This window comes from Pseudomonas sp. 18173 (assembly GCF_050432945.1).
In the GTDB taxonomy this organism is placed as follows: domain Bacteria; phylum Pseudomonadota; class Gammaproteobacteria; order Pseudomonadales; family Pseudomonadaceae; genus Aquipseudomonas.
In genome coordinates, this window is record NZ_JBKFTN010000025.1 from 56,751 (window position 1) to 98,471 (window position 41,721).

40 protein-coding genes and 1 pseudogene are annotated in these 41,721 nt (G+C 59.4%); 17 read left to right on the forward strand and 24 right to left on the reverse strand.

Features of this window, described 5'->3' with window-relative positions; all coding sequences use genetic code 11:
• Positions 1-353 precede the first annotated feature (353 nt).
• The 4 genes from ACLD1X_RS24105 to ACLD1X_RS24120 are packed head-to-tail and all read left to right on the forward strand — an operon-like array spanning position 354 to position 3,408.
• Positions 354-1,136, forward strand: coding sequence for a transporter substrate-binding domain-containing protein (locus tag ACLD1X_RS24105; protein WP_429371958.1), 783 nt, complete (start codon positions 354-356; stop codon positions 1,134-1,136).
• A gap of 55 nt (positions 1,137-1,191) precedes the next feature.
• Entirely contained in the window at positions 1,192-1,920 is a 729-nt protein-coding gene (locus ACLD1X_RS24110; protein WP_429371960.1) for an ABC transporter permease, read from the forward strand.
• The gene (locus ACLD1X_RS24115) at positions 1,917-2,627 is read left to right on the forward strand and encodes an ABC transporter permease (RefSeq protein ID WP_429371962.1); all 711 of its coding nucleotides are present in this window, start codon (positions 1,917-1,919) and stop codon (positions 2,625-2,627) included. Before ACLD1X_RS24110 ends, ACLD1X_RS24115 begins: the two co-directional genes overlap by 4 nt.
• Positions 2,628-2,643: 16 nt before the next feature.
• Positions 2,644-3,408 carry an ABC transporter ATP-binding protein gene (locus tag ACLD1X_RS24120; RefSeq protein WP_322617920.1) on the forward strand — a complete coding sequence of 255 codons (765 nt, stop codon included), beginning with the start codon at positions 2,644-2,646 and terminating at the stop codon, positions 3,406-3,408.
• 90 nt (positions 3,409-3,498) lie between these two features.
• Here ACLD1X_RS24120 and ACLD1X_RS24125 read toward each other — a convergent pair whose 3' ends face one another.
• The 7 genes and pseudogenes from ACLD1X_RS24125 to ACLD1X_RS24155 form a co-directional block, all read right to left on the reverse strand.
• Positions 3,499-4,656, reverse strand: a complete 1,158-nt coding sequence (locus tag ACLD1X_RS24125) for an MFS transporter (RefSeq protein WP_429371965.1) — start codon at positions 4,654-4,656, stop codon at positions 3,499-3,501.
• Positions 4,657-4,671: 15 nt separating this feature from the next.
• Positions 4,672-5,043, reverse strand: a complete 372-nt coding sequence (locus ACLD1X_RS24130; RefSeq protein ID WP_429371967.1) for an ethanolamine utilization protein EutQ — start codon at positions 5,041-5,043, stop codon at positions 4,672-4,674.
• Positions 5,040-6,368 carry an NAD(P)/FAD-dependent oxidoreductase gene (locus tag ACLD1X_RS24135; RefSeq protein WP_429371969.1) on the reverse strand — a complete coding sequence of 443 codons (1,329 nt, stop codon included), beginning with the start codon at positions 6,366-6,368 and terminating at the stop codon, positions 5,040-5,042. Before ACLD1X_RS24135 ends, ACLD1X_RS24130 begins: the two co-directional genes overlap by 4 nt.
• A gap of 10 nt (positions 6,369-6,378) precedes the next feature.
• A complete protein-coding gene (locus tag ACLD1X_RS24140) occupies positions 6,379-7,614 on the reverse strand; it encodes an FAD-dependent oxidoreductase (RefSeq protein ID WP_429372038.1) in 1,236 nt (411 codons plus the stop codon).
• Positions 7,603-7,764: pseudogene (locus tag ACLD1X_RS24145) on the reverse strand (rubredoxin); the annotation flags it as partial. The pseudogene ACLD1X_RS24145 and the gene ACLD1X_RS24140, both read right to left, overlap by 12 nt.
• 12 nt (positions 7,765-7,776) lie before the next feature.
• A complete protein-coding gene (locus tag ACLD1X_RS24150; RefSeq protein WP_429371971.1) occupies positions 7,777-9,222 on the reverse strand; it encodes an aldehyde dehydrogenase family protein in 1,446 nt (481 codons plus the stop codon).
• A 10-nt stretch (positions 9,223-9,232) separates the two neighbouring features.
• Entirely contained in the window at positions 9,233-10,423 is a 1,191-nt protein-coding gene (locus tag ACLD1X_RS24155; RefSeq protein ID WP_429371973.1) for an aromatic ring-hydroxylating oxygenase subunit alpha, read from the reverse strand.
• Positions 10,424-10,832: 409 nt separating this feature from the next.
• Here ACLD1X_RS24155 and ACLD1X_RS24160 point away from each other — a divergent pair, with 409 nt between their 5' ends.
• A complete protein-coding gene (locus ACLD1X_RS24160) occupies positions 10,833-12,536 on the forward strand; it encodes a BCCT family transporter (RefSeq protein ID WP_429371975.1) in 1,704 nt (567 codons plus the stop codon).
• Positions 12,537-12,613: 77 nt separating this feature from the next.
• On the opposite strand, the gene ACLD1X_RS24165 is transcribed toward ACLD1X_RS24160, so the two are convergent.
• From ACLD1X_RS24165 to galB, 4 genes are all read right to left on the reverse strand, one after another.
• A complete protein-coding gene (locus ACLD1X_RS24165; protein ID WP_429371977.1) occupies positions 12,614-13,522 on the reverse strand; it encodes a LysR substrate-binding domain-containing protein in 909 nt (302 codons plus the stop codon).
• A 251-nt stretch (positions 13,523-13,773) separates the two neighbouring features.
• Positions 13,774-14,862, reverse strand: coding sequence for a 4-oxalomesaconate tautomerase (locus ACLD1X_RS24170; RefSeq protein WP_429371979.1), 1,089 nt, complete (start codon positions 14,860-14,862; stop codon positions 13,774-13,776).
• A 2-nt stretch (positions 14,863-14,864) separates the two neighbouring features.
• Entirely contained in the window at positions 14,865-15,581 is a 717-nt protein-coding gene (locus ACLD1X_RS24175; RefSeq protein WP_429371981.1) for a 4-carboxy-4-hydroxy-2-oxoadipate aldolase/oxaloacetate decarboxylase, read from the reverse strand.
• Positions 15,578-16,312, reverse strand: coding sequence for a 4-oxalmesaconate hydratase (galB, locus tag ACLD1X_RS24180; RefSeq protein ID WP_429371983.1), 735 nt, complete (start codon positions 16,310-16,312; stop codon positions 15,578-15,580). The genes ACLD1X_RS24175 and galB overlap by 4 nt, the downstream gene beginning before the upstream one ends.
• A gap of 158 nt (positions 16,313-16,470) precedes the next feature.
• Here galB and ACLD1X_RS24185 point away from each other — a divergent pair, with 158 nt between their 5' ends.
• The gene (locus ACLD1X_RS24185; RefSeq protein ID WP_429371985.1) at positions 16,471-17,670 is read left to right on the forward strand and encodes a LysR family transcriptional regulator; all 1,200 of its coding nucleotides are present in this window, start codon (positions 16,471-16,473) and stop codon (positions 17,668-17,670) included.
• A 1,220-nt stretch (positions 17,671-18,890) separates the two neighbouring features.
• Here ACLD1X_RS24185 and ACLD1X_RS24190 read toward each other — a convergent pair.
• The 3 genes from ACLD1X_RS24190 to ACLD1X_RS24200 all read right to left on the reverse strand — a co-directional run bounded on the left by ACLD1X_RS24190 (position 18,891) and on the right by ACLD1X_RS24200 (position 22,901).
• A complete protein-coding gene (locus ACLD1X_RS24190; RefSeq protein WP_429371987.1) occupies positions 18,891-20,138 on the reverse strand; it encodes an OprD family porin in 1,248 nt (415 codons plus the stop codon).
• A gap of 137 nt (positions 20,139-20,275) precedes the next feature.
• Complete coding sequence (locus ACLD1X_RS24195; protein ID WP_429371989.1) at positions 20,276-21,538, reverse strand: gallate dioxygenase; 1,263 nt, start codon at positions 21,536-21,538, stop codon at positions 20,276-20,278.
• Positions 21,539-21,563: 25 nt separating this feature from the next.
• Positions 21,564-22,901, reverse strand: a complete 1,338-nt coding sequence (locus tag ACLD1X_RS24200) for an MFS transporter (protein WP_429371991.1) — start codon at positions 22,899-22,901, stop codon at positions 21,564-21,566.
• Between the two features lie 330 nt (positions 22,902-23,231).
• On the opposite strand from ACLD1X_RS24200, the gene ACLD1X_RS24205 reads away from it, so the two are divergent.
• Entirely contained in the window at positions 23,232-24,236 is a 1,005-nt protein-coding gene (locus tag ACLD1X_RS24205) for an amidohydrolase family protein (protein WP_429371993.1), read from the forward strand.
• A 20-nt stretch (positions 24,237-24,256) separates the two neighbouring features.
• Here ACLD1X_RS24205 and ACLD1X_RS24210 read toward each other — a convergent pair whose 3' ends face one another.
• Positions 24,257-24,649, reverse strand: coding sequence for a GFA family protein (locus ACLD1X_RS24210; protein ID WP_429371995.1), 393 nt, complete (start codon positions 24,647-24,649; stop codon positions 24,257-24,259).
• Positions 24,650-24,994: 345 nt separating this feature from the next.
• On the opposite strand from ACLD1X_RS24210, the gene ACLD1X_RS24215 reads away from it, so the two are divergent.
• The 10 genes from ACLD1X_RS24215 (at position 24,995) to ACLD1X_RS24260 (ending at position 33,107) form a co-directional block, all read left to right on the forward strand.
• Positions 24,995-25,675, forward strand: a complete 681-nt coding sequence (locus ACLD1X_RS24215) for a DUF3313 domain-containing protein (protein WP_429371997.1) — start codon at positions 24,995-24,997, stop codon at positions 25,673-25,675.
• A 158-nt stretch (positions 25,676-25,833) separates the two neighbouring features.
• Positions 25,834-26,295, forward strand: a complete 462-nt coding sequence (locus ACLD1X_RS24220) for a hypothetical protein (RefSeq protein ID WP_429372040.1) — start codon at positions 25,834-25,836, stop codon at positions 26,293-26,295.
• A gap of 87 nt (positions 26,296-26,382) precedes the next feature.
• Positions 26,383-26,724, forward strand: coding sequence for a hypothetical protein (locus ACLD1X_RS24225; RefSeq protein WP_429371999.1), 342 nt, complete (start codon positions 26,383-26,385; stop codon positions 26,722-26,724).
• A 658-nt stretch (positions 26,725-27,382) separates the two neighbouring features.
• Positions 27,383-28,204, forward strand: coding sequence for a winged helix-turn-helix domain-containing protein (locus ACLD1X_RS24230; RefSeq protein ID WP_429372001.1), 822 nt, complete (start codon positions 27,383-27,385; stop codon positions 28,202-28,204).
• Complete coding sequence (locus tag ACLD1X_RS24235; RefSeq protein WP_429372003.1) at positions 28,201-28,683, forward strand: hypothetical protein; 483 nt, start codon at positions 28,201-28,203, stop codon at positions 28,681-28,683. Before ACLD1X_RS24230 ends, ACLD1X_RS24235 begins: the two co-directional genes overlap by 4 nt.
• 191 nt (positions 28,684-28,874) lie before the next feature.
• Positions 28,875-29,165 carry a hypothetical protein gene (locus ACLD1X_RS24240; RefSeq protein ID WP_429372042.1) on the forward strand — a complete coding sequence of 97 codons (291 nt, stop codon included), beginning with the start codon at positions 28,875-28,877 and terminating at the stop codon, positions 29,163-29,165.
• A gap of 165 nt (positions 29,166-29,330) precedes the next feature.
• Positions 29,331-29,663, forward strand: a complete 333-nt coding sequence (locus tag ACLD1X_RS24245) for a hypothetical protein (protein WP_429372005.1) — start codon at positions 29,331-29,333, stop codon at positions 29,661-29,663.
• Positions 29,664-29,724: 61 nt separating this feature from the next.
• Positions 29,725-30,705 (forward strand): helix-turn-helix domain-containing protein, encoded by a 981-nt coding sequence (locus ACLD1X_RS24250; RefSeq protein ID WP_429372007.1) that lies wholly within the window; start codon positions 29,725-29,727, stop codon positions 30,703-30,705.
• 235 nt (positions 30,706-30,940) lie between these two features.
• Positions 30,941-32,536 carry an EAL domain-containing protein gene (locus ACLD1X_RS24255; RefSeq protein WP_429372009.1) on the forward strand — a complete coding sequence of 532 codons (1,596 nt, stop codon included), beginning with the start codon at positions 30,941-30,943 and terminating at the stop codon, positions 32,534-32,536.
• Between the two features lie 70 nt (positions 32,537-32,606).
• Positions 32,607-33,107, forward strand: coding sequence for an outer membrane beta-barrel protein (locus ACLD1X_RS24260; RefSeq protein WP_429372011.1), 501 nt, complete (start codon positions 32,607-32,609; stop codon positions 33,105-33,107).
• Between the two features lie 516 nt (positions 33,108-33,623).
• Here ACLD1X_RS24260 and ACLD1X_RS24265 read toward each other — a convergent pair.
• The 9 genes from ACLD1X_RS24265 to ACLD1X_RS24305 all read right to left on the reverse strand — a co-directional run bounded on the left by ACLD1X_RS24265 (position 33,624) and on the right by ACLD1X_RS24305 (position 41,500).
• Positions 33,624-34,079 carry a hypothetical protein gene (locus tag ACLD1X_RS24265; protein WP_429372013.1) on the reverse strand — a complete coding sequence of 152 codons (456 nt, stop codon included), beginning with the start codon at positions 34,077-34,079 and terminating at the stop codon, positions 33,624-33,626.
• 66 nt (positions 34,080-34,145) lie between these two features.
• Complete coding sequence (locus ACLD1X_RS24270; RefSeq protein WP_429372015.1) at positions 34,146-34,499, reverse strand: Rieske (2Fe-2S) protein; 354 nt, start codon at positions 34,497-34,499, stop codon at positions 34,146-34,148.
• A complete protein-coding gene (locus ACLD1X_RS24275; RefSeq protein WP_429372017.1) occupies positions 34,496-34,813 on the reverse strand; it encodes a YciI family protein in 318 nt (105 codons plus the stop codon). Before ACLD1X_RS24275 ends, ACLD1X_RS24270 begins: the two co-directional genes overlap by 4 nt.
• Positions 34,814-34,816: 3 nt before the next feature.
• Positions 34,817-35,689, reverse strand: a complete 873-nt coding sequence (locus ACLD1X_RS24280; protein WP_429372019.1) for a dioxygenase — start codon at positions 35,687-35,689, stop codon at positions 34,817-34,819.
• A gap of 37 nt (positions 35,690-35,726) precedes the next feature.
• On the reverse strand, positions 35,727-36,794 hold the full coding sequence (locus ACLD1X_RS24285) for a maleylacetate reductase (RefSeq protein ID WP_429372021.1): 1,068 nt from the start codon (positions 36,792-36,794) through the stop codon (positions 35,727-35,729).
• Positions 36,795-36,802: 8 nt separating this feature from the next.
• Positions 36,803-38,266 (reverse strand): aldehyde dehydrogenase family protein, encoded by a 1,464-nt coding sequence (locus ACLD1X_RS24290; RefSeq protein ID WP_429372023.1) that lies wholly within the window; start codon positions 38,264-38,266, stop codon positions 36,803-36,805.
• A gap of 93 nt (positions 38,267-38,359) precedes the next feature.
• Positions 38,360-39,379 carry a hydroxyquinol 1,2-dioxygenase gene (locus ACLD1X_RS24295; RefSeq protein ID WP_429372025.1) on the reverse strand — a complete coding sequence of 340 codons (1,020 nt, stop codon included), beginning with the start codon at positions 39,377-39,379 and terminating at the stop codon, positions 38,360-38,362.
• A gap of 47 nt (positions 39,380-39,426) precedes the next feature.
• On the reverse strand, positions 39,427-39,921 hold the full coding sequence (locus ACLD1X_RS24300) for a hydroxyquinol 1,2-dioxygenase (RefSeq protein WP_429372027.1): 495 nt from the start codon (positions 39,919-39,921) through the stop codon (positions 39,427-39,429).
• 649 nt (positions 39,922-40,570) lie between these two features.
• Positions 40,571-41,500: a LysR substrate-binding domain-containing protein gene (locus tag ACLD1X_RS24305; RefSeq protein ID WP_429372029.1), complete on the reverse strand. Its 930-nt coding sequence runs from the start codon at positions 41,498-41,500 to the stop codon at positions 40,571-40,573.
• Between the last annotated feature and the right edge of the window lie 221 nt (positions 41,501-41,721).

The following is a 41,721-nucleotide window of genomic DNA, read 5'->3' on the forward strand; positions in this document are numbered from 1 at the left end:
AGAGATCCTGCGCCGAAAACGAGAAAAGCCCTGCAAGCGAAATCTTGCAGGGCTTTTCGGTCAGAAGCGGCTTTCCCACCCTTGATCTCACACTTTGTTACCGCATACCCCAGCCGGGTGTAAAAACCTGCATTGGTAACAGCCTCGCAGCCCACCTCCTCCCTGCACCAACCTGTCTGAAAAGCCCATTACAGAGCACTGTGCACGTTTTCTCAAACGCCCGGCCCGCGAATTGGCCGGCTGATTGCATATGCTTGTCTGTACAAGTATCTGCGTGTGCATAAGACGCTTTGCCACGCAGTACTCGCGCTCTTGCGGCACAAGCGCTTTCGATGGTCCTTGGGAATAAAATAATGAAAAAAGCATTTCTCACCCTTTCTGCATTGGCTTTGTGTGTGGCTGCCGGATCTGCGCTGGCCAAGGAGTACAAGGAGTTGCGCTTTGGCGTCGACCCCTCTTATGCGCCGTTCGAATCCAAGGCCGCCGATGGCAGCCTGGTGGGCTTCGATATCGACCTGGGCAACGCGATCTGCGCTGAGTTGAAGGTCAAGTGCAAGTGGGTTGAAAGCGACTTCGACGGCATGATTCCCGGCCTCAAGGCCAACAAGTTCGATGGCGTGATCTCTTCCATGACCGCTACGCCTGCCCGTGAGAAAGTCATCGATTTCTCGAGCGAACTGTTCTCCGGGCCGACCGCGCTGGTATTCAAGAAAGGCGCGGCCATCGGCACCGATCCGGCCTCCCTCAAGGGCAAGAAAGTCGGCTACGAGCAAGGCACCATCCAGGAAGCCTACGCCAAGGCCGTGCTGGACAAGGCCGGGGTAGAAACCCAGGCCTACGCCAACCAGGACCAGGTCTACGCCGACCTGATCTCCGGCCGCCTCGATGCCTCGATCCAGGACATGCTGCAAGCCGAACTGGGCTTCCTGAAGTCGCCACCAGGCGCCGACTTCCAGATCAGCGAGCCGGTCGAAAGCCCCCTGCTGCCGGCCAAGACCGCCGTCGGCCTGAGCAAAGGCAATGCCGAACTCCAGGCCTTGCTGAACAAGGGTATCAAGGCACTGCACGACAACGGCACCTACGCCGCCGTCCAGCAGAAGCATTTTGGCGATCTGAACCTCTACAGCGGCAAATAATGACCCTGCGCCCATTTGCGGATGGGCACTTTTTTGATAGAGGTAGGGCTGCTCAATGCTAGAAAACCTATTGCAGATTCTTGGACTATCAGGCTTCAGCCTCAAGGGTTTCGGCCCGCTGTTGCTGCAAGGCTCCTGGATGACCGTCAAATTATCCTTTCTGTGCCTGCTGGTGAGCGTTGGCCTGGGCCTGATCGGCGCCAGCGCCAAGCTGTCGAACTCGGCACTGCTGCGCGTCCCTGCGCAGGCCTACACCACGCTGATCCGCGGGGTGCCGGACCTGGTGCTGATGCTGTTGATCTTCTACAGCCTGCAAACATGGCTGACCAGCCTGACCGAAGCGCTGGACTGGGACTACATCGAAATCAACCCGTTCAGCGCCGGGGTCATCACCCTGGGCTTCATCTACGGGGCGTATTTCACCGAAACCTTCCGTGGCGCCATCCTTGCCGTACCGCGCGGGCAGATGGAAGCGGCTACCGCCTACGGCCTGACCCGCGCCCAGCGTTTTCGCCTGGTGGTGTTCCCGCAAATGATGCGCTTTGCCCTGCCGGGCATCGGCAATAACTGGATGGTGATCCTCAAGGCCACCGCGCTGGTGTCGATCATCGGCCTGGCCGACCTGGTCAAGGTGGCCCAGGACGCGGGCAAGAGTTCCTATCAGCTGTTTTTCTTCCTGATTCTGGCCGCCTTGATCTACCTGGTGATCACCACCGTTTCGAACTACGTCTTGCGCCGGATGGAAATCTTCTACGCCGCCGGTACCCGGGAGGCCGTGCGATGATCGAGCTACTGCAGGAATACTGGAAACCGTTCCTCTACCAGGACGGCACCCACATCACCGGGCTGGCCATGACCCTCTGGCTGCTCAGCGCGTCGATCTTCTTCGGCTTCGTGATGTCGATCCCGCTGTCGATTGCACGGGTCTCGAGCAATGTCTGGGTGCGCTGGCCGGTGCAGTTCTACACCTACCTGTTTCGGGGTACGCCGCTGTATATCCAGCTGCTGATCTGCTACACGGGGATCTACAGCCTGGCCGCGGTGCGGGCTCAGCCCGTACTGGATGCGTTCTTTCGCGACGCGATGAACTGCACCATCCTGGCCTTCGCCCTGAACACCTGCGCCTACACCACGGAGATCTTCGCCGGGGCGATTCGCAGCATGGCCCACGGTGAAGTCGAAGCGGCCAAGGCCTATGGCCTGACTGGCTGGAAGCTGTACGCCTACGTGATCATGCCGTCGGCCCTGCGTCGTTCGCTGCCTTACTACAGCAACGAAGTGATCCTGATGCTGCACTCGACCACCGTGGCCTTCACCGCCACCATCCCGGACATCCTGAAAGTCGCGCGGGACGCCAACTCGGCGACCTTCCTGACCTTCCAGTCGTTCGGCATCGCCGCATTGATCTACCTGGCAGTCACCTTCTCCCTGGTCGGCCTGTTCCGCCTGGCTGAACGCCGCTGGTTGTCTTTCCTCGGCCCGGCTCACTAATTCAGGATGCTTGTTCATGTACAAACTGACCGTTGAAAACCTGCACAAAAGTTACGGCAACCATGAAGTCCTCAAGGGGGTTTCGCTGAACGCCAGGACCGGCGATGTGATCAGCCTGATTGGCGCCAGTGGCTCGGGCAAGAGCACCTTCCTGCGTTGCATCAACTTCCTGGAAACGCCCAACGACGGCGCCATGAGCCTGGACAACCAGCCGATCAAAATGGTCCATGACCGCCACGGCATGCGCGTGGCCGACGCCAATGAACTGCAGCGCATCCGCACGCGCCTGGCGATGGTGTTCCAGCACTTCAACCTGTGGAGCCACATGACCGTGCTGGAAAACATCACCATGGCCCCGCGCCGGGTGCTGGGCGTCAGCAAGAAGGACGCCGAGGATCGTGCCCGACGCTACCTGGACAAGGTCGGTTTGCCGGCACGGGTTGCCGATCAATACCCGGCGTTTCTCTCCGGTGGCCAGCAGCAACGGGTCGCCATTGCCCGGGCCCTGAGCATGGAACCGGAGATCATGCTGTTCGACGAGCCGACGTCGGCCCTGGACCCGGAACTGGTGGGCGAAGTGCTCAAGGTGATCCAGGGCCTGGCCGAAGAAGGCCGGACCATGATCATGGTCACCCACGAAATGAGCTTTGCGCGCAAAGTGTCGAACCAGGTGCTGTTCCTGCACCAGGGGCGGGTCGAAGAGCAAGGCGCGCCCGAGGATGTATTGGGCAACCCGAAAAGCGAACGCCTGCAACAGTTCCTCAGCGGCAACCTGAAGTAACCGCAACGCCCTCGAGCGACCGCAAGGTTACTCGAGGGCGTTGGCTCAACCCTCAAGACACCCACGCTCAACCTGAAACGCGCTAGAGACTCACGGGCTTTGCACAACGGCAGCCCGTACGTTTTGCCTGTCACTGACCAGACAAACCACCAGCGCCGCCACGCCAATACCGAACAGATAAAGCGCTTGCCTTCCGAAATACTCCATTAACGCACCTGCAACCAACGGGCCGATGGCCGCGCCGATGCCGAACGTGACCAACAGTACCCCGGCCACGGACACACGCAACTCGGGCTCCAGATTGTCATTGGCATGAACAACGCCCAATGGATACAGGCAGAACTGCAGGAAACCGATGACGGCTCCCGCCAGCATTAACCAACCCGGCTCCGGTGCCTGTACAAAAGCCAGTGGCAGGTAGGCAATGCAGAGCAAAGCGGCAGTCAAGCGGATCAGGCCGACGCGGGAAAACCGGTCCGACAGTTTTCCAAGAGGCAGTTGAGCGAAGAGTCCGGCGGCAATACTCAAGGCCATGAACTGGCCAACCTGTGCGGGAGTAAAACCCGACTGCGCAGCGAATATCGGCGTCAATCCATAGAAGCAGCCGTTGAGCAACCCCGAAGCGAGAACAGTGCCCAGCGATTGCGGCAACCGACGGACATAGCGCATGAAGCTGACCCTGACTTGGCTGATCGGACTGGGCTGCATTCCCTGGTGCATGGCCATGGGTACCAGCCCTATGGCGAAAGCAATTGCCACGCCGGACAACACCAGCGCGTCGAGTCCGTTACCGAAACTGAGCAACAGCTGCCCCAGCATCATGCCGACGTAACTGGCCACCATGTACAGCGACATGGCGCCGCCCCGCCGATTGCCCGGCGCACAATCATTGAGCCAGCTTTCAATGACCATCAGTTGGCACATCATCGCCACACCCACAACAAACCTCAGCACCAGCCATAGCGTCAGCCAGTCACTCAACTGGTGGCCGAGCACCGCCGTGACGATGACGCCCGCACTGACCACGAATGCCCGCACATGCGAGATCCGGCCAATCAGCCAATAACCGGCACGTCCCCCCAGCACCATGCCCAGCGCGTTGGCCGCCATGAGCGCGCCACCCCAGAATTCTGCGGTACCGGTGGCGTTCAGGCGCAAGGCCAGGTACGTCATGAGCAGGCTGGACCCTAGCTGCATCAACAGAGCCGCAGCGTAAATCGTTGCAAACACCTTGGTGAGCGCAAACATTTTCAGTTTCCCGAGTCAGATGAGCCCGTGGCGCTGCTTCCAGTCGCCCGGATGCACGACATAGCCAAACAGCGCGTGTCCCCCATAGACGAGCTCGGTCCCTTCGGGAATCCACAGCAATTGCCCTGGTTCCACCCGGTACAACTCACCGTTAGCTCTCAGTTCGAAACAGCCCTCGATGACGAAAATGACTTCGTCGTACAGCAAGGTCCAGGCAACCTCGGCCCCTTCCCACCGAGCAAAACCGATCCCCAGATGAGGCGACACCTGACTGTTCACGGCGCGCGCTACGCTGGCGCCCCCCGGGGCGCCACCGCGATGCACGAAGTCGAGGTCGCGGTGATCGACCAGCATCACCGGCCTTCTGTCAGTCGCAGCAGGGGTCATAGCTCGCTCCTGCTGTTCCACGCCGCCCAGCGGATACGCGAACGCACGCCCAGCCCCAAAAACGGTTCCGGCGGATTGCGCGAAGGCATGCCAGTCACCGAGAGGATGTCATTGAGCCGTTGCGAGTCGGCACCCACCACCCTGTCTGCCAGCAACGTGCCGGAGATGGTGCCCCATGCGGCCCCTACCCCGTTATCACAAGCGGTGGCGAACACGCCGTTGTCGAGTTGCCCGAAGAAGTTGGTGAAGTTGCGAGAGATCGCGTAGACCCCGCCCCACGTGTGCGTAAAGGGTACGTGGGAGAGCGCGGGGTAACGCGAGAGAAAAGCTGCACGATGATCCTCGCGGACTTTCAAACGAGTCGCGTCATCGATGCTGCGCCCGTAACGCGGTACATGCTTGTAGGTATTACGGATGATGAGACGGCGGTCCCGGGTCATCCTCACCGTGGTGCCGGCATGGTCGGCAGGTGTCAGCCCCCAGTCGGCCTGCACCCCCACAGTCGCCATCTCGGCGTCGGTCAGCGGGCGCGTCCAGCTGGCAAACGTCATCACCGGCAGCAGCCGATTGCGCAGGTAGCCGAACTCCCGGGTGAAGATACTGGTACCCAGCAACACCTTCGGTGTGCGAATCGATCCTTCTTTGCCCTGCAGGATCCAGTTCCCGCTGGCGTCCTTCTCCAGGCGCTGGATGGGCGAATCTTCCAGTACTTCGATGTTTTCCGGCAGTGACCCGCCCAGGCCGCGCACCAGTGCCGCCGGCTGCATGAGATAGCAACCCGGGGTAAAGATGGCGCGACTGTAGTAGTCGGTACCCAGCACACCGGCCAGCTCCTGGCGCTCCACCAGTCGATAAGGCTCACCCAGGTCGGCCATCAACTTCTCGAAATGGCCCAGATAGGCCAGGCCACGCTCACCCACTGCCCCTTGATACTTGCCGGCATGGGACCACTGGCAATCGATGCCGTAGCGACCGATGAGGGTTTGCAGCTGTTCAATGGCCGCGCGGTTAAGTCCGAGCAGGCGTTGCTTGTGTTGTGGATCGGGATGTTCCAGGGCGAACTTGTGCGGCAAATCGATGACGAAGCCGGAGTTACGACCCGATGCCCCGAAGCCGACACGCTGGGCATCGACCAGGAGAATGCGCGCCTCTGGCATGTGCTCAGCCAGCCGGCGTGCAGCGGCGAGACCGGCGAATCCCGCGCCGATCACCGCATAGTCGGCCTTTTGCTCACCGATCAGGCGGGTGGCTGCAAGCGGTTCGGGCAATGCGGCGTACCAGCCACAACTGCGATCATCATGAGGCAGGTTAACGATACTGTTCATGGGTCGATTCTCAGGCCACATGCTGATGGGTGTCCTGGCAGCTCTGCAGCCAGGCATTACGTTTTTGTTGTGCTTGTCGCCCGAGAAGGACGAAACCACGCAAGGCCCCGCCGCTGTCACGGAACGCTGCACTCAGTCCGTCCCCGGTCGCGTCGCAGTGCCATTGACCCTCGCAATCGACCGGAGGCGGGAGCAGGCACAAAGGTGCCGCCGGCGTTTTCACCGTCACAGGTGCGAGCGGGTACGTCACCGGCGTCGGTTGCCCGGACAAGGTCCTGGCCAAAGCGCGAATGCCCTCATTGATCGGCGCGAGATACGGCAGCAATTGCCCGTCGACCTCGATGCAATCCCCCAAGGCATAGATGCCGCGTTGCGAAGTCTGCAGGTGCGCATCCACCTTGATGCCGCGTCCGCACGCCAGGCCAGAGGCTTGTGCCAGCGCAAGGTCGGGCCGCAGGCCCACCGCCGACAACACCAGATCGGCGTCGAAGGCCTGGCCGTCGGCCAGCTCCAGTCGATAGCCATTGGCGGCTCGCTCGATGCGCTGCAAGGTCGTGCGCAAATGCCATTGCACGCCAAGGGCCGACAACGCCTGTTGCAGTTGCAGTCCCGCCGCTTCCGGCAACAAGCGCTCCATCGGCCAATTGCCCAGGCCGATCACCCGGACCTGATAACCGCTGCTTGCCAGGTCATTGGCGAATTCGCAGCCAATCAGCCCATCGCCCAGGACCGCCACGCTGCGCACGCCTTCCAGACGCTCACGGAATGCGCGGTAGTCCTGCAGGTTGTTGACGCTGAGCAATGCATCGGCACAGCCCTCGATGGGCAGGCGCAGGGGTGACGCGCCGCTGGCCAATACCAGTTGGCCGTACGGCATTTCGCCAAGATTGGTGTACAGACGCTGCGCCTGTGCATCGATTCGCTCGACCCGGCAATGGCTGTAGACGCGAATACCCCAGCGCTGTTCCAGCGCCATCGGACTTTCCGTCGCCAGCGCCGCGGCGCTACGTCCTTGTGCCAACGCGATCGACAGCGCCGGTTTGGAGTAGTTGTGCCCACTTTCCTGGGTCAAAACCCGGACATCGAGTTGCGGGTTGGCTTTGCGCAACGCCTGTGCCAGGCCGTAACCGGCATAACCGCTGCCGATGATGACCACCGGTTGGGCCAGTTGAACGGCAGCCAGGGGCTGTTTCACGAGTGCCGGGGCGGCAGCCACGGCTTTCACCGGCTCACTGATTTCGATCATCTCGAAATCGGATTTGCCCACCTTGCACTCGGGGCACAACCAGTCTTCGGGCACATCTTCCCAGCGGGTCCCGGCGGCAATACCGTCGTCCGGCCAACCCAGGGCTTCGTCGTAAATCAGGCCACAGATAATGCAGAGCCACTTTTTCATTGTGTTGCCCCCTCACTCGCCGCAAATGCGCAAGGCAAGATTCTTGGTCCGCACGTAGCTGTAGAGTGCTTCCTGGCCTTTCTCCCGACCGAAACCGGACAGCCCAACGCCACCGAATGGCGTTTCGATGCCGCCGGCGTACCACTCGTTGATGAACACCTGACCCGCGCGCAATCGCCGTGCGCAACGCAGGGCGCGATTGAGGTCCTGAGTGAAAACGCCCGCCACCAGACCGAACTCGGTGCCATTGGCGATGGCGATGGCTTGCTCTTCGGAGTCAAACGCAATGACCGTCAGAACCGGACCAAAGACTTCCGCCTGGGCAATTTCCATGTCCGGGCTGACATCACGGAAAACCGTTGGCGCCATGAAGTGTCCGCGCATCCCGCTGATCGCCTCACCGCCGGTTGCAAGCACTGCGCCTTCTTCCACGGCTCGCCGGCACATCTTTTCAATACCCTGGAGCTGGCTGGCGGAAATCACTGGCGTCAGGTCCGGATTGTCCTGTCCTAGACCGACACCAAGCCCCTCGGCCATCGCCACCACATCGGCGACCACCTCTTCGTACAGGGAGCGATGCACCAACAGGCGCGACATGGCCGAGCAGACTTGGCCGGCATTGAAGAAAATGCCGTTGCGCACGCTGGCCAGCAGTTGCTCGCGATCCGCATCGGGAAACACCACGGCAGCCGACTTGCCGCCCAGCTCCATGACGCTGGGAATGGCGTGCTCGGCGGCAACCCGCAGGATGCTCTGACCGGTGCCGACGGAACCGGTGAAGACGATCTGGTCGACCGCGCGATGCCCGGCCATATAGGCCCCCACTTCCCGACCCTGACCGCAGATCAGGTTGACGGCGCCCCGTGGCAACCCGGCGCGCTCGATGGCCTGCATCAGCACACACAGCCCCAGCGGAGAAATCTCCGGCGACTTGATCACCACGGCGTTGCCGGCAGCCAGGGCCGGCGCCAACGAGCGGGCGCAGATGGACACCGGGAAATTCCACGGCACGATTTGCAGCGAAACGCCCATGGGGTCGTAGACCGTGAAGTCCATGTAGCCGTTGCCCAGCGGAATCGACGTGCCTTCGATCTTGTCGGCCATTCCGGCGTAATACTCGAAGTAACGTGCCGCTTCGATGAATTCGTCACGGGCATCGCGCAGGCTCTTGCCGTTCTCCTGGCACAGGACCCACGCCCCCTCATCGGTCACCGCGCGGATCTGCGCGGCGATCTCCAGCAACCAGGTGACCCGTTGTGCGGGCCGTGCGCGGGTCAACTCACCACTGTCGGCACAGCGGCGTGCCCCCTGCAACGCACGTTCGGCGTCGGGGATGCCGGCCTGGGCGATGGTGGCGACAGGCTCGGTTGTACCTGGGTTATTGACGGTGATGGACTGTTCACTGTCGGTCCAGGTGCCATCAATGAAGTTCAACCAATGCGGTTGGATCGAATACATGGCCATGACCTCAAACGCTCTGCGCGCAGTCGAGAAGCTGACGCGCAGCCCACTTGTGGAAGAAGTGGGTTGGCAGATCCATTTCCGGGGAGAACGCACCACCACCGTAGCCGGGGGAGTGACGGCCCTTCTGCATGCCTTCGACCGACGCGATGTCTTCGGCGAACACCACGCGCCAGGACTGCATGACAGCGTCACGCGCCGCCTCGAAACGGCTATCGAGAGCCTCATCGCCTACATAGAAAAGACGCAGGTGCTCGATGGTTTTGCCGGGGGCGACCGGCTCCAGCATCATGGCGAAGGCGTGGTCCGCCTGGATGCCCAGCAAGACGTTGGGGAAGAACGCGACGTATTCTGCGGTGCGCAAGCGGTCCTGCGGCCAGGACGGGAACATGGGCAGGTGTGTTCCGGCAACGTCGGACAGGTTATAGGCATGACTGCCCTGACCGGCGAACTGATCGAAGATGATGTTGTAGTGGTCTTCCAGGCGCGAATAGCTGTTCAGGCTCGGGTGCACCCATGGCAAGTGGTAGGCCTCACAGTAGTTTTCCACCGCCAGTTTCCAGTTGCAGTTGACCTCGATGCTGACGGCCCCGCTGTTGGGCTCGCGGCGCATCAAGTCCATGCCATCGGTGCCGAGGAACTGGGTCCAGCGCTCGGTCAAGGGGGCGAGCTGCTCTTGCAGATCCGGTGCGTCAGCCGACAGGTTGATGAATACCATGTCCATCCAGATAGCGCTGCGCAATGCCTTCAGGCCATGCTTCTCGCAAGCGAAACGCCCGTCTTTGTGCTGATTGATGCCGCCCACGTGGGGCGTGCCTTTGAGGCCACCGTTGAGGTCATACGTCCAGGAATGGTAAGGGCAGCGGATCACACCCTGCACTTCACCGGCCTGCTGCACGAGCTTGACGCCACGGTGACTGCAGACGTTGTGGAAGACCTGTACGACGCCTTCGCGGTTGCGCATCAGCAACAGTGGCAGCCCCATGAAATCCACCGGTTTGACATAACTGTTGCTCGGCAGATCGCTGGCAAAACCGACGCAAGCCCAGTTGCGACCGAGCAGGTGGTCGCGCTCCAGGTCGAAATAGCGTTGCTCGGTATAAAACTCGTTGGTCAGGCCATGGGCTTCATGGATCGGAGCCAGGACAGTTTCCAGGGCATGAGTCGGGATGAGGCGAGTCGCGGTCGTGGAGGTCATTATTGTTTTCTCTTGCTGGCACGAAAGGAAATACGCGGCAGGTCTGGCCTGCTGCATGGCGGCGAGTTTCGGCAAGAAGAGGAACCGTCGACAAACGATTTTTCATGCACACATTAATGACTATTAATCATCAATGTGGAAAGCCCTTTTGGCTGATACGGTTAAGTAACATCGGAGAGTTTCAGGTCACAGACGGGACCTTCAACTAATGACTGGAAGTAATGAATTGATGAGGATAAATGAGTTGTCCACCGCTCGCGTCTCCACCATTTTGTTGCCACATCTCGGGGCTTGATCGTCCCGGGGTCACCCTGAGGGGAGAATGACTGGCCGCTGGCAACAGCTGAAGGCCGGTCCACCCTTCACCGCAATATCCACAACCCTTGAACAATAATAAAAGGGGAAAAAAATGCGTGCAGAATCGGGCCTTCTCAAAGGTCTCAACCCGAATGTAACCTTGGCTTCGATCACAACCGTGGTCCTGTTTGTGCTGTTCTGTGCGTTCATGAATGAACAAGCGGCGAAAGCGTTTGAAACAGCGTCAACGTTCATCCTGACTAACTTCAAGTGGTACTACCTGGCCCTGTTGAGCGGTGTGCTCGGCCTACTGCTGTACATTTCCCTCAGCCGTTACGGCACACTCAAACTCGGCGCCGAGCACGATCAACCCGAGTTCAGCTTTGGTTCATGGATAGCCATGCTGTTCAGTGCCGGCATGGGTATTGGCCTGATTTTCTGGTCGGTCGCCGAACCCATGCTGCATTACGCCGACAACCCTTTCTCCAAGGGGCTGACCGATGAAGCCGCGAGCATGGCCATGCGCATCACCCTGTTTCACTGGGGCCTTCATCCCTGGGCAATTTTCACCTTGATCGGCTTGAGCCTGGCGTATTTCGCCTATCGCAAAGGGTTGCCCCTGGCGTTGCGATCCCTGCTCTACCCGCTGATCGGCGACCGGATCTACGGCTGGATCGGCCATGTCGTGGATATCATGGGTGTGGCAATCACCGCCTTCGGTGTTTCCCAATCCCTCGGCCTGGGAGTTGCACAAATCAATACCGGCCTGCACCAGGTATTTGGTGTCCCCGTCAGTATCGGCCTGCAGCTTTCCATCATCCTGGTGGTCACCATCATCGCCTCCGTTTCACTCCTGGCCGGTCTTTCCAAAGGGATGAAGCGGATTTCAACACTCAACATGTACATGTCGATCCTGTTGATGTTGATTGTTCTGGTGATTGGACCGACGCGCTACATCCTCAACCTCATGTTTGAATCGACCGGTGACTACGTACAGAACCTGGTCGGCTTGAGTCTCTGGATGGACACACAGAAAGACACTCAGTGGCAAAACTGGTGGACCGCGTTCTACTGGCCCTGGTGGATGACCTGGGGCCCCTTCGTCGGCCTGTTCATCGCACGGATATCAAAGGGACGGACCATTCGCGAGCTCATCGTCGGTGCCCTGGTGGTCCCCACGCTGGTCACCATTCTCTGGATGTCCGTCTTCGGCGGTGCTGCGCTCAAGAGCGAGCAAACCGAGCGCCAGCAGTATCAGAAAGCGGCGGCAAGCACTGAGCTGGTACAGGAAAAGGCCACCTACGAAGGCGGCACCATTCTGCTGGCGACCAAGAAAGAACCCACGGCGGCCATGTTCACCTTGCTCGGAAAACTGGACGGGCCGGTCATTGGCGGCGCGCTCTCGATCTTCGTGTGCCTGTTGCTCGCCGTCCATTTCGTCACCACTGCCGATGCGGGAACGCAGGTGCTCTGCACGTTGAATGCGATGGGAAGTACCAATCCGCCCAACTGGATCAGGCTGCTCTGGTGCATGCTGGAAGGGGGTGTCGCTGCCGGACTGCTCCTGGCGGGAGGGCTCAAGGCCATTCAGATGGCGAGCATCGCGGCAGGTCTGCCTATCGCCATTCTGATGATGATCATGAGCTACACGCTTATTCGCAGCCTGCGGGAGGAGCCATTCAGCGCCCTGCCCCACCAGCCACCGGCAGGCCGCCTGGCGGTTGCGGACCACGCTCACGAGGTTGTCTCGCCCCTTGGCGGCGCCATGCTCGGCGACGCTGCGGATGCATTGCTGAGGGCTCGAAAAGCCGGTTGATCCGGGCCCCGGCATCACTCTCAAACTCAAAGCCGCCAGACGATAGCTGGCGGCTTTGGTCGTTTCAGGGTCATCCGCTATCCCTGGATGGCAGGGAGCCCCATCAGCCAGTCACGAAACAACTTCACACTCTGTCGTGGACCCCGTGTACTGAGAGGCTCCAGCAGACAGAATTTGGCGTCGGTCTGCAGCACGATATCGTTGGGACGTACCAGCCCTCCCGTACTCAACGGATCGTCGACCAGATTGTTCCACGCAAGCGCAACGCCCTGCCCGCTGATGGCCGACTGGATCAGCATGCTGTAGCTATTGATGTTGATCCGGTGTTTCGGGGCAACCGGTGCCTGCTCCAGGCGCTTGAACCATTCCGGCCACCCGATCCAGTCGCGCTGCGAATCCTCGAGCCACAGCCAGGTACAGGACGACAGCCCTTCGATGGATGAAAGCTGGGGATGCTTGGCCAGGTACGACGGACTGCACACCATGAAGATCTCTTCCGAGAAAAGTGGCGTGACGTCCAGTCCCTTCGGTGATGTGCTGCAGTAATACAGCGCCAGATCACAATCGAGCCTTGAATAGTCCTTTACATGATCGATCGCAATGATCCGTAGGTCGATCTCCTCATGCTGGCGTTGAAACTCGGCAACCTTGGGCAGCAGCCAGAGCGATGCCATTGCCGTGCTGGTGGCAACGGTCACCTGCTGGTCCCCACGCCATTGCCGAATCTCCCCCGTGGAGCGGGCCAGACTTTGCAGGCAGTCGCGAACCGTCTCGTGGTATTGAGCACCGGTCGGCGTCAGGTTGATGGTGCGGGTGGTCCTTTCGAACAAGGTCTTGCCGAGATAATCCTCAAGCAGCCGTACCTGACGACTGATCGCGCCTTGTGTAACGTTCAGCTCCTTAGCGGCAAAGGTAAAACTCAAGTGCCGGGCTGCAGCCTCAAAGGCAATCAAACTATTGAGCGGCGGAAGAGGCTGAATTTTCAAAGTGTTTACATCCACTGATTCTTGTTTTTTCCAGGTCGCTCCATTCTAGTGATTCGCTGGCGGCCACGCGCAGGTTTTATGGTCTGCAGGCAATATAAATGGTGGGCCTGTCAGCGATATATCGCGGTGCGACGCCTCACCAGCATCAGCCCTGCGATAAGCTGAATGCCCCAAATCGAACCGAGGGCAAGTGCAGCAGCCCCTGCCTCCCCCAGAGAGGCAGGATCACAAGCACGCCACGCTCTACTGGTTTAACCGCCCTGGTTACCTGACCACAGCGTCGGCGCAATACAGACAGCCCCATCCAGCAGCAATCGGGCTGTTCTCATCAGTCCGCAACTCAGCAGACGATCACTTCCAGCACGCAATTCCACGGTGAACTCTCCCGTGGGGTGTTCAACCGAGAGTCGCTTGACTTCGCCCTCAACGACAGACGCCACACCCGCCGCCACACTGCCCTCGATCAGGCAGGCAACCGCCACACTGACTGCACCGAACACGCCGATACTGGTATGGCATCGGTGCGGAATGAAGGTACGGGTGCTGAGTGCCCCACCCGCCTGTGCCGGCGCGATCAGGCACATCTTCGGTACATTGCGCTGGCTCACGTCCCCCAGGTTCATGCGTGGACCGGCCTGCAAACGGATCGATTCAAGTCGGGCTTTCAACCCGGTGTCGGCATCCAGTTGCTCAGGGGGCTCATAGCCACTGAGCCCGAGGTCTTCGGCGCGGATAACAATGACCGGCATGCCATTGTCGACGCAGCTGACCTCGACATCATCGAACACATCGACGGCGTTGCCGGTGGGGAGTAATGCGCCGCAACTGGCGCCGGCGATGTCCTTGAACTCAACGACCAATGGCGCAGCGCAACCGGGCACACCGTCGATCCGTGCATCGCCGCAATAGCTGACGGCGGCATCGGGAGTCGGTACATGAGCAATCGCGATCTGCCCGGTGTTTTCCATGAAGATGCGCACCGGGGTTACATCGCCTTGCACTGCAATCAGTCCGCGCTCGATGGCGAACGGCCCGACACCGGCGAGGATGTTGCCGCAGTTCTGGCCATAATCGACACGCGGCTCATCGACCAGCACCTGTGCAAACAGATAGTCGACGTCGGCGTCGGCGCGCGAAGAAGGCTTGATGATTGCCACCTTGCTGGTCAGCGAGTCGCCGCCACCGATGCCATCGATCTGTCGCGCATCCGGCGAGCCCATGACCGCCAGCAGTACGCGATCTCGAAGCAGCGGGTCGCCGGGCAAGTCGCGGGCCAGGAAGTACGCGCCTTTCGACGTCCCGCCACGCATCAACAGGCATGGAATACGTGTCTGGCCCATGTTCAGTCTCCGAGCTCGTCGATACTGTCGACATAACGCAGGCCCTTTTCCGCGAGCCGCTGGCGCATGTTGTAGATGTCCAGGCCCAGCTCGCCCCTGGCCAGGCGCAACGCTTTCTGCTCTTCCAGATCGGCGCGTGCGCGACTGGCCTCGACCACCTGCGCAACTTCGTCGCGACGCACGATGACCACGCCGTCGTCATCGGCGACCACGACATCGCCGGGGTTGACCAATTGACCGCCGCACACCAGCGGCAGGTTCACCGAACCCAGGGTTTCCTTGATGGTGCCCTGCGCGCTGACGGCGCGGGACCAGACCGGGAAGCCCATCTCGCGCAGGGTGTGGGTGTCACGTACGCCGGCTTCGATCACCAGGGCACGCACGCCGCAGGCCTTGAGCGAAGTGGCGAGCAGGTCGCCGAAGTAACCGTCGGTGCAGGGTGAACTGGGCGCAACCACCAGGATATCGCCAGGGCGGCACTGCTCCACCGCCACATGGAACATCCAGTTATCGCCCGGGGCCACAAGCACCGTAACCGCCGAACCACTGATAGCGGTGCCCCGCTGAATCGGCGTGATCGACGACGCCAGCAGGCCTTTGCGCCCCTGCGCTTCATGAATCGTGGCGACACCGAAGTGCTGCAGTTCATCGACCAGGGCCCGTTCGGCGCGGTCGATGTTGCGCACGACGATGCCGATTTTTCCAATCAACATGCTCATGCCAGGTTCTCCGTCACGCGGGGGAAAATGCTCTGGTAGCCCTCGCCATAAACGATGTCACGGCTGGAGGTGATACCGACGTTGCGCTTGGCCTGCACGCCGCGCTGCAAGGCGACACGGGTGTAGTACTCCCACAGGTGTTCCTGGCCGGCCATGCACTGGATGGCGGCGTACTTTTTGTCCCAGACCGAGGTGATGTCCAGCAACACATCCGGGCGCCATTCGCATTGCTCGCTCTGGTGCGGCTCGAAGCTGTAGACCGGCGGTGCACCGACAATTTTCTCGCCCGGCTTATAGCCTTCGGCCTGGGCGATGATGCGTGCCTCTTGCGTCAGGTTCATCGCCAGCGGGTGATCGTAGTTGTAAGGGTCTTTCAGCGAGTGGCTGAGGACGAACCCGGGCTGGACGCGACGAAACACGTCCGCCAGGCGAAACAGCGTGTCCTTGTCGGCCCGCATCGGGTAATCGCCGATGTCGAAGAACTCGACGCTGGCACCGAGGATGTCCGCAGCGGCCTGGGCCTCTTCACGGCGGGCGCTTTTGACTTTCTCTTCGCTCATCTCACCCTTGCGCCACAGCTTGGCGGACTCACCGCGCTCGCCGAAGGACAGGCAGACGATGTGCACGGCATAACCCTGTTGCGCATGCAGCGCGATGGCACCGCCCGCGCGCCAGACGAAATCGGCAGAGTGGGCGCTGACGACCAGCGCGTTTTTCGGTGAATCGATCATTGCGGATACTCCTGCTGCGTTTCGAACGAGCATCGCACCGCGACCGGTTCCAGGAGTAATGCGTTGAAGTGTTGGAGCCATGCGTTTTATTTATTGCCATCCGAAAATGCCGGCGGCATAGTCCAGTTCGAATGTCCTTTGCAGAGCCCGCGTCCCCCATGGAATCCACCGAACTGCCCAGCCTGATGCACGTCCGCGCCTTCGTCCGGGTAGCCGACCACGGCAGCGTTTCCAAGGCCTCAGTGGCGCTGTTCCGGGCGCAATCGGTGGTCACCCGATCGATCTCCGAACTGGAGGCCCGCCTCGATGTGCCCCTGTTCGAACGCCACGCCAACGGTATGCGCCTGACCGGTTTCGGCGAGCGCTTGCTGCCTCGGGCACGTCGCGTGCTGGCCGAACTGGACAGTGTGCCGCGATTGCTCGATGGCGCGGACAAACGTGCGGTCGAGCCGCTGTACCTGTTCCAGGCCCGGCGCCTGCAAGTGTTCGTCAAACTCTGCGAAACCCGGCATATGCAGACCGTCGCCAGCCTGCTCGGCCTGAGCCAGCCGGCGATCAGTTCGACCATCAAGGTCATGGAAAACGGCTGCGGCCAACCGCTGTTCGAGCGCACCCCTCGAGGGTTGCAGCCAACCCGTGCCAGCCAGGAAATCCTCTTTCCGATCCGTCGGGCACTGAACGAGTTGCGCCATATCGAGATGGACGTCGCCGCCATCCGCGGCACCTTGCAAGGCGTGGTGCATATCGGTGCCCTGCCCTTGGGTCGCACCCGTATATTGCCCGAGGCCATCGTTCGCCTGATGGCCGATCATCCCCAGATCCAGGTGATCACCAACGAAAGTCCATTTGATCTGCTGGCGACCGATCTACGCGCTGGCGATGTCGATTTCATTTTCGGTGCGCTGCGCTCGGACACTTACGCCAGTGACCTGACCGGCGAGGCGCTGCTCACGGAAGACATGGTGGTATTGGCGCGGCGTGATCATCCTCTCTATTCCAGAACGACCTTGCACGATGAACTCGGCGCAGCCCAATGGGTACTGCCGCGCGCCGGCTCGCCAGCCCGGCAGATGCTCGATGAGTGGTTTACCCGATTCGGCATCGCGCCGCCCCGGCCGGTCGTGGAAAGCGGCGACATGGCAATCATTCGCGGGCTGTTGCTGCGCTCGGACATGCTCGCGGCAGTGTCCGCCCATCAACTGGAACAGGAGATCGCTTCAGGCGAGTTGTGCATCCTGCCGCTGGAGCTGAAACAGACCACCCGGGCCATCGGGCTGACTTATCGCAGTGGCTGCCTGCACTCGCCGGTGGCGCACGCCTTGATGGATGTGATTCGCCGAGTGATCGGCAAGCAATAGAATCTTCCACAGGTTTTAAGTACAACGCCAACCCCCTGTAGGAGCGAGCCTGCTCGCGAAAAAAGCCAGGACACCGCGGGGAATCAGATAGCCCGCGTCATCGTTGACGTCCATCGCGAGCAGGCTCGCTCCCACAGAAGAGCAGAGCAAAAGCAGATCGGCGAACACCCGCTCTGCCCTTCACCACTCAACAGGCCGAGCGTTAGCTCGCCTGCAGCTCTTGATCTTGATCCACCCGCCCCCTCGGCAGGCTGAGCGGAGGTGTTCATCCGGGGAATGGCGCGCAGCGCCGTTCGACGCAGTCGAACACATTGCAGGGAGGTGCAGCGAAGCAAACCGTAGGGCAATGCCCCCGGATGGACACCGGAGCGAAGGAACCCCGAGCCTTGGCGAGGGGCCGGACGTTCGGGGCGAGCGTTTTTTTTGCTTACTTTTTTTGAGGCGTTTGTCAAAAAAAGTGAGTCGCCGTAAGGGCGAAACCCTAAGCCGCCGTGACCGCAGAAACGGATATGTACACCGTCAGCAAAAGATAAACTGGCTGTGTGTCTGGCGACGTTTTTTGTGTACATATCCATTTCTGTGGTCGCGGCCACTTAAGGTTCCGCCCTGACGGCGGGTCACTTGGAAAAGCCCCAAGTAACCAAAGGCTCTTGCCCCTGACGTTCGGTGCCTCGCCAAGGCTCGGCATTCCCTCGCTCCGGTCCTGCTCGCGAAAAACGCCGGGACACCGCGGGGAGTCAGACAGCCCACGTCATCGTTGACGTCCATCGCGAGCAAGCTCGCGCCTACAATGTTTGTTCGTCGTACACAGCATTTGAATACCACGCCAATCGCCTGTAGGAGCGAGCCTGCTCGCGAAAAACGCCAGGACACCGCGGGGAGTCAGACAGCCCACGGCATCGTTGACGTCCATCGCGAGCAAGCTCGCGCCTACAATGTTTGTTCGTCGTACACAGCATTTGAATACCACGCCAATCGCCTGTAGGAGCGAGCCTGCTCGCGAAAAACGCCAGGACACCGCGGGGAGTCAGACAGCCCACGGCATCGTTGACGTCCATCGCGAGCAAGCTCGCTCCTACAATGGTTGTTCGTCGTACACAGCATTTGAATACAACGCCAATCGCCTGTAGGAGCGAGCCTGCTCGCGAAAAACGCCAGGACACCGCGGGGATTCAGACAGCCCGCGTTATCGTTGACGTCCATCGCGAGCGAGCTCGCTCCTACAGCAAGCTGAAGGGATAGCTGACGATCAGGCGGTTTTCGTCGAATTCGTTGCTGCTGTAGTCGCGACGAATACTGGAGTTGCGCAGGCGCATATTGAGATTCTTCAACGTACCGCTCTGCACCGTGTAGCCCAGTTCGGACTCGCGCCCCCATTCCTTGCCATCGGTGACGCTGCCAATGTGCACATTGTCGCCGCTGATGTAGCGGTTCATCAGGGTCAGGCCGGGAATACCCAGGGCAGCGAAGTTGTAGTCGTGACGCAGTTGCCAGGATTTCTCCCGGGCGTTGTCGTAGCTGCTGTTGTAGCTGTCGTTGGCCAGTGTTCCACCGCTGGTGCCGTTGACCCGCATCCACGCATCATCCCCGGTGAGCTTTTGCAGACCGACGCAGAAGGTGTTACCGCCATAGCGCGCCGAGAGAAGTGCCGAGAGGGTCCGGTTGTCCAGGTCGCCGGCCCGTGCACTGCCATCCTCGCGGCCCCGGAAGTAACCCAGGTTCGCGCCCAAGGTCCAGGCACCCAATGGCTGACTGTGCACCAGCTGCAGGTATTGCTGCTGGTAGATGTCCTTGAGCTCGGCATTCCACAGGCCGATCAGGGTGCGTTTGTCGTTGAAGCTGTACTCACCGCCGACGAAGTTGAAACGATCGGAAGTGAAGGCGGTTTTGCCCTGCATGAACATGTCTTCCATGCTCGAATCGTTGCGCGGGCTGTTCTGCCGGAACTGGCCGCCATACAGGGTCAAGCCATCGATATCCTGCGAAGTGACCTGGCCGCCACGAAAGGTTTGCGGCAACGAGCGACCGTCGTCGGAACGCAGGATCGGCAGTACCGGCATCCACTCGCCGACCTTCAGTTCGGTTTTCCCCGCTTTCATTTTCCCGGCGACCGCCAGGCGGCCAAAATCATCGGCAGGACGCCCATCGCTATCGAGCGGCAACAGCTGCGTACCACCGGTGCCCCCGCCGCCATCAAGCTTGACCGAATAGAGCCCCAACACATCCACGCCAAATCCCACTGTGCCTTGGGTAAAACCGGAACGGGCATCGAGGATGAAGTTCTGCGTCCACTCTTCGGCTTTCCCCTGCGGATAAGCCGGGTTGGTGAAGTTACGGTTGATGTAGAAGTTACGCAGGTTCAGGTTGGCGCTGGCGTCTTCGATAAAACCTGCGGCCTGCCCTTGCAGGGGTAACGCGCAAGCAACGGCCAGCGAACACGTGATTCGACGATTAACGGTGATTTTCATTGTTATTGTTGTCCGGTTTCTGGGTGAAGAAATGCCCTGCGCCCTTATGTGTCGGGCACAGTGAGATCAAGCGAAAAAGGGCTGATGGCGACCCGGGCAGGGTCGCCGAGAACGGTCGGGGCGCTTGCCCCTGATGATCAGCGCGGTGCTTTGCCCGCCACCGAGTAGAGCACCTGCTGGTTGCGGGTCTTCATGAACTCGTCCAGGCTCTGCCCACGCATCGCCGCGTAGACCTGCAAGTTGGGAATGCCGAGTACCGCCGCGAGCTTTTCCAATACGAAGAAGATCGCCCCGTACTGGATCAATCCGCGCCAGTCACGGCGCCGCAGCAGTTCGCGTTCCTCTTCGCTCAAGCGACCTTCCTCGAACAGCGCGTCCGGGGAATCGAGAAAACGTTGCCGCCATTTCGGCTCGATCATGCGATGCAGGAACTTGTTCAGGCGATAACCCTTGGCACTGCGCTCCAGGGTGAACGGATAGGTCCCTTCCAGTTTCTCTATGCCGGCCAACTGGTGCTGCATATGCTGCAAGTGGCGTGCATTCACATCGGCGGGAACCGGCCGATCCTGATTCTCCAGCAACAGGGTCGCGATGCCGGTCATGGACGGCAGGTAGTAGTCCTGATGCAGGTTTTTCACCGTGGCCGACAAGGCGCCGCGCATGATCAGCCAGGTGATCACCTCAGAACCCTCCATCCCCCCGAGGGTGGCGTACTCGGCATGGGTCATTTCGGTAAGCCGAACCGGGTCGTTGACCAGTAGATCAATGAACTGCTCATCCCACTGCGGGTTATTGAAACCGCACCGCTCGCCATGTACCTGATGAGACACGCCGCCGGTGGCGACAATCGCCACCTTCAGCTCTTCGGGATAGCTCTCTATCGCCCGGCGCAGGGCCTGGCCCAGCTTGTAGCAGCGCAAGGCACTGGGGATCGGGAACTGCAACACGCCGACCTGCAGTGGCACGATTTCCACCGGCCAGCCGGGTTCGCAAGGCAGCAGCGCCGACATCGGCGAGAAGAAGCCGTGGTCCAGCGGCTTGTCGCGGAAGAAACTCATGTCGAACTCGTCAGCCATCAGGCTTTGGCCAATATGTCGCGACAGCGCCGCATGCCCGCCGACCGCAGGCAGCGAACGGGGGTTGCCACCCTCGTCCGCCACCTCGTAACGCTCATCGACCCCGAGGGAGAACGCACCGTAGTGATCGAAGAAGAACGACGTCACATGGTCATTGAAGATGTAGAACAACACATCCGGTTGTTGCTCCTTCAACCACAGCTTGATCGGTTCGAAGCCCTCGAAGATCGGCGCCCAGGCGGCCTCGTTCTGTTTGTCGTGATCAACGGCAAAGCCGATGGTGGGAGTATGGGATACCGCGAGGCCACCGATGATACGTGCCATGATGAGTTCCTTTGTTTGAAGAAGATTATTGCGTCAGCAAGGCCTGGTTGCCCTGGCGCCGTGCATGACCGTTGGCCAGGATCGCCAGGGCGGCGATGAAGGCCGGCGCGCTCAACAGGGCGAAGAACAACGGCAACCCCAACCCGAGGCTGAGCACCGCACCACCAATGAGAGAACCAAAGATAGCGCCGAATCGACCGATGCCCAGCATCCAGCTCACGCCTGTGGCGCGGCAATGGGTCGGGTAGTAACCGGGAGCGAAAGCGTTGAGTCCGGTCTGCGCGCCGCTCATGCAAAAACCTGCCGCGACGACACCGAACGCCAACAGGCTCGACTCCAGACTGAACGCCCCCAACAGCAGGATAAACATGCCGCCCAAGGCATAGGACGTGGCGATGACCCTGTTCGGATTGCGCCGGTCCATGGCCCAGCCGACCGCAATCGCGCCGACCGTACCGCCGATCTGGAACAGGCCGGTGATGGTCGCCGCCCGTTCGATGGACAGGCCGCCTTCGCGCAACAGGGTCGGCATCCAGCCCATGGTCAGGTAGATCACCAGCAGGCCCATGAAGTAGGTCAGCCACAGCGCGACAGTGCCGAACCGCAAGCCCTCGGTGAACAGCATGCGCACCGGCGCTTTATGCTGTGCCTGAGGCTCGGTCATGGTGAATTTCGTGGCGGCCGAAAAGGTGCCACCCAATTTGTTCAGCACGTTGGCGATCTGCGCAGCAGGCGCATTGCGGGCCGCCAGGAAACGCGCGGACTCCGGCAACAGCAACCACAGCAATGGCAGCAACGCCAGTGGCAGGACGCCGCCGACCAACAACACCGATTGCCAGCCGTGCAGGGGAATCAACCAGGCGGCGACCAGACCGCCCAGCCCCGAGCCCATGTTGAATCCGGTGAACATGATGGTGATGAACAGCGAGCGGTTGCGCTCTGGCAGGTATTCGGCCAGCAGCGTGGTGGTGTTCGGCATCGCGGCGCCCAGGGCCACGCCGGTCAACAGCCGCAAGGCCGCGAGTTCGTAGGGGTTGCGGGCGAATGCACAGGCAAGGCTGAGCACGCTGAAACCGGTCACGGCAAACAGCAGCACTTTCTTGCGTCCCAAGCGGTCAGCGTAAGGGCCGGCCGTCAACGCACCAATGGCGAGCCCGACCATGCCCGCGCTCATGACCGGGCCGAATGCGGCTTTTGACAACCCCCACTCCTGAATCAGTGAAGGCGCGATAAACCCCATGACCGCCACGTCGAGGCCATCGAAAAGAACAATGAAGAAACACAGGCTCATGATGAGCCACTGGTACCCGGCAACCGGACGGTTATCGATCCACGCTTTGATGTCGACCGTTTCCTGACTCATGTTTTCACCTTCTTGTTTTTATGGAAGTGCCGAACGGCTTGGGGTTTGGCGCAGGCCGGTGGCCGCCCGACAACCGAACGTTGAGGGTGACTTTAAAGCCACAGGTGCCTGCCCCGCCTCTGGGAAATCCTTAAGCAGGTATCTGTTTTCCTTATTGGGTGACTTGAGGCGTGCTGCTCGGTCGTATGGGAATGCCGATAAGAAAAAGCGATACCTGCTTAATGAGTTCACAGGCGACGCTCGGGAAACGCTTGCCTTAAGGTCGACACCACTGCCTTGACGGCGGTGGCGGTGATAGCCGCACATACTAATAAAACAGGGGGTTTGAACATGGTCACGCGTCTCGATGACAGCGGTTTTTCCCGCCGCTCGCTGCTCAAGAAAAGCTCCGTCGTGCTCACAGCCAGCACCGCGCTAGGCCTGCCGATCCTGAGCCAGGCCGCTTCACTCAATAGCAAGGAAGGCCCCCATCAAATGCCAGGCACCACCATGGATCCCCAGCTCCTGAGCCTGCTGTCACAACCCAAGATCGATTGCCACCATCATGTGATCGACCCCGTCCAATACCCCTATCCCGCTGATTCCACCTACCAGCCGGCAGGGCCCGAGATCGGCCCCGCGGCGTATTACGAACAAGTCATGCAGGCCTATGGCATTCGCCATTCAGTGATCGTGCAGCCGACTTCCGCCTATGGCTACGACAACAGCTGTCTGCTGGACACGCTGGCTCGCAACAAGGGCCGCCATAAGGGTGTCGTCGTGGTGCCGAACGATGTTTCCAGCGAGACGCTCGCGCAGTACAAGGCACAGGGTGTCGTCGGCGTGGCGCTCAATGCCGCACTGCTGGGGCCCGAGCGTTTCCTGAAGGTCGATGCCCTGATGGGACGCCTGGCCGAGCTGGACCTGTTCGCCCAGGTCCAGGTGAAAGACGATCAACTGCTTGCACTGTTGCCCTTGCTGCAGCGTACGCGTCCCCGCGTGCTGATCGACCACTCCGGCCGGCCCGATGCCAGTGCCGGCCTGCAACAACCGGCCTTCCAGGCACTGCTGGCGCTGGCCGGCAACGGCCGCACCTTCGTCAAACTGTCCGGGCTGTCGCAATACTCCAGGCAGAGTTACCCGTATGCCGATGCCCAGCCCTACCAGCTTGCACTTTTGCGGGCGTTCACTGCCGAAAACTGCATGTGGGGCACGGACTGGCCGTTCTTGCGCGCGCGTCAAAACATGGAGTTGGGTACCGTACTGACAAGCTTTGGCGAGATGTTCCCGAATGCCAGTGACCGCCAGCAGATTCTTTGGGAGACGCCAAAGCGCCTGTTCGGCTTTAGCGCCTGATCCAAAGACAAGACTGCCCGCTAGTCCTCAAAACGCCCCGTGGAATCCCGATCGCGCTCGTAGTGTCGTGTGAGCGCAAACGGCGGCAACCAGGCTTCGCGACGCACAACCCAGCTCTCGTAGGTTGGCGTCAGCTGGTCCGGTGCATCCAGCGATCCGAGGTTCACTTCGATCTCGTCTGCGCTGCGGGCGAACACGGAAGAACCGCAGTGCGGACAGAAGTGCCGCCCGGCGTAGTCACGTGTTTCGCCCTCGATCGTCACGGCATCCTGATGAAATATCGCGGAGGCGTGAAACAGCGCCCCATGATGCTTGCGGCAGTCGAGGCAATGACAGACGCCCACCCGGAACGGGCGCCCCGCCGCGACCAGGCGCACCTTGCCGCACAAACAACCGCCGGTGAATCGGTCCATGCCGTGTCTCCTCTGAAACCACAGCGTCAGGTTGATCGATTCCGATCAATCGCACGATTGCCAATTGTAGGTCGATTCGGCGTGCCCCCCAAGGTCGTCAGGCTGCGGATGGTGTACAGGCCGGCACAGCCACCCACAGCCCCTGCGTCTAACAGTTTTTGAGAGTTTTTGATTCGGATTAACGCGCTGCTACAGGCAGCATTCGGCTCGCATTGGCCGGCGTGCAAGCACCTGCTTTGCGTAACCGACTGGCGAGTACCGTGCCGAAACACAAGGCACCCAGACCAATGCCTGGCGCCAGGCCGGAACCCGAATGACAATTTTCATCACTTGAGAACCAAATACATGGGCATGTCGAATAAATGGATTGCGGGTATTGCTTTGAGCTGTATCTTTCAGGTCGGCTGCGTCTCGAAAGTGGCGCAGCAAGAGCAATACTCGGGCTTCCTGGGCAATTACCAGGGCCTGGAGGAGCAAACTACACCGAGTGAGCAGAAAGTATTGCGCTGGGTATCGCCGGGGTTCGACCCTCGCGCCTACTCCACAGTAGTGTTCCGGCAGGTGGAGCTGTACCCGGCACCCAAGCCGACCGCGCGTGTCAGCCTCAAGACCCTGCAAGACTTGCAATTGATGACCAGCGACAGCATCAAGACCGCCTTCGCCCGCCGCTATGCAATCGTCCCTTATCCGCAACTGGCGCCAGCCAATTCGCGATCGCTGATCCTGCAAGCGGCGATCACTCACGTCAGCGCCAATAACGAAGGCATGCACTGGTACGAGGCCGTTCCGATCGGCGCCATTGTCGGGGCAACGCAAGCAGCCACCGGGCATCGGGACCAGACTGCCGAGATGTACATCGAAGCCAACCTGATCGACTCCAAGACCGGTTTGCCAGTCGCGAAGGTCGTTCGCAAGGTGTTCGGCGCGACACTCGACAATGCCGAGCAGCCGGTTGTTGCCAAAGACTTCAAAGTTGCACTCAAAGGCATGACCGACGATATGCAGGCCCTCCTCCTCAAGCATTGACACCCAGGCAAACCCCATCGCAAACGTGGATGTGCCTGCCGTCCACCGGCACTGCAAGGCATGGCAAGCACACCGGCATGGGGTTTCAAAGTGGCGCCACGCCGCTTTTCCCTGCGCCGAACCGTCAGCCGTGCCGACACCTGACGTGAGACTCCATGATGAAAATACTGGTCCATCCCTTAGCGGTCCTGATGGTGATGCTCAGCACCAGCGCCCTGGCGGCGACGGTGGTTCCCCTCAAAGGTCAGACTTCCCAGACCATCCAGCAGGACACCAGTGCCTGCCAATCCCAGGCCAACGCGCAACATCCGGTACAAGGCACCGTGCCTTCCGGTGGCCGGGTAAAAGGCGCCGCAACCGCCGCGGTAGCCGGGGCCACCGCAGCCGAGGTTCGCGGCCGCCAACATGAAATCGTCTATGACCAGATCGACGACGACATCAAACAGGACTATCGCCAGAACCAGGCACGCAGTGCCGCGGCGGCGGGCGCTGTCGTAGGCGCTTCCAGACAACGCCAGGCGCGCCGGCAGAACCTGGAGGCGAGCGAGCAAAGCACCACCGCCAACAACTCGGTCTATAGCAGTTGCCTGCAACAACGTGGTTACGACGTTCTGCCTTGAGCGGCGTCGCGTTGACCTGAAGCGTCAACCGACCTTCCTGACCACGATTCAACGAACCCAACCGAATTGAACCTGAGGACTCCACCCATGCGCCTTGTATGTGCTCCTGTCGTGATGTTCGCTTGCTGGCTGCTGGCCGGCTGTGCAACCTCGCCGAACAATCCGACTTCAACGATGCAAACGGACAAATCGCCCGAGCAGTATGTTGACTGCCTCCTGCCGAAGCTGAAGGACAAAAAGATGAGCCCCCTGGTGTCCGGGAGCGAACGCAGCTACCGGGTTGTCGTTCCGAGCAAAGTGGCCGTAGACACCGTGCTGGAAACCCATAGAGCAGAGGAAGGAGGCAATGTGTATCTCTACGAGCGCCAGTTGCTGGCCTCGACCTTCAAGCCATCGAGCTTCGAACGTACCGCACAGGAATGCCTGTAGCGCCTGCCGGCGACTTGCCGGCCCAAGTGTTTGCACAGCCCGAAAAAAACCCCGCGCCCCTCATGAAAGGACGCGGGGCAAAGGCCGTTGAACGAGAGGTGAGGAACGTTGACGTCACGACAGACGAACCCTGAACGCGATGTGTATCAACGCTCCTCGAGAACCATTTAAAACTGGATCGAGCCAGGCACAAAGCTAATTGGAATCAAAAATAATTTGCAGTTGGACACGCGCACAAAAAACAATCATTGATTTGAATTGTGATAAATCCCGACCCGCTCAGGTAGCGTCCAATGCCCTGTCTGGACAACGAATCCGGTCCATCCAGACCTTGGCCAGGTGTAAATCCACCTGCCCGAGCTTGCAGTTTTCGGATAGCGCAGAGCGTCCATTCCAAGCATCATTCAGGCTGTCCAAATCAACAAACCATGGGTCATCCAGCAATGCTTTTCCTTTGTTTGATTCAACCGATGCCACTCGAGACCTTGGCTGTTGGCCGCACGGCACGCCTCTGATACGAGCCACTCCTGCATTTTGAATGCGACATACTGTGCACCTTCCGCTTGGCCCTCATCTTCGTTCGCCTCCAAGACCAGAATGTACCGAGCCAACTCCGGCCCCTATACTCAGGCCTGTATCGCCTGAACGGAAGTTTTCTATGAGCCACACCTTCAAGTTGAAAAATGGCGCTGTGGCAGTATTCGACCCAGACAGCGCCGTGCTTTGCATTACAACACCCCATGGAGATGTACAGAATTCAACGCTAGGCAGAGCCGAATCACGCTTGCTGGACCTGCTGCTCATGGAGCCAGGTGTCACCAAAAGCCGCGACGAAATCATCGACTACACCTGGAATGACCGCGTGGTTGCCTCCGGTAGTTTGAATCAAACCGTTTTCTCGCTGCGCAATATTCTCAATGACAGTCGGGATCACGAGATTCTGATGACAGTTCCGCGCAGAGGATATTGCTTCAACCGGCACTGTGTAATCGATGCTGCAGCAGATGTACCAGTTGCCGTGGAGGAAACTGCGCAGCCACCCGCTCCCGACGCAGGGCAACTGCCGCCACCGGGTAGTGATGTGCCGCCAACGGCACCCGTTAAAACCGCAAAAGCCATCGGTATTACAAAGGCCCAACTGTTCGCTTACATCGTTACGCTGGCTGTCGTTGCCTTTACTGTTTTTCAGTTCGATTTCGACGCGCCAAAAATTGAAGTGTCCAGCGTCGACAGGAATGGATTGGTCATTCACGCCGTAGGCAATGACCTGGCAGAGGCACAAGCGCTAATGCAACTGTCGGCCAAACAAGCTGAACAGTTACCGCCAAGCCTGAAAGGTCAGGTCTGGATCAACCTGTACAAAACCAACTATTCCGTTTCGTGCATTCGCCCGGATCTAAGCACGGCAAACCTGCAATTGAACAGCAGTGAAAGAGACCTTGCCTTGATGATTCGCCAATGCCTGGAAGTCACCTTATGAAGTTTGAAATCCCGCAATTCGTTCACTGGCCGATTATTGCCCTGATCAATGCGCTGTGCATTTTCTCGTTTTTTTATTCTCCTTCGCACTACATGGAAAACACCAGCTATCAAACAAAAACCCGGCAATGGCTGGAAGATCTCAACCAGCTCAATACCGAAGAATACCTCACCATCGGGCATGGTCGACTGACTGGAACCACGCTGGAAAGCCTGAATGGACAAATCCGCAATGCGACCATTTCGGCGAATATCATCGGAGAAAACAAGACGCACGTGCAGATTCAAGTCAGGAACGTCAAACTCAGCCAGGACAACGAACTGTTTGCCATTGAAAAAACCCCCGACCTGTTCTTCAGACGCCAATACGTCTTGCAGGAAGGCGCCATTCTCAATTACGAGTTGATTCCAACACAGGACAAGAACGCCGTGTGTTTTTACCTGCATGAACTTGGCCGTTTGCGCTGCATGAACCATTGATCGACCTCCCGCACCGACTCAACACCGGCCTGGCGCGGATTCATGTCAATGAATCTAGCGGGCAAAATAACGGTTATTGATTTGAATCAGTTCGCGCCCCCGCAAAAAATCCCTCGCCGATAATCTGTGGAATCGAGCCCGCTTGATTCTCATTCCGGACAATGCCTATACAGGGGAATCAAGTGAAAGCAATGCATTTCCTGCGGACCAGTAAATCGCCGACTTTCGGATTCCTGGCGGTTCTGTTTTTGTCTGCCATGCCACTCTATTCGCAAGCGCACGACGAACACGCCGTCGAAAGCACGACTATTGAATATTATGAAATCGAAACAAGCCCGGATGACAGCGAGAAGCTGTCACACCTGAAAATTCAAACCGAGAATGAATATCACACCGACGAGGAGGACAATGATTTCCCTCTCTCGGCCCCCCCACAAGGTGATACCGGCACCCGTTACGCCAACTCGCGCATCGTGCTCTGAGGCCAACGCCAGCGGTGACTGGCGCCTTCTGACGACCTGACAAATATGAGTTTTTGATTTTGGCAGGCGCAATCCGGGTGTGATTATTTGCAGACCAACCCGTGGCAGGGCTGCAGCTGTAGCGACGTTCTGCCTGAGTAAACTGCTAATAAGGAAATCGCCTCGATGCTACTGAAAAACTTCGTCACCGTGTCGTTTGGTTTATTGCTTTCACTCAAGGCCATGGCCGACGACAAGGGCGTCTACAGTGCAAAGTTGACGTGTGCCGAAACCAACAAGAAGGCTCTTAATGCTGTGAAAACTGGCTATCAGGTAAAAACGGGTTATCGCATTGACGACTTTCATTCATTTTCGGCTGCAGCCATTGACCCGATGAAACCCCAATCGAGAATCTTCAGTGCGCAGGTTGACCCACGCAACATTCAACGCCTGAACGACTCTGCGCCGGACAGCAAGTACGCATTTTCGGCGGAACTGGAACTGATCCGGGGGCTCTGACATCGCTGCACGGACAGTCATTGCCTGACCCTAATCAATCAACAGATGAGCTTTCAATTTCATGAGTATCGCACCGCCCGATGAAATCTTTCATTTGTCCTCTGCCTTGCCAAGCCAACTGAATAGAACGATAGGCAAATGGGAAATGAGCCTTGTTCCGACCGAACAAGAGGCGCACATTCGCCAACATAAGCTCTTTCACAGTCCCGAACTCCAGTGCAGTCGTCTTGAGTTCGACTCATCCATCACCCTGGTCAGCGCTGTCCCGGCCGGATGCGTAACATTCGCCATCTCACAGGCCCCGATTGGTCGACCGGTCGTAAACAATCACAAACTGCGACCCAATGAAGTCATCGTACTGCACAGCAATGAATCGGTGCATTACACCTGCGAACCGAATGAAACACTTTTCACCCTGACCACCACACTGGAGCATTATGACCAATGCCGCCAACGTCACTCGGTCATGGATATACTTGCAAACAGAACAGACCACAGTTTCCAGGCTGAAAATTTTCAATTCATTCGATCTGCCATTCAAGCCATCAGCACTTCCAGTGTCGAGACCAATGACTCGGATTCGCTACTTGTCTCTCTATTGCAGGCATTGACGCCTGCGGGCGGCTTCAGCCGTAAAGTGCCGACAAGAAGAAAGGTGGCGATAGAGGCCATAGAATACATTCATGAAAACACAAAAAAAACGCTCACTATCAAATCACTCGTGAGGCAACTTGAAACCACAACCCGTACTTTGCACTTTGGCTTTATTGAAACGTTCGGGATGTCGCCAATCGCTTATATCAGAAACTTGCGACTCGCCAGTGCCCGTCGCGACCTGATAAATAAAACCTGGCCGACCGTGACAGAAACCGCCATGTTCTGGAACTTTCATCATCTGGGTCGGTTTTCCAGGGCGTATCAGATGGCTTACGGAGAAACTCCGTCAGAAACAGCCAGACGCAGTTCAGCCAGGCCGAGGAACACGACCTCATCCGCTCACAACCGGATCGTTGCCGGGTTTTCATCACAACCCTGCAAATAACGATTAATAATTACGTTTTACCAGGCATGGATACCCACAATTGCTTATTTGCCCGCTCAAGGAGATAAGCATGCAACATCGAATTAATACGCTGCCGCTCAAGCAGAAGATCATCCTGTGCATTACCGTCTACGCCAGCGGCATTCTGTTGGCCTGGGTTATTGACTGGTACTGAAGACGTTTAATCCACGACTACAAGGTGCGCAGTGACACAATAATACCTCGGGGTTTTTCGATGGCTGCCTTATATAAAGCATTACCTGGAAGGCACGCAGTCACTGTATGCCTGATTGCAGCAGTGGGCTGGGCCGCATGGCTCTGTGCCGGGTTACTGGCAGAGCCATTCATTGCACGCAAGTTGAATAACCTCTATGCCGATCTGCGCGCTGCTCAAGTGGAGCCCAATGCGCAGATCGACAAGGTGCTGGGAGCCCTCGGCGGTCTTGATCGTTCGGGCCAGGAATGCTCCGGCGAGCAATTTTCCCGACTGGCCGACCTGGTCAAAAACCTGCGATTCGTTGATCAGGCCGCCATCCAGCTATCGAATGGCAAGATCTGTTCCTCCTACGGACAGGAACTCCCGTCGATACTGACCGATAACGCCAGGCGCAAGTTCTCCGTTGGAAAGCGAACCTATTGGGTCGATAGCAGCCACGCCGTTTCCGCGGACACCGACTTTATCATTGTGTCGGAACAGTCAACCTACGTCTGGGTAAACAAGAAGATCCTGCTCGACAACCTGAAGCTTCCCGAGGACTTGCAACTGGACCTCATCGGCCCCGGCGGCGCTGAGCCCATCGCCTCTACGGGCCCCAGGCCCCTGACGACGCAGAAGCCGTTCCACCTTGAGGAGCTCGTTACCACTGCAGACAAGGTCCTCATTGCCTTTGCCGGCAACCGAAATGAACTGATCGCCGTCATTTCACTGCCGTTGAGCTACCTGACAGTTCTCAAATTCAAATTATTCATTGGCCTTGCGTGCGTATTCGCAGCGCTGCTTTTGCTCGCAAGGTCTATCCGACGGCATTACACCTCCACTGCCGTGCGACTTCGCAACGCCATCAAAGCCAACACGCTGGGTGTCCACTATCAACCTATCGTCAACTTGACCACGGGTTATCTGGTTGGCGCCGAATCGCTTTCACGCTGGAGCGTCAACGGCAAACCTGTGCCCGCGGACGTTTTCATTGCGGTGGCGGAAAAGTCCGACCTGATCCGCCAACTTACCCGTTCGGTGATTCGACAAGTGGCGGAGGATTACAGCACTTATCTTTGGGCGTGCAAGGACTTCTACATTACGGTCAATATTTCCGCCCAGGATATTCAGGACCCGACCTTTCCGGACTTTGTGGCCAGCGTGCTGGCAACCTATTCCATGCCAGCGCACGCCATGACGTTTGAAATCACCGAAAGGACCTTGCTCGACCAGAAGCCGGCGGCCATGCAACTGCGCCGGCTTCGTGCGTGCGGCCATCGCATTGCCGTGGACGACTTCGGTATCGGTTATTCCAACCTCTCGCTCCTGGATTCGGTGCCTTTCGATATTCTGAAAATAGATCGCTCGTTCATCGCCGACGACAAGATCGCGGCCAAGGATGCCATGTGGCGACACATTGCGCAGCTGTCCAGATCACTAAGACTCAAGGTGGTTGCCGAGGGTGTCGAGACTCAGGAGCAACTGCCGCATCTGGTTTCGGAAGGTGTGCTCTTGGCACAAGGCTGGTTGTTCTCCAAGCCGCTGCCTATTCAGGCGTTGGCAAGACGCTACTTTCAATGTCCGGCAAACATCCCGCCCTACGACTCGAAAATATCAATCAATGATTTCTATTAGCGCCTCATGGACCCTCAAATGCACGCCGAACCCTAACACCTGACAAACCTGTACAAGGACTCCACTACAGATGCTACTTCGAAACCTTGGCTTCGCCTCACTGCTATCGCTGCTGTCTTTCCAGGCGCTCGCCGATGACAAGGGTTTATATCTTGGAGCTGGCGTAAGCAGCATCCAGACCGACGAATCCAGACTGGATGACGACGACACCAGCTACAAGGTTTATGCAGGGTACCGCGTCAATAGCTACCTGGCCTTCGAGGGTGCCTACGTCGATCTTGGTCAATTCAAGGACGGGAAAGTCGATTTCGAAGGCAAGTCGGCCCAGGCTGCCGCCCATGTCGGCTTTCCGATAGGCGATCGGTTGCGGGTATACGGCAGCCTCGGCGCTCACGCCTGGGACGCCGACGGCAATGCCACCGACGACGATACCGGGGTTGACCTGACCTACGGTCTCGGCCTGGAGGTCGATGTCTTTCGCAACATCGGCCTGCGCGCTGAATACGAAGTCCTGGAGGTCGGCGAGATCGACCTGAATCAGACCACCGCCTCCGCCTATATTCTGTTTTAACCCCGCTGCAACCGAGCGGCCGTTCCGGTCGCTCCACGCACTCGTCGCCAAGGTGCGAACTCCCCTCCTCTCGCAATCATGATTCCTTGTGCTCCTGTGCGGGTGCCGGGTACCACTTGTCCCTGGGTCCCCATTTCTCTTGCTGCGGATCGCCCAGATAGTGCGGCGACATGATCTGTACGCCGCACAGAGTTGGCTGAAGTTGAGTCGACCGGACAGATAGTCGGCAATGAACATCACTTTCAGGTCCATAGGTTTCAGCTCTCGCCACGGCATGGTCAGATCCTCGGAATCGACCCGTGCCAGTTAAAAACTGTTACCCATGTGCTTGAACTGCTTTGTTACCTATGTGGGTGAGTCATACCCGAGTGTTTTTTTGCTTACTTTTTTTAGGCGCTTGTAAAAAAGTGACTCGCCGTAAGGGCGAAACCGCCGGCCGCCATTACCAAAAAAACGGATATGTACGCAGTCAACAAAGACCGTCGGCTAGCTAACACAGTGATATCTGTACCCGATTCAAGGGTTGACCTGATACCCCTTACCCTGCAAACAACTGGTGTAGGCCGTCGCAGTGTTCGCCTGGGTGGTCTTCGATTGCTCCCGGCGTTCCTGGCGCTGACGTGAAGCACCGACCACGGCGCCGGCCGCCGCCGTCTCCTTGGCGCGGTTCTGGCGATAGTCCTGCTTCCTGCTATCGTCGACGCGATCATAAACCTCGTCGTGCTGATTGCCGCGCACCTGGGCCGCTGTCGCCCCGGCAGCGGCCCCGACCGCAGCGCCCTTGACCCTCCCGCCGGAAGGCGTGGAAGCCGTCGAGGCACCTTGGCTGGCGGCGATGCTGTTGCATTCGTTGATGTCGGCCTGGGTTTGTTGCGAACTCTGCCCTTTCATCGGCACCACCGTTTGCGCCCATCCCGGGGCACTGAAAACCGACAAGGCAAGGCACAGAGTGATGGGTGACAACCTTTTCATGAAGTCCTCCGGATGACCGTGGTTCACACCCAAAGGAGTTTAGATCAGCCCTCGTCAACCACCCGGTTACTGACCGACGGTGAAATCGGTCTCCATCACCAGTCGGCGGTCGACCCAACGCACCGGTACGGCCTCCAGTTGCGCGCCTTTACACGGGCCGTCGATGCAGTGTCCATCGGCAAAACGAAACATTGCGCTGTGATGGGCACACATCAGGACGTTGCCGCGGTAGATACAGAATTGCTGCGGATTGAAGTCCAGCGGCACCGAAAAATGCGGACAGCGGTTGACGTACACCCACACCTGTTCGCCCTGGCGCACCGCCACCAGCCCGGCGGGATGCAACTGACGGTGATGCGGCAGCCCCAACGCCCCGCCGTCGGTAATGTCGTCGAGTTGGCACAAGGTAATGGTGGTCATGGAAAACCGCGCAGTTCCGGGTTGCCCAGGCTCCAGTGCCAGGGGTGAATGTGGATGTTGGCGAACAGGCCCGCCTGCACGTAGGGATCGTCCTGCATGAACGCTTCCACCTCCGGCAGGCTGCCCGCCTCGATGACCAGCAACGTACCATTCATAGCCGTGCCGGCATCATCGAGGATGGGACCACCGAGCCGCACAACCACCCTGTGGTCCCCGGTGGCACGCAAATGCGCCTGGTGACTGGGCCGCAGACGCTGACGCAAAGCCTGCGAGTCCGGATGGTCAGTGGCGAAAACCGCAAAGAACTGGGCCATGATTCACGCTGATTCCATGACAAATTCATAACACGCACGCTTGAACGGCACTTCCATACCTAGCCTGGCAGACACATCGTCGTGTGTGTTCAGGTCTTCATAGATCACCTGCAACGACTGCTTCACCCCAAACACGGCATCGGATTGCAGATACGGATCATCGTGATTGAACAGGTGCGTGACCAGCTTGCGATAACCCGGCACCTCAATCATGAAATGCAGGTGCGCGGGTCGCCACGCATGACGGTTGGCGGCATCGAGCATGCGCCCCACCGGGCCATCGGTCGGTATCGGGTAGGCCACCGGGACAATCGTGCGAATCGCAAAGCAGCCATCCGCATCGGTGCGATAACGCCCGCGCAAGTTGCCGAAAGGCTGTTCGGTGTCCTGTCCGGAATACATGCCGTTTTCGGCGGTCTGCCACACGTCCAGCACCGCACCGGCCAGTGCATTGCCGTGAATATCGACCACGCGTCCGCGCACCAGCGCCGGCTCGCCCGGCGTGAAGGCCATGTTTTCGCCGAACTCGCGCTCGGGCATGCCTTGGATGTAGAACGGCCCGAACACCGTCGTTTCGGTGGCTGTTGCGCTGTGCCGATGGTTGATCGCATCGACCAGCATCGAAATGCCCAGGGTGTCCGACAGCAGAATGAATTCCTGGCGCACCAGGCCATCGCACTTGTGCCCGGTGTCGGTCAGAAAACCAATGCCTTCGAACCACTCCTCTTCGGTCACTTCGACCTCGCTGACGAACGCATGCAGGTGACGCACCAGGCTTTGCATGATCTGTTTATAACGCGCGTTGGGCGCGTCGTTGAAGCTGTTCACTGCCTGTTGGGAGATCAGTGATTCCATGGCTTTGTCTTTATCGGTCATTGTTGTTATTCCGACGAGGATAAGAGTGGCTGGCAGATCAGGCTGGGGCCTGACCTGTCAGGGCACGGTTCAACAACGCCTCAATCGGACCTTGTTCAAACGGCCGTGGGTTGTAGTAAGGACTGGCGCAGGCGATTTGCGCAGCTTGCGCCGGGCCGTTTGCCGGGAAGCCAATGTCCGCCAATGCCAGTGGAATACCCAGTTTCCGGTTCAGTGCGTACAACAAGGCACCGACCTCGCTCGCCTCACTCCCACCCAACGCGCGTGCAGCCCGTTGCAAGGGCCCCGCTGCCGCTTCGCGGTTGTAATGCGCGGCGTGGGGCAAGACGATGGCGTGCGCCTGGGCATGGGGCAAATTGAACGTGCCGCCCAAGGTATGGCAGAGCTTGTGGTGCAAGGCCATGCCGACCGAGCCCAGGCAAATGCCCGCCAGCCACGCACCGTACAGCGCCTGGCTGCGCGCCTCGGGGTCATCGGGATTGCTGACCACACCTGGTAACGCCTGCGCTAGCGAGCGAATCGACTCTTCAGCCATGAAACCGATGATCGGGTTGGCGTCCTGGGCGTACAGGGCCTCGACCGCGTGAGCCATGGCGTTCATGCCCGAACAGGCCGATATCTGCGATGGCAGGGTCAGGGTCAATTGCGGGTCGTAGATCACGGTCCTGGGCAGGACCTTGGGATCCCGCCCGGTTTTCTTCAGGCGGTTTTCGGTCAGCCCGTAGATCGGCGTCATCTCGGAACCGGCGTAGGTAGTCGGCACCGCCACGATCGGCAGGCCGGAATCCATCGCGATCGCCTTGCCCAGGCCGATGGTCGAGCCACCGCCAATGGCCACGCAGCAATCAGCGTCCAGCCGCGCCGCCTCGATGCGCGCCGCCTGCGCCACTTCCAGCGGAACGTGCATCACGGCTTTGGGATAGACCCCGGCCGCACGATCACCGAGCAACGCGGCGACCTGCTCGCCGAGCCCGTGTTGTTCCGGCGTCGTCAGGATCAGCGCGCGGCGGGCGCCCAAGCGCTCGATTTCTTCCGCCAGCGCCGAGAGCTTGCCCCAGCCGAACACCACGCGGGTCGGCAGGCTTTGGTATACGAATGGATTCATGGCAGGCCTCAGCGTTTGTAGTACGGCGGGATGTTGGCGTCGACATTGACCCAGACCGAACGGGCTTCGGTGTAATCGTGGATCGCTTCAAAACCCATTTCCCGACCGTAACCGGATTGGCCGACACCGCCAAACGGACTGCCCGGATTGACCCGTTTGTAGCAGTTGATCCAGCACATGCCGGCGTGAATCGCGTCGGCGATTTTGTGTGCGCGGCTCAGGTTCTGCGTCCACAGGCCGCTGCCCAGTCCGTATTCGGAGTCGTTGGCGATGGCCAGGGCTTCTTCATCGGTGCTGAAACGCACCACGGTCACGAACGGGCCGAAGACTTCCTCCTGGCAAACGCGGTCACCGGGCTTGGCCTCGACCACCGTCGGCTCGACATAAAATCCATTGGCCAACGCCTTGTCGTCCGGTGCCTTGCCGCCGGCCAGGACCTTGCCCCCCTGCTCGATGGCAATGTCGATGTATGCCAGCACACGGTCGCGGTGCAGCGCCGAGGTCAGCGGGCCCATTTCAGTTGCCGGGTCCAACGGATCGCCCAGGCGGATGGACTTGGCCAGGGCGATAAAACGCTCCAGGAACCGGTCGGCGATGTCTTTGTGCAGGATCAGTCGCGAGCCTGCGATGCAGGCCTGGCCCTGGTTGTGAAAGATCGCCCAGGCCGCGCCGTTGACCGCCGCTTCCAGGTTGGCGTCCTCGAACACGATATTGGCGCCCTTGCCGCCCAGTTCCAGCTGGATGCGCTTGAGGTTGCTTTGGGAAGCTTCGACGATACGACGCCCGGTGGCGGTCGAACCGGTAAAGGCAATCTTGCCCACATCGAGGTGTTCGGCCAGCGCTTGTCCGGCGGTATGGCCGTAGCCCGGCACCACGTTGACCACGCCCTTGGGGAAGCCGACTTCCGTCATCAGCTCGACAATGCGCAAGGTCGACAACGGGGTGATTTCCGAAGGCTTGATCACGATGGTGTTACCCGCCGCCAGCGCCGGGCCCATTTTCCAGCTGGTGAACATCAACGGGAAGTTCCACGGCACGATCTGCCCCACCACGCCAATCGGCTTGCGTTGCACATAGTTGAGGAACCCCACTTCCACCGGAATCACCGAGCCTTCGATCTTGTCGGCCATGCCGCCGAAATAACGAAAGCACGCCGCTGTGCGCGGCACGTCGAGGCCGCGGGAGTCACGGAGCGGGTGCCCGGTATTGAGGGATTCGAGCTGCGCCAGTTCCTCGCTGCATTCTTCGATCCGGTCCGCCAGTTTGAGCAACAGGCGCCCGCGCTCTGCGGCCCCCAGGGCCGACCAGGCCGGGAAGGCACGCTTGGCGGCGGCAACGGCCAGGTCGATGTCGGCGGCTTCGGCGGCGGCGATGCGGGTGATCAACGAACCGTCGTGGGGCGACACCACATCAATGGTGGCGCCAGCGACGGCGTCCACGAAGCGGCCATCGATATAGAGCTGATTTTGCATAATGGTTTCCTCGCACCGCGCGGCTGGCGCAGTGTTTGCTGAAGTGATTCCTGAGCGCGTTGCCCGGCGCGAGGCCGCGCCGGACACGAAATCCTAGAACTCGATCGGATACGGCTTGAGTTCACCGCTTTCGTAGCGCTGCGGCAGGTTCGGCGTGGCGTTTTCCCAGACCATCAGCATCGAGCGTTTGGTCGAGTAGCCCTGGTGACGGATGTCCGCGGGCATCGCGCAGATGTCGCCGGCACGCATGGTGATGCGCGCGCGGGGATTGCCGTCGTCCTTGTCGCCGACGTCCCAGATGATTTCGTCGGACATTTGCAAGAACCACTCGATACGGTCGTTGCCGTGGAACACCGGCAGGATGAATTCCTCGGTAGTCGGGCAGAACAGGCTGGCCTTGCACACCGAGGTCACCGACGGGTTCCAGGTCACGTCGGAGCGCGACAGGTACTTGAACAGGTTGAAGGCATGCAGTTCGCCTTCGAAGCCTTCGGCGGCATGAACTTCCGGTTCGTCCTGCGGCACGTCGATGAACTGGCGGTTGACCGGCAGGTCGTCGCGCAGCGGCGAGTCACCCTTCAGGCCCGGCATGCGTTTGGTGGCGATGCGGGAGCGCTCGATGGCTTCGATGTTGTCGCCGTTCTTGCGGCCGAATGCGCTGCCGGTTTCTTCCGGTGCGGCAAAGGGGTCGAAGGTGGCATTGGTCCAGTCCCGCAGGATGGCCTTGAAGGTGGCCATGATCAGCGGTGTTTCGAAGTTTTCGGTGTAATTGACCCCGGCCGCCTTGAGCGTGCCGTTGAAGGTGCCGGCGTACAGGTCGACCTTGCCGTAGTAGTTGCGGGTGCCGATGACGTGGTCAAAGTTGACCCAGCCATAGAAAAAGCCCCAGGCGACATCGCGCATCATGGCGCGCAGGAAGGCGTCGACCGGGATCAGGTGCGAGCGGGTCTGGCCTTTGGCCGGCCAGGTGATGCGGGCGAAATACTCGTCGCGCGACAGTTCGAAGGCGCCGAGTTTGAATGAGCGGTAGCCAGTGATGGCGTGGGGGGCGCTGGCCTGGATTTCATCGTCGGCAAAGTGGGCGGTTTCGGCAGCGGTTTCAAGCATGGCCATGGCGGGATTCCTCTTGTTGTTGTGGGTGGGCGGTCGGGCTGGGCAGATCACTTGAAGCAGATGTCTGCCCACTTCTCGACCGACAACGGGCCTTTGATGGTCTGCTGCAGGATCACACCCGGGCGGCTAGCCTCGAAGCGATAGGCGCTGCCGACCGGCAACAGGCATTGATGGCCGCGCTTGAGCAGGACGTAGCCCATCGGTTTGCCCGCCGGCACTTCACCGGCCAGGTGAGTGCCCTCGCCGGCCTTCAATGGCGCATCGAGCTTGAGGAAGTCCACGCGCACTTCACCGTCCATGACGATGGCGAACTCGTCGTGTGCTGCGGTGTACCAGGGCGACTGACCTTCGGCGCGCAGGGTTTCCACGACGTAGCCGAGGTTGTAACCGACCACGACCTTTTCGTAAGGGCTGGAAAGATCGGCCACTTCGAAAATGTTGGAAAAGGCGTAGTGACTGGCCTGGCCGCTGATGATTTCAACCGACCCTTTGGTGTAGTTGTCCAGCGAGCCGAAGACCGTTTCGATTGCAGCGCTACTCATGGTTTTCACCGTTTTGTTGTTGTAGTAACAGTGAGCCAACAGTACGTCCGAGTCCTGGCGGGGACAATTAGAGAGCTGGCGACAACAGTGTTTGCGAAACGCAAACACTGGCGTCACCTCACTCCCTGTAGGAGCGAGCCTGCTCCGGGCGGCGTTCCGACGATGGTCGTCAACGTTAACGCGGGCTGTCTGAATGATCGCGTTGTTCAGACGTTTTTCGCGAGCAAGCTCGCTCCTACAGGGGGAACGCGTTCAATTGTGGTCAGGTCGGCTGTCAGGCCGCCTCGCTTTGGCTTTGGCTTTTGATCTTCTTGCCCCCTCGAGAGGCCGAACGTCAGGGGCAAGAGCCCTTTGGTTACTTTGGGGCTTTTCCAAAGTGACCCGCCGTCAGGGCGGAACCATAAGCCGCCGTTACCGCAAAAACGGATATGTACACAAAAAACCGTCGCCANTCTTGCCCCCTCGAGAGGCCGAACGTCAGGGGCAAGAGCCCTTTGGTTACTTTGGGGCTTTTCCAAAGTGACCCGCCGTCAGGGCGGAACCATAAGCCGCCGTTACCGCAAAAACGGATATGTACACAAAAAACCGTCGCCAGACACAAAGCCTTCGCAAGCAGGCTCGCTCCTGCAAGGTTGGGGTGTATTCAGGCTCAGCGAACCCAGCCACGCTCCAGCAAGGGCTTGTCCCAACACGGCTCTTCACCGAAGTTGTCCACCAGAAAGTCGATCAACGTACGGACTTTCAAGGCCCGGCGCTGGGTGGCGGGATACACCGCGGAAAAGTTGAAAGAGGACAAGGCATATTCCGGCAACACCGGAATCAATCGGCCGCTGAGCAGGTCATCGCTGGCCACCAGGGTCGGCAGGCAGACAATGCACACTCCGGTCTGCGCGTAATCTCGCAGTAAATGCACCGAGTTCGAACGCACCTGACCCGGCAGGCTCAGCTCCACTTGCTCGTCCTCACGGGTGAAGATCCAGCGGTTGCGCGACGGATAACCTTCATACAAGGCGATCTTGTGCTGCAGCAACTCCTGGGGATGGGTCGGTACACCGAACTCGTCAGCGTAATCGGGCGACATGCAGAACAATCGGCGCACGCTGAACAGCTTGCGCTCGATCAGGGTTTCGGCCATGGGCGGGAACATCTGGAACGCCACATCGAAGCCTTCTTCGATGGGGTCCACCACGCGGTCATTAACGATCACGTCGACCTCGATGTCCGGATACAGTCGGGTGAACTCGGCCAGCATGCGGCCAAAGTGACCGATGGCAAACCCCGGCAACATCTGCACCCGCAGCTTGCCGGTGGGTTTGGCCCGCAGCTCGCGCATGTGCTCGGTCAGCGAGTTGAAGCCCGCGACCATGTCTGCGCATTCCTTGTAGTAGGTCTCACCCACTTCGGACAGCCGCACATGCCGGGTGCTGCGATGAAACAGCGGCGCGTTGATGAACTGTTCCAGTTGCTGGATACGGTGGGTGATCACCGAGCGGGTCACGCCCAGTTGCTGGGCCGCCTTGGCGAAATTGCCGGTTTCGGCAACCCGCACAAAGGCTTCGACACTGAGTAAACGATCCATGGGCAGGTTCTCTGGAGGCTTTTGTTCTTATATGAACAACGAGGTTAGTCGGTTGGCACCTCGCACTCCACAGACCGGGAGAAAACCTGACACCGCGCTCATGCTCAACTCTGTAGGAGCGAGCTTGCTGGCGATGGACTCAAGAGCGCCGCGTTTCGTCAGTAGTCACGCGCAATCGTTGACGACCATCGCGAGCAAGCTGAACTGGTCAAGTAATCCCA

Excerpts from the sequence above, each read along its gene's own strand:
- ACLD1X_RS24225 (WP_429371999.1), top strand. The coding sequence starts at position 26,383 with ATGCGCCTTGTATGTGCTCCTGTCGTGATGTTCGCTTGCTGGCTGCTG.
- ACLD1X_RS24215 (WP_429371997.1), top strand. The coding sequence starts at position 24,995 with ATGGGCATGTCGAATAAATGGATTGCGGGTATTGCTTTGAGCTGTATC.
- ACLD1X_RS24185 (WP_429371985.1), top strand. The coding sequence starts at position 16,471 with ATGGAATCCACCGAACTGCCCAGCCTGATGCACGTCCGCGCCTTCGTC.
- ACLD1X_RS24175 (WP_429371981.1), bottom strand. The coding sequence starts at position 15,581 with ATGAGCATGTTGATTGGAAAAATCGGCATCGTCGTGCGCAACATCGAC.
- galB (WP_429371983.1), bottom strand. The coding sequence starts at position 16,312 with ATGATCGATTCACCGAAAAACGCGCTGGTCGTCAGCGCCCACTCTGCC.
- ACLD1X_RS24110 (WP_429371960.1), top strand. The coding sequence starts at position 1,192 with ATGCTAGAAAACCTATTGCAGATTCTTGGACTATCAGGCTTCAGCCTC.
- ACLD1X_RS24280 (WP_429372019.1), bottom strand. The coding sequence starts at position 35,689 with ATGACCGATAAAGACAAAGCCATGGAATCACTGATCTCCCAACAGGCA.
- ACLD1X_RS24305 (WP_429372029.1), bottom strand. The coding sequence starts at position 41,500 with ATGGATCGTTTACTCAGTGTCGAAGCCTTTGTGCGGGTTGCCGAAACC.
- ACLD1X_RS24130 (WP_429371967.1), bottom strand. The coding sequence starts at position 5,043 with ATGACCCCTGCTGCGACTGACAGAAGGCCGGTGATGCTGGTCGATCAC.
- ACLD1X_RS24210 (WP_429371995.1), bottom strand. The coding sequence starts at position 24,649 with ATGGACCGATTCACCGGCGGTTGTTTGTGCGGCAAGGTGCGCCTGGTC.
- ACLD1X_RS24220 (WP_429372040.1), top strand. The coding sequence starts at position 25,834 with ATGAAAATACTGGTCCATCCCTTAGCGGTCCTGATGGTGATGCTCAGC.
- ACLD1X_RS24250 (WP_429372007.1), top strand. The coding sequence starts at position 29,725 with ATGAGTATCGCACCGCCCGATGAAATCTTTCATTTGTCCTCTGCCTTG.
- ACLD1X_RS24275 (WP_429372017.1), bottom strand. The coding sequence starts at position 34,813 with ATGGCCCAGTTCTTTGCGGTTTTCGCCACTGACCATCCGGACTCGCAG.
- ACLD1X_RS24255 (WP_429372009.1), top strand. The coding sequence starts at position 30,941 with ATGGCTGCCTTATATAAAGCATTACCTGGAAGGCACGCAGTCACTGTA.
- ACLD1X_RS24115 (WP_429371962.1), top strand. The coding sequence starts at position 1,917 with ATGATCGAGCTACTGCAGGAATACTGGAAACCGTTCCTCTACCAGGAC.
- ACLD1X_RS24105 (WP_429371958.1), top strand. The coding sequence starts at position 354 with ATGAAAAAAGCATTTCTCACCCTTTCTGCATTGGCTTTGTGTGTGGCT.
- ACLD1X_RS24200 (WP_429371991.1), bottom strand. The coding sequence starts at position 22,901 with ATGAGTCAGGAAACGGTCGACATCAAAGCGTGGATCGATAACCGTCCG.
- ACLD1X_RS24260 (WP_429372011.1), top strand. The coding sequence starts at position 32,607 with ATGCTACTTCGAAACCTTGGCTTCGCCTCACTGCTATCGCTGCTGTCT.
- ACLD1X_RS24285 (WP_429372021.1), bottom strand. The coding sequence starts at position 36,794 with ATGAATCCATTCGTATACCAAAGCCTGCCGACCCGCGTGGTGTTCGGC.
- ACLD1X_RS24125 (WP_429371965.1), bottom strand. The coding sequence starts at position 4,656 with ATGTTTGCGCTCACCAAGGTGTTTGCAACGATTTACGCTGCGGCTCTG.
- ACLD1X_RS24190 (WP_429371987.1), bottom strand. The coding sequence starts at position 20,138 with ATGAAAATCACCGTTAATCGTCGAATCACGTGTTCGCTGGCCGTTGCT.
- ACLD1X_RS24265 (WP_429372013.1), bottom strand. The coding sequence starts at position 34,079 with ATGAAAAGGTTGTCACCCATCACTCTGTGCCTTGCCTTGTCGGTTTTC.
- ACLD1X_RS24230 (WP_429372001.1), top strand. The coding sequence starts at position 27,383 with ATGAGCCACACCTTCAAGTTGAAAAATGGCGCTGTGGCAGTATTCGAC.
- ACLD1X_RS24240 (WP_429372042.1), top strand. The coding sequence starts at position 28,875 with ATGCATTTCCTGCGGACCAGTAAATCGCCGACTTTCGGATTCCTGGCG.
- ACLD1X_RS24195 (WP_429371989.1), bottom strand. The coding sequence starts at position 21,538 with ATGGCACGTATCATCGGTGGCCTCGCGGTATCCCATACTCCCACCATC.
- ACLD1X_RS24120 (WP_322617920.1), top strand. The coding sequence starts at position 2,644 with ATGTACAAACTGACCGTTGAAAACCTGCACAAAAGTTACGGCAACCAT.
- ACLD1X_RS24150 (WP_429371971.1), bottom strand. The coding sequence starts at position 9,222 with ATGTATTCGATCCAACCGCATTGGTTGAACTTCATTGATGGCACCTGG.
- ACLD1X_RS24270 (WP_429372015.1), bottom strand. The coding sequence starts at position 34,499 with ATGACCACCATTACCTTGTGCCAACTCGACGACATTACCGACGGCGGG.
- ACLD1X_RS24245 (WP_429372005.1), top strand. The coding sequence starts at position 29,331 with ATGCTACTGAAAAACTTCGTCACCGTGTCGTTTGGTTTATTGCTTTCA.
- ACLD1X_RS24205 (WP_429371993.1), top strand. The coding sequence starts at position 23,232 with ATGGTCACGCGTCTCGATGACAGCGGTTTTTCCCGCCGCTCGCTGCTC.
- ACLD1X_RS24295 (WP_429372025.1), bottom strand. The coding sequence starts at position 39,379 with ATGGCCATGCTTGAAACCGCTGCCGAAACCGCCCACTTTGCCGACGAT.
- ACLD1X_RS24135 (WP_429371969.1), bottom strand. The coding sequence starts at position 6,368 with ATGAACAGTATCGTTAACCTGCCTCATGATGATCGCAGTTGTGGCTGG.
- ACLD1X_RS24140 (WP_429372038.1), bottom strand. The coding sequence starts at position 7,614 with ATGATCGAAATCAGTGAGCCGGTGAAAGCCGTGGCTGCCGCCCCGGCA.
- ACLD1X_RS24170 (WP_429371979.1), bottom strand. The coding sequence starts at position 14,862 with ATGGGCCAGACACGTATTCCATGCCTGTTGATGCGTGGCGGGACGTCG.
- ACLD1X_RS24160 (WP_429371975.1), top strand. The coding sequence starts at position 10,833 with ATGCGTGCAGAATCGGGCCTTCTCAAAGGTCTCAACCCGAATGTAACC.
- ACLD1X_RS24235 (WP_429372003.1), top strand. The coding sequence starts at position 28,201 with ATGAAGTTTGAAATCCCGCAATTCGTTCACTGGCCGATTATTGCCCTG.
- ACLD1X_RS24300 (WP_429372027.1), bottom strand. The coding sequence starts at position 39,921 with ATGAGTAGCGCTGCAATCGAAACGGTCTTCGGCTCGCTGGACAACTAC.
- ACLD1X_RS24290 (WP_429372023.1), bottom strand. The coding sequence starts at position 38,266 with ATGCAAAATCAGCTCTATATCGATGGCCGCTTCGTGGACGCCGTCGCT.
- ACLD1X_RS24155 (WP_429371973.1), bottom strand. The coding sequence starts at position 10,423 with ATGACCTCCACGACCGCGACTCGCCTCATCCCGACTCATGCCCTGGAA.